Annotated in this window: 52 protein-coding genes, 1 pseudogene and 1 riboswitch (2 of these 54 cut by a window edge); of the genes and pseudogenes, 16 read left to right on the plus strand and 37 right to left on the minus strand. The window is 60.9% G+C overall.

The genetic code is table 11. The features are described 5' to 3' along the window. The 13 genes from fliS to NDJ82_RS03260 form a co-directional block, all read right to left on the minus strand. Nucleotides 1-307, minus strand: partial view of a flagellar export chaperone FliS gene (gene fliS, locus NDJ82_RS03200; RefSeq protein WP_099584114.1) — the 5' portion only. 98 nt of this gene lie to the left of the window's left edge; only the first 307 of its 405 coding nucleotides appear in the window; it begins with the start codon at nucleotides 305-307; the stop codon falls past the left edge of the window. 141 nt (nucleotides 308-448) lie between these two features. Beyond that, nucleotides 449-1,849 (minus strand): flagellar filament capping protein FliD, encoded by a 1,401-nt coding sequence (gene fliD, locus NDJ82_RS03205; protein ID WP_112196374.1) that lies wholly within the window; start codon nucleotides 1,847-1,849, stop codon nucleotides 449-451. Between the two features lie 80 nt (nucleotides 1,850-1,929). After that, on the minus strand, nucleotides 1,930-2,280 hold the full coding sequence (locus NDJ82_RS03210) for a flagellar protein FlaG (RefSeq protein ID WP_099584112.1): 351 nt from the start codon (nucleotides 2,278-2,280) through the stop codon (nucleotides 1,930-1,932). Nucleotides 2,281-2,354: 74 nt separating this feature from the next. After that, nucleotides 2,355-3,779, minus strand: a complete 1,425-nt coding sequence (locus tag NDJ82_RS03215) for a flagellin N-terminal helical domain-containing protein (RefSeq protein ID WP_053133208.1) — start codon at nucleotides 3,777-3,779, stop codon at nucleotides 2,355-2,357. A gap of 265 nt (nucleotides 3,780-4,044) precedes the next feature. Further along, on the minus strand, nucleotides 4,045-4,974 hold the full coding sequence (locus NDJ82_RS03220; RefSeq protein ID WP_250924921.1) for a ketoacyl-ACP synthase III: 930 nt from the start codon (nucleotides 4,972-4,974) through the stop codon (nucleotides 4,045-4,047). A gap of 276 nt (nucleotides 4,975-5,250) precedes the next feature. Next, nucleotides 5,251-6,891, minus strand: a complete 1,641-nt coding sequence (locus tag NDJ82_RS03225; protein WP_250924922.1) for a flagellar hook-associated protein 3 — start codon at nucleotides 6,889-6,891, stop codon at nucleotides 5,251-5,253. A gap of 14 nt (nucleotides 6,892-6,905) precedes the next feature. Then, entirely contained in the window at nucleotides 6,906-8,957 is a 2,052-nt protein-coding gene (gene flgK, locus NDJ82_RS03230) for a flagellar hook-associated protein FlgK (RefSeq protein WP_112196376.1), read from the minus strand. Between the two features lie 10 nt (nucleotides 8,958-8,967). Further along, a complete protein-coding gene (gene flgJ / locus NDJ82_RS03235; RefSeq protein WP_250924923.1) occupies nucleotides 8,968-10,239 on the minus strand; it encodes a flagellar assembly peptidoglycan hydrolase FlgJ in 1,272 nt (423 codons plus the stop codon). Between the two features lie 4 nt (nucleotides 10,240-10,243). Continuing rightward, nucleotides 10,244-11,332: a flagellar basal body P-ring protein FlgI gene (locus NDJ82_RS03240; RefSeq protein ID WP_081797739.1), complete on the minus strand. Its 1,089-nt coding sequence runs from the start codon at nucleotides 11,330-11,332 to the stop codon at nucleotides 10,244-10,246. A gap of 27 nt (nucleotides 11,333-11,359) precedes the next feature. Continuing rightward, nucleotides 11,360-12,055 carry a flagellar basal body L-ring protein FlgH gene (gene flgH / locus NDJ82_RS03245; RefSeq protein WP_099584105.1) on the minus strand — a complete coding sequence of 232 codons (696 nt, stop codon included), beginning with the start codon at nucleotides 12,053-12,055 and terminating at the stop codon, nucleotides 11,360-11,362. A 53-nt stretch (nucleotides 12,056-12,108) separates the two neighbouring features. Next, nucleotides 12,109-12,894 (minus strand): flagellar basal-body rod protein FlgG, encoded by a 786-nt coding sequence (flgG, locus tag NDJ82_RS03250; RefSeq protein WP_076952969.1) that lies wholly within the window; start codon nucleotides 12,892-12,894, stop codon nucleotides 12,109-12,111. A 62-nt stretch (nucleotides 12,895-12,956) separates the two neighbouring features. Continuing rightward, complete coding sequence (locus NDJ82_RS03255; protein ID WP_099584104.1) at nucleotides 12,957-13,697, minus strand: flagellar basal body rod protein FlgF; 741 nt, start codon at nucleotides 13,695-13,697, stop codon at nucleotides 12,957-12,959. A 326-nt stretch (nucleotides 13,698-14,023) separates the two neighbouring features. Continuing rightward, nucleotides 14,024-15,586, minus strand: coding sequence for a sigma-54-dependent transcriptional regulator (locus tag NDJ82_RS03260; RefSeq protein ID WP_099584103.1), 1,563 nt, complete (start codon nucleotides 15,584-15,586; stop codon nucleotides 14,024-14,026). Nucleotides 15,587-15,843: 257 nt separating this feature from the next. On the opposite strand from NDJ82_RS03260, the gene phhA reads away from it, so the two are divergent. The 3 genes from phhA to NDJ82_RS03275 all read left to right on the plus strand — a co-directional run bounded on the left by phhA (nucleotide 15,844) and on the right by NDJ82_RS03275 (nucleotide 18,284). Beyond that, nucleotides 15,844-16,635: a phenylalanine 4-monooxygenase gene (gene phhA / locus NDJ82_RS03265; protein ID WP_250924924.1), complete on the plus strand. Its 792-nt coding sequence runs from the start codon at nucleotides 15,844-15,846 to the stop codon at nucleotides 16,633-16,635. Between the two features lie 99 nt (nucleotides 16,636-16,734). After that, nucleotides 16,735-17,091 (plus strand): 4a-hydroxytetrahydrobiopterin dehydratase, encoded by a 357-nt coding sequence (locus NDJ82_RS03270; protein ID WP_158876892.1) that lies wholly within the window; start codon nucleotides 16,735-16,737, stop codon nucleotides 17,089-17,091. Next, nucleotides 17,091-18,284: an amino acid aminotransferase gene (locus NDJ82_RS03275; protein WP_099584101.1), complete on the plus strand. Its 1,194-nt coding sequence runs from the start codon at nucleotides 17,091-17,093 to the stop codon at nucleotides 18,282-18,284. The genes NDJ82_RS03270 and NDJ82_RS03275 overlap by 1 nt, the downstream gene beginning before the upstream one ends. An 806-nt stretch (nucleotides 18,285-19,090) precedes the next feature. On the opposite strand, the gene NDJ82_RS03280 is transcribed toward NDJ82_RS03275, so the two are convergent. Further along, nucleotides 19,091-19,900 (minus strand): UDP-2,3-diacylglucosamine diphosphatase, encoded by an 810-nt coding sequence (locus NDJ82_RS03280; RefSeq protein WP_099584100.1) that lies wholly within the window; start codon nucleotides 19,898-19,900, stop codon nucleotides 19,091-19,093. A gap of 75 nt (nucleotides 19,901-19,975) precedes the next feature. On the opposite strand from NDJ82_RS03280, the pseudogene NDJ82_RS03285 reads away from it, so the two are divergent. From NDJ82_RS03285 to NDJ82_RS03295, 3 genes and pseudogenes are all read left to right on the plus strand, one after another. Further along, nucleotides 19,976-20,116: pseudogene (locus NDJ82_RS03285) on the plus strand (cupin domain-containing protein); the annotation flags it as partial. Nucleotides 20,117-20,263: 147 nt separating this feature from the next. Further along, the gene (locus NDJ82_RS03290; protein ID WP_099584099.1) at nucleotides 20,264-21,148 is read left to right on the plus strand and encodes a DMT family transporter; all 885 of its coding nucleotides are present in this window, start codon (nucleotides 20,264-20,266) and stop codon (nucleotides 21,146-21,148) included. Between the two features lie 132 nt (nucleotides 21,149-21,280). Further along, a complete protein-coding gene (locus tag NDJ82_RS03295; RefSeq protein ID WP_099584098.1) occupies nucleotides 21,281-21,562 on the plus strand; it encodes a hypothetical protein in 282 nt (93 codons plus the stop codon). A 39-nt stretch (nucleotides 21,563-21,601) separates the two neighbouring features. On the opposite strand, the gene NDJ82_RS03300 is transcribed toward NDJ82_RS03295, so the two are convergent. Next, nucleotides 21,602-21,889: an Rdx family protein gene (locus NDJ82_RS03300; RefSeq protein ID WP_250924963.1), complete on the minus strand. Its 288-nt coding sequence runs from the start codon at nucleotides 21,887-21,889 to the stop codon at nucleotides 21,602-21,604. Between the two features lie 84 nt (nucleotides 21,890-21,973). Between NDJ82_RS03300 and NDJ82_RS03305 the strand changes: the two genes are divergently transcribed. Then, nucleotides 21,974-24,163: a patatin-like phospholipase family protein gene (locus NDJ82_RS03305; RefSeq protein WP_250924925.1), complete on the plus strand. Its 2,190-nt coding sequence runs from the start codon at nucleotides 21,974-21,976 to the stop codon at nucleotides 24,161-24,163. A 103-nt stretch (nucleotides 24,164-24,266) separates the two neighbouring features. On the opposite strand, the gene NDJ82_RS03310 is transcribed toward NDJ82_RS03305, so the two are convergent. Both NDJ82_RS03310 and recQ read right to left on the minus strand, forming a co-directional pair. Continuing rightward, nucleotides 24,267-24,701 (minus strand): MarR family transcriptional regulator, encoded by a 435-nt coding sequence (locus NDJ82_RS03310; RefSeq protein WP_028617350.1) that lies wholly within the window; start codon nucleotides 24,699-24,701, stop codon nucleotides 24,267-24,269. Between the two features lie 121 nt (nucleotides 24,702-24,822). Beyond that, nucleotides 24,823-26,949, minus strand: a complete 2,127-nt coding sequence (recQ, locus tag NDJ82_RS03315) for a DNA helicase RecQ (RefSeq protein WP_158876898.1) — start codon at nucleotides 26,947-26,949, stop codon at nucleotides 24,823-24,825. A 279-nt stretch (nucleotides 26,950-27,228) separates the two neighbouring features. Between recQ and NDJ82_RS03320 the strand changes: the two genes are divergently transcribed. From NDJ82_RS03320 to NDJ82_RS03330, 3 genes are all read left to right on the plus strand, one after another. Beyond that, the gene (locus NDJ82_RS03320; RefSeq protein WP_250924926.1) at nucleotides 27,229-27,816 is read left to right on the plus strand and encodes a UPF0149 family protein; all 588 of its coding nucleotides are present in this window, start codon (nucleotides 27,229-27,231) and stop codon (nucleotides 27,814-27,816) included. 20 nt (nucleotides 27,817-27,836) lie between these two features. Continuing rightward, nucleotides 27,837-28,220, plus strand: coding sequence for a YbaN family protein (locus NDJ82_RS03325; protein WP_099584094.1), 384 nt, complete (start codon nucleotides 27,837-27,839; stop codon nucleotides 28,218-28,220). A 120-nt stretch (nucleotides 28,221-28,340) separates the two neighbouring features. After that, complete coding sequence (locus NDJ82_RS03330) at nucleotides 28,341-31,811, plus strand: hybrid sensor histidine kinase/response regulator (protein WP_099584093.1); 3,471 nt, start codon at nucleotides 28,341-28,343, stop codon at nucleotides 31,809-31,811. A 62-nt stretch (nucleotides 31,812-31,873) separates the two neighbouring features. Here NDJ82_RS03330 and NDJ82_RS03335 read toward each other — a convergent pair whose 3' ends face one another. Then, complete coding sequence (locus NDJ82_RS03335) at nucleotides 31,874-33,352, minus strand: DNA recombination protein RmuC (RefSeq protein ID WP_502941206.1); 1,479 nt, start codon at nucleotides 33,350-33,352, stop codon at nucleotides 31,874-31,876. Nucleotides 33,353-33,413: 61 nt separating this feature from the next. Further along, on the minus strand, nucleotides 33,414-33,737 hold the full coding sequence (locus tag NDJ82_RS03340; RefSeq protein WP_191946587.1) for an SEL1-like repeat protein: 324 nt from the start codon (nucleotides 33,735-33,737) through the stop codon (nucleotides 33,414-33,416). Nucleotides 33,738-34,194: 457 nt separating this feature from the next. Here NDJ82_RS03340 and NDJ82_RS03345 point away from each other — a divergent pair, with 457 nt between their 5' ends. The 4 genes from NDJ82_RS03345 to NDJ82_RS03360 all read left to right on the plus strand — a co-directional run bounded on the left by NDJ82_RS03345 (nucleotide 34,195) and on the right by NDJ82_RS03360 (nucleotide 37,357). Further along, nucleotides 34,195-34,500: a hypothetical protein gene (locus NDJ82_RS03345; protein ID WP_099584090.1), complete on the plus strand. Its 306-nt coding sequence runs from the start codon at nucleotides 34,195-34,197 to the stop codon at nucleotides 34,498-34,500. A gap of 444 nt (nucleotides 34,501-34,944) precedes the next feature. After that, a complete protein-coding gene (locus tag NDJ82_RS03350; RefSeq protein ID WP_003175353.1) occupies nucleotides 34,945-35,169 on the plus strand; it encodes a hypothetical protein in 225 nt (74 codons plus the stop codon). A 281-nt stretch (nucleotides 35,170-35,450) separates the two neighbouring features. Then, complete coding sequence (locus NDJ82_RS03355; RefSeq protein WP_099584089.1) at nucleotides 35,451-35,933, plus strand: hypothetical protein; 483 nt, start codon at nucleotides 35,451-35,453, stop codon at nucleotides 35,931-35,933. A gap of 146 nt (nucleotides 35,934-36,079) precedes the next feature. Next, a complete protein-coding gene (locus NDJ82_RS03360) occupies nucleotides 36,080-37,357 on the plus strand; it encodes an OmpP1/FadL family transporter (protein ID WP_250924927.1) in 1,278 nt (425 codons plus the stop codon). A gap of 65 nt (nucleotides 37,358-37,422) precedes the next feature. Here the strand turns inward: NDJ82_RS03360 and NDJ82_RS03365 are convergent, their stop codons facing one another. The 18 genes from NDJ82_RS03365 to NDJ82_RS03450 form a co-directional block, all read right to left on the minus strand. After that, complete coding sequence (locus NDJ82_RS03365; RefSeq protein ID WP_099584087.1) at nucleotides 37,423-37,974, minus strand: glutathione peroxidase; 552 nt, start codon at nucleotides 37,972-37,974, stop codon at nucleotides 37,423-37,425. 151 nt (nucleotides 37,975-38,125) lie between these two features. After that, entirely contained in the window at nucleotides 38,126-39,325 is a 1,200-nt protein-coding gene (locus NDJ82_RS03370) for an MFS transporter (RefSeq protein ID WP_250924964.1), read from the minus strand. Nucleotides 39,326-39,388: 63 nt separating this feature from the next. After that, nucleotides 39,389-39,793 carry a MarR family winged helix-turn-helix transcriptional regulator gene (locus tag NDJ82_RS03375; protein WP_099584085.1) on the minus strand — a complete coding sequence of 135 codons (405 nt, stop codon included), beginning with the start codon at nucleotides 39,791-39,793 and terminating at the stop codon, nucleotides 39,389-39,391. 42 nt (nucleotides 39,794-39,835) lie between these two features. Next, the gene (locus NDJ82_RS03380; protein WP_112196384.1) at nucleotides 39,836-40,564 is read right to left on the minus strand and encodes an adenosylcobinamide-GDP ribazoletransferase; all 729 of its coding nucleotides are present in this window, start codon (nucleotides 40,562-40,564) and stop codon (nucleotides 39,836-39,838) included. A 2-nt stretch (nucleotides 40,565-40,566) separates the two neighbouring features. Then, entirely contained in the window at nucleotides 40,567-41,142 is a 576-nt protein-coding gene (gene cobC, locus NDJ82_RS03385) for an alpha-ribazole phosphatase family protein (protein ID WP_191959161.1), read from the minus strand. After that, entirely contained in the window at nucleotides 41,139-42,194 is a 1,056-nt protein-coding gene (gene cobT, locus NDJ82_RS03390) for a nicotinate-nucleotide--dimethylbenzimidazole phosphoribosyltransferase (protein ID WP_250924928.1), read from the minus strand. The genes cobC and cobT overlap by 4 nt, the downstream gene beginning before the upstream one ends. Next, nucleotides 42,191-42,712 (minus strand): bifunctional adenosylcobinamide kinase/adenosylcobinamide-phosphate guanylyltransferase, encoded by a 522-nt coding sequence (gene cobU / locus NDJ82_RS03395; RefSeq protein ID WP_112196387.1) that lies wholly within the window; start codon nucleotides 42,710-42,712, stop codon nucleotides 42,191-42,193. Before cobU ends, cobT begins: the two co-directional genes overlap by 4 nt. Nucleotides 42,713-43,115: 403 nt before the next feature. Next, entirely contained in the window at nucleotides 43,116-44,567 is a 1,452-nt protein-coding gene (locus NDJ82_RS03400) for a cobyric acid synthase (RefSeq protein ID WP_250924929.1), read from the minus strand. After that, the gene (cobD, locus tag NDJ82_RS03405) at nucleotides 44,564-45,553 is read right to left on the minus strand and encodes a threonine-phosphate decarboxylase CobD (protein WP_250924930.1); all 990 of its coding nucleotides are present in this window, start codon (nucleotides 45,551-45,553) and stop codon (nucleotides 44,564-44,566) included. The genes NDJ82_RS03400 and cobD overlap by 4 nt, the downstream gene beginning before the upstream one ends. Continuing rightward, nucleotides 45,546-46,454 carry an adenosylcobinamide-phosphate synthase CbiB gene (cbiB, locus tag NDJ82_RS03410; RefSeq protein ID WP_250924931.1) on the minus strand — a complete coding sequence of 303 codons (909 nt, stop codon included), beginning with the start codon at nucleotides 46,452-46,454 and terminating at the stop codon, nucleotides 45,546-45,548. Before cbiB ends, cobD begins: the two co-directional genes overlap by 8 nt. After that, a complete protein-coding gene (gene bluB, locus NDJ82_RS03415; RefSeq protein ID WP_250924965.1) occupies nucleotides 46,451-47,101 on the minus strand; it encodes a 5,6-dimethylbenzimidazole synthase in 651 nt (216 codons plus the stop codon). Before bluB ends, cbiB begins: the two co-directional genes overlap by 4 nt. Nucleotides 47,102-47,127: 26 nt before the next feature. After that, a complete protein-coding gene (locus NDJ82_RS03420; RefSeq protein ID WP_250924932.1) occupies nucleotides 47,128-48,462 on the minus strand; it encodes a cobyrinic acid a,c-diamide synthase CobB in 1,335 nt (444 codons plus the stop codon). Then, the gene (gene cobO, locus NDJ82_RS03425) at nucleotides 48,459-49,070 is read right to left on the minus strand and encodes a cob(I)yrinic acid a,c-diamide adenosyltransferase (protein ID WP_158876912.1); all 612 of its coding nucleotides are present in this window, start codon (nucleotides 49,068-49,070) and stop codon (nucleotides 48,459-48,461) included. Before cobO ends, NDJ82_RS03420 begins: the two co-directional genes overlap by 4 nt. 79 nt (nucleotides 49,071-49,149) lie before the next feature. Beyond that, nucleotides 49,150-49,402: riboswitch (cobalamin riboswitch) on the minus strand. Nucleotides 49,403-49,449: 47 nt separating this feature from the next. Next, nucleotides 49,450-49,986: a C40 family peptidase gene (locus tag NDJ82_RS03430; protein ID WP_112196391.1), complete on the minus strand. Its 537-nt coding sequence runs from the start codon at nucleotides 49,984-49,986 to the stop codon at nucleotides 49,450-49,452. Nucleotides 49,987-50,130: 144 nt separating this feature from the next. Beyond that, nucleotides 50,131-50,775, minus strand: a complete 645-nt coding sequence (locus NDJ82_RS03435; protein ID WP_099584073.1) for a C40 family peptidase — start codon at nucleotides 50,773-50,775, stop codon at nucleotides 50,131-50,133. Nucleotides 50,776-50,988: 213 nt separating this feature from the next. After that, entirely contained in the window at nucleotides 50,989-51,693 is a 705-nt protein-coding gene (hda, locus tag NDJ82_RS03440; RefSeq protein WP_099584072.1) for a DnaA regulatory inactivator Hda, read from the minus strand. A 203-nt stretch (nucleotides 51,694-51,896) separates the two neighbouring features. Beyond that, entirely contained in the window at nucleotides 51,897-52,970 is a 1,074-nt protein-coding gene (locus NDJ82_RS03445; RefSeq protein WP_250924933.1) for an AI-2E family transporter, read from the minus strand. Nucleotides 52,971-53,005: 35 nt separating this feature from the next. After that, entirely contained in the window at nucleotides 53,006-54,046 is a 1,041-nt protein-coding gene (locus NDJ82_RS03450; RefSeq protein WP_250924934.1) for a DUF2066 domain-containing protein, read from the minus strand. Nucleotides 54,047-54,389: 343 nt separating this feature from the next. On the opposite strand from NDJ82_RS03450, the gene purM reads away from it, so the two are divergent. Both purM and purN read left to right on the plus strand, forming a co-directional pair. After that, entirely contained in the window at nucleotides 54,390-55,448 is a 1,059-nt protein-coding gene (purM, locus tag NDJ82_RS03455) for a phosphoribosylformylglycinamidine cyclo-ligase (protein WP_017527563.1), read from the plus strand. After that, a protein-coding gene (purN, locus tag NDJ82_RS03460; RefSeq protein WP_099584070.1) for a phosphoribosylglycinamide formyltransferase crosses the window boundary here: on the plus strand, nucleotides 55,448-56,039 show its 5' portion. The gene runs 59 nt beyond the window's last position; 592 of the gene's 651 nt are visible here — the first part of the coding sequence; it begins with the start codon at nucleotides 55,448-55,450; its stop codon lies off the right edge, out of view. Before purM ends, purN begins: the two co-directional genes overlap by 1 nt.

The raw sequence follows: 56,039 nt of genomic DNA on the forward strand, positions 1-56,039 counted from the left end.
GCAGGTTGGCTTCCATCAGACGGTTGGTCATGTAGGCGTACAGACTCTCCAGCTGTTGGACGTAAGCCGGGTTATCACTCTTTTCAGCGTCCAGGCCGTCGCGCAGGCCGATCACGATGTCGATGGCCTTGCCGAGCATCAGGCCCTTCTGGGCGATGTCGCCACGCGCCAGCGCGCCCTTGGCCTGTGCCATACGGTCGAGCCCGCCTTCCATCAGCATTTGCACCAGGCGATGCGGGCTGGCTTCGGAGATCTGAGCATGGGAATTGACCTTCTGGTATTGGCGAAGGGCTCTCATGGGATTCATGTTTCTACCTCGTGACAGGCGACAGCGAAAAGGATTCTAGTAACCAATATGTCGACGGGTTCGCAAAAAGCTTTAGCCCCCGTCGTCCCGCGATAAAAAAAGGCCAGGCAGATTGCCTGGCCTTTTTTGTTCAGCAGGGGATCAAGTATTGGTCTTGACGTTATTCAGCGCATTGAGCGTGGTCATGACGCTGGTGCTTTGCTGGCGCAGTTGGGCGACCAGGGTGTCCATGGCGTTGTACTTGGCCGACAGGCTGTTGGTGAGCAGGGTCATGCGCTCGTCGAGCGTGGCCTGGTCCTTGGTCAGGTCCTTCAGCGTATTCGACAAGGATGTCGAACGCGTCGCCAGGATACCGGTACTCGCCTTGGCAAAGTCATCCGTGGCGCTTTTCATCCTCGCCAACATGCCGTCCTTACCGCTGAACATGCTGTTGATGTCGGCGCCGTTGGTTTTAACCGCCGCGTCCCACTTCTTGTCATCGATCGCCAGTAGGCCCGTGCTCGAACTGGTGGTCACGCCGAACTGCGCCAGGGACTTGAACGCACCGGTGCCCGACAGCGTGTTGAACTCATTGCGGATCGTGCTCTGCAACGAACGCATGGTCGAGTCGCCGGTCAACGCTGCCGCCGTGGTGCTGCCGTCCAGGTTCGTAGTGACCTTGGTTTCGGCGTTCATGGCGGTGATCAGGGCGTTGTAGGTGTCAATGAAACCCTTGACCCCGGACTTGAGTGCGGTGTTGTTGGTGCTTACGGTAATCAGCGTGGCGTTTTTCACCGGCGGATCACTTGTGTCACCGGTTTTGACTGCCGATACAGCCACCAGCTTGATGTTCACGCCACTGAGCGCGCCCTCGATGCTGTTGGTCTTGGACACAGACGCAACCCCATCGATGCTGTAGAGCGCATCCTTGGGCTGTTCGACGACCGTGGCACCCACATCCAGCCCCGAGGTGCCAGAGAGAGTAAGGTCCGAGCCGGTCCCCATGGTGGTAGAGGTCAGGATCAATCGCGAACCGTTGGAGTCGGTTTGAATGTTGGCGCTCAGCCCCGAAGTACCAAACTGGGTATTGATCGAGTCACGCACCTGCTGCAGGGTCGCCCCCGCTGGAACATTGAGGTCGTAAGCCTTGCCCGACTGAGTAATGGTCAGTGTCGTCGACTTGTCCGTCGCGTTGACTACCGTCGAGGTGCCACCGCTGAAGTTCTTGCTCGACAGCTTTGACGCCTGGGCCAACTGGTCGACGATCAATCGGAAGCTGCCGTTCGAGGCCGTATTGCTGGCCGTCATGGTCGCGGTCTTTTCATCCGACGACGAACCGCTCAAGCCGGTGAAACTGCTGTCCTTGGACATGGTGTCCAGAGCATTGCGGAACGCATCCAGAGCGGCCTGAACCTTGCCGATCGAAGACAGCGTGGTGGTCGCCTTCGCAGACGCGGTATTGATCTGCGTTTGCTTGGGCACCTTTTCGGCGTTGACCAAGGATGTCACGATCGCTTGCGTATCGATGTTCGAACCGATACCACTTACCGTTGAACCCGCCATCATCTATCTCCTGTTCGGTGGCTGCCGTTATCTTGACTTATTACGCCTCAAGACCAGACAGCAACAAGTTTCATGCCAGCTCAGACCTTGTCGTCAAACAACAAGTTGCTTGCGCTGCTGAGGTTCTGTGCCAGCTTCAAGGCTGTTTCCGACGGAATCTGGCGAATCACTTCACCATTGTCGGTATTGATGACCTTGACCACCACGCGGTGGGTGGAGTCATCAATGGAAAAGTCCAGGCTACGCTGAGTGGCCTGAACGAAATCACGAATATCGGTTACTGCTTTTTCCAGGTCGGCGCGTGCGGGCTCTTGGCTGATCGCGGGCGTTGCCTGGACATTCTTGACACTGTTGTCAGTCACTACCTTGGCAGGTGCGCTTTGAGGTGCAACCGGCGGATAAGACTGGTTCAGCTTTACACTCATGTCCATGTCCAATCTCCTCTAAACCGAAAAAACGGAAGGGCACGTAGACGCGCCCTTCCGTTAGTTACCAAGCGCTGGGATTACTGAAGCAGCTTCAGTACAGCAGATGGCAGCTGGTTAGCCTGCGACAGGATCGCGGTGGAAGCCGACTGCAGGGTTTGTTGCTTGGTCAGTTCGGCGGTTTCGGAAGCGAAGTCGACGTCCTGAACGGTGGAACGTGCAGCGGTGGAGTTCTTCTGAATGTTCTGCAGGTTGTCTGCAGTGGTAGTCAGACGGTTCTGGGTAGCACCCAGGCCCGAACGAACGCCGTCGATAGTGCCGATGGCCTTGTCGATAACAGCCAGCGCGTTTTGAGCGTTGGTAGCGTCGGTCACGTCGGTGTTAGAGATGGTGGTCTTGGTCGACGAAACGGTAGCAGCCGAGAACAGGTCCGATACACCAGTACCAGCATCGCTCAGGGAGTAGCCTTTAGCCGAGTCCAGGGAAACCTGACCGGTCACAACGATTGCAGCAGCACCCAGAGCAGCCGGGGTGGCGAATGCGCCAGCGCCGTCTTTAGCGCCAACCAGGATGTTGGTCTGGGCGTTGGCATCAGCACCGGAGAACGACAGGTTTTCGCCGGAATCCGACTTGACCGACAGGGTTTTGTTGGATTCGTCGTAGTTAACGCTGATGCCCAGTTTGGCAGCGTTCGATTTCAGCTGGTCAGCCAGGCCGGCCAGGTCCTTCACGCCGACGAAATCAACAGCATTACCGCTACCTACAGCCAGTTTGAAGTTCGACGGAGTGGCAGCGCCTACTTCCAGTTTGACTTCAGTGCTGGCGGTAGCAGTCAGGCCACCGATCGAACCGTTCAGGCCCGCAGCGATGTCTTTAGCCGAAGCGCCTGCAGCGTAAGTTACGGTTTTGGTCTGACCGTTGCCGGTAACAGTGATGTCGCCGCCAGCCAGGCCAGTTGCGCTAGGCACGATGGCCTTGGTTTTGACCTGCTGCGAACCAATGTTGTTGGCTGCAACGTTTTCCAGGCTCAGGTTGATGGTTTCGTTAGCGTTGGCGCCAACCTGGATAGCTTTGGTACCGTACGAACCGTCCAGCAGCTTCTGGCCACCGAAAGTAGTGGTTTGCGAGATACGGGTCAGTTCCGAAGTCAGAGCCTGGTATTCGTCGTTGTTCGACTTACGGTCGTCAGCGCTGAGGGAGCCAGTAGCGGAAGACAGAGCCAGGGTACGCATTTTTTGCAGGATGTCGGTCGAAGCCTGCATCGCGCCTTCAGCGGTCTGAGCGATGGAGATACCGTCGTTCACGTTTTTTACTGCTTGGCCCAGGCCGTTGATTTGGCTGGTCAGGCGGTTAGCGATCTGCAGGCCGGCAGCGTCGTCTTTAGCGCTGTTGATACGCAGGCCGGAAGACAGGCGCTGCATGGAAGTGGCCAGGGCGCCGCCAGCTTTGTTCAGGTTGCCCTGAGTAGTGATCGAAGCAATGTTGGTGTTTACTGTTAAAGCCATGACGAAATCCTCGTTGGATGGATACTGCGGCTTCCGGCCCTGGCAACCGCCGGGTGTGGCCTGAGAACCTACGTAATAGTTATCGTCGTGGTGGGCAGTTGCTTGAGGATTTTTTTGATTTTTTTTACTGGCGCCGTGCCACCCCTTGCAATTCAAGGGTTTACGCAGACGCAAACCCCCTATTTCATTGGTGTTTCTGGCGCCAAATAAAAAACGCCGATGATCTCTCGATCATCGGCGTTTTTTTATAGGCCCTGCTAAAGGGTCACGGGCGATACAAAATCGCCGAACCCCACGACAGGCCCACACCAAAACCGCTGATGGCCACGCGCTTCCAGGTGGCGTCCATCACATGCTTTTCCAGCAGCAGTGGAATGCTCGACGACACGGTGTTACCGGTCTCGACCATGTCCTTGATGAACTTCTCCACGGGTGCATCTTCAAAGCGGCGCGCCACGGCGTCGACAATCGCCGCACTGCCCTGGTGGATGCAGAACGCGTCAATCTCATCAGCCTTGAGGTCCGACTCTTTGAGCAGCTCGTGCAAATGCGCCGGGACCTTGAGCAAAGCGAAGTTGAACACTTGGCGGCCGTTCATGAAGAACACGCCATCGCTGACCTTCAAGTGCGGCGCGCCGGAACCGTCGGTGCCGAACTTGGACTTGCCCAGCAACCACGGCGCGTCTTCGCCCATCCAGGTGGCGGTGGCGGCATCGCCGAACAGCATGGTGGTGTTGCGGTCTTCCGGGTCGACGATCTTCGAATACGGGTCGGCGGTGATGAGCAGGCCGTTTTTCAGGCCGGTGGCTTCCATGAAGCCCTTCATCGCGTAGATGCCGTAGACGTAGCCGGAGCAGCCCAGGGAAATATCAAAGGCCGCCACATGCGTCGGCAGGCCCAGCTTGTCCTGGACGATGGCGGCGGTGTGGGGCAAACCCTCTTCATCACCGTTCTGGGTGACGACAATCAGCGCGTCAATCGATTCGCGCTTCAGGTCCGGGTTGTTGGCAAACAAAGCGTTGACCGCCTCGACACACAGATCGGAAGTTTCCTGGGCGGCTTCCTTGCGCGGCAGGAACGCCGAACCGATCTTGCCAATGATGAATTCTTCATCCTTGGCGAATTTGGCACCCTGGGCGTAGTTATCGATCCCGTCTGCCGGCACGTAACTGGCGATGCTTTTTATGCCAATCATTGTGGCTTCCCAATACTAAATAGCTGGAGAACACCCCGAGGACTGCGCCCGGAGTGCTGACAATAAAGGGGATAACCCCATAACAATCTCGCTGAAAGCCGCCCCGCAAGGACCCTGTGACGACTTATCCTTTTCACACGATACAGTGAAGATGCGCTTTATGACTCACAGGTCACTCAATTTTGTGTGCTTTATGCAAAACGTTTCAACAATTTAGCCCCAGAAACGACAACGGCCCGCTCTGTTTCCAGAGCGGGCCGCTTGACTTGAAGCCACTTACATCTTGTTGAACAGACTCAACTGCGAGACTTTCACGAAGGCCAGCTGCGAGGCTTCGAGCATGGTTTGCTGCAGCGTCAGGTTGATCGCCGCCTCGCCCATGTCGACGTTGGCCAAGGCGCTCATGGTGGTGGTGTTGGCCAAACTGATGCTGGCGTTTGCGCTGGCCTGCACCGTCAACGCATTCTCCCGCGCACCGATGGAGCCACGCACGTTGTCCACCTGGTCGGCCGAGCTGGTGAGGTTACTGACCGCAGCGTTCAGCGCGTTCTGAAGCTTGACCCGCGCCCCCGGAATACCGTCCGCCGGTTGTTCCAGCGCCTTGCGCAGTTGGCCCAGGGTATCGAGGGCGTTCTGGGTTTTCTGGGTGGTGTTGCCTACCGAAAACTGATCGCCGACGTTCGGCGTACCGCTCAGTTCGAAGGTGACGCCCGCTGCCGTGATGGTGCTCGGGCCCGGCGGGGTGCCGGTGCCAGGGGTGACCACGCCATTGTCCACAATCGGCTTGCTGCCAGCGGTGTACGGCTGGGCATAGACCTTGTAGGCGTTCGGGTCGGTGTCGTCGAACTTGATCAATACGCCGCTGTTGGGAAAGGTGCTCGAATAGCTGGCCGCACTGCTGACGCTGGCGTTGGTCAATTGCGCACTGGACGTGTTGCTCGCGGTCCGTGCGATATTGAACCCATCAGGCTTGGCGCTGAGGCTGAACTCACGCCCCTTGACCAGCGCATCGGCATCAGGCCCGGTGGCGCGGTCGGTGAGGTCTACCGTGATATCGAACTTGACGCCGCGCAGGTTGACGCTGGCGCTGCCTTCCTTGGTGGAGTCGAACGTGCCGTTACCGTCAACCTGCGACGTAATGTCGTTGTTGTCTTTGTCGGTAATGACGTACTGGGTGCTGCTGGTGAAGGTCAGCTTGTACGGCTGGCCGTCGGCAAACTGCCGGGTGTAGTCGGAGCCCGACGTGACCAGGCCGCTCGATATAGCGACCTTGTGGTCGTCGACCAACGGCGGCGAAATCGCCGGCGCCACCGGCGCAGCAGCCGGCGCGAGGTAATTGGCCTGGGTGCGACTGGTGTTGACCGCCCCTTCCAGGATCGTCTTGCCGGTATCGCCGGTGCGCACCGTCAGCGTCTCGGAAACCTGCAGGCTCAGCTCGTTCTCATCACCCTGATAGCTGTATGTGCCATCGTTGTTGCGCGAGTACGGCGGCGTGTCGGTCTTGGAGCCGGAGAACAGGTAGTTGCCGGCCGCATCCTTGCTGTTGAGCAAGCCCAACAGTTGATCCTCAAGCGCGCCCACTTCGACCGAAATGGACTTGCGGTCAGCATCGCTGGTCACGCCGCCGGCACGCAGCGCCAGTTGGCTGCCGGCCTGGATTGTGGTGTTGATCGCATCCAGGATGCTTTCTTCGTTCGTCAGCTTGTTCTGGATACTGGTGATATTGCCGCTGTACTGCGACAGCATGTCTTTCTGCTGTTGCAGCATCAGCAAGCGCTGGGCTGCTACCGGATCGTCCGAAGCGGTCTGCACACGCACGCCGGAACTCGCTTGCTGCTGGGCCTGCACCACACCCGAATAGTTGTTCTGATACTTGCTGGCACTGGTGTCGAAATACTGCTGTGTAGAAATGCGCATCGTCCCAGACTCCCTTAAAGACTATTGATCAGCGTGCTGAAGGTTTCTTGCGCAGCCTTGATGATCTGCGACGACGCTGTGTAGTACTGCTGGAACTTGATCATGTCGCCCGCTTCTTCATCCAGGTTGACCTGGGAGACGGAGTTGCGCGCGTTCTTGTTGGCCGTCAACAGCGCGTTGGTGGCCGTGGTGTCCGTGGTGGCCGCTGCGGCCTTGGCGCCAACGGTCGAGACCAACTTGCTGTTGGCCCCCACCAGGCTGGTGCCGCCACTGCCATCGGCCGCCAGGCCTACGGTTGCCTTGGTCTGCAGGTTGAGCAGGGCCTGGGCGTTGCGGTTGTCGGACTTGCCGGAGGCATTGAACGAGAAGGAGGTGCTGTCGCCGTTGGCCGGCGAACCGCCCACCGTGGTGTCGAAGCTGAAGTTCTTGGCCGGCGACAACAAGGTTCCGCTGGCATCACGCATCGGTACGCTGATGCTGATCTTGTTGGTCTGCCCCGGCACGATGCTGCCGGAACCGATCGGATCACCCTGGGCGTTGCTGAGGGTGTAGGCCTGCGTGCCATCGGCTGCCGGTTTGGCGAAGACCATCGTCACCGGCATCGAGTGTTCGATGCCGGTGCGCAGTTGTGCGGTGTCGGCGCCGCCCTGGATGTCCAAGGGCACGGTGAGCGTCGGCGGCGTAAAAGTGCCGGTGCCCTGGTTGGTTTTACCCGCCTCGCCCTGCAACGGCGCGGCAAACGCAATCTTGCTCGGGTCGGTCAGGATGGTGCCGATTTCCTTGGCGCCGTTGGCCGTCGGGCTGACCTTGAAGCTGTCGCCCGCCTGCACGTTTGTTCCCGTCTTGACCGCCAGGGTGAACCCATCGATAACCGGCGGCGGCGTGGCACTCAGGTCATACGTGCCCATGGCCTTGCCGTCGGAACGCAGCACCGTGACCTTATTGAGGTTGGCACCATCGTTGAAGCTGACCTTGTAATCGAAGTTGGTCAGTTGGCTGCTGTCCTTGATCGTCACGCCCAGCGCGCCGTCGCCCAGGTTGCCTTGGGCTGCCTGGCTGCGCAGGGCAACGGAGGCGGCGTTGTTGATGTCGGTGAACATCGAGGCGCCGAACTCGCCATTGAGGTCCAGGCCCTGGCCCAATTGGCTGTTGAGGGCATCGGCAGTGACAAGCGCGATACGCCCCAGGTCATTGATGGCTGGCATCAGCGCATCGCTGCGATAACGCAGCAGGCCACCGATGCTGCCGCCACTGATCACATTGCCCAGGTCCAGGGTCGTACCGCCCGGCGCATTGAGCTGGATCGTGTACTGGCTGGTGTCGCTGTTGCTCGGCACCGCGGAAATGCTGCTGGACTGATCGCCCAGCACCAGGGACTGGCCGCTGCCGGTGCTGACGCTGAACACGCCGTTCTTTTCCGTGGCGGTCACGCCGATCAACTCATTGAGCGAACGCACGGCCTCAGCCCGGGAATCGAGCAGGTTGGCCGGAGTGGTGTTGGACGAACCCTGGACCTGGGCGATCTGCTTGTTGAGGGACGCAATCGACGACGTCAGTTGGTTGACCTGATCGCTCATCGAGGTCAACTGGCTGTTGATGGTCTCTTTCTGCTGGCTCAACTGGCTGGAGATCGCATTGAACCGGTTGGTCAGCGTCTGGGCGTTAGTGAGCAGGATCTGGCGGGCCGACGTATCGTTCGGGCTGGCCGAGGCGGTCTGCACTGCGGCAAAGAACGAGCTGAGCACGGCGGACATGCCGGTGGTCTTGTCCGACAGCGTCTTGTCGACCGCACTGACCTGGTCCAGATACGCCTTGGCGTCGCTGTTGAGCGAGGTGCTGTTCTGGTAGGCGGTGTCCAGGTATTCGTTATAGACCCGGCGCACGTCGGCCAGGGTGGTGCCGCTGCCGATGAATACGCCGCCGTACTGGTTGTTCGCGTTCGCACTCTGGGTGGTCTGCTGACGCGAATAGCCCGCGGTATTGGCGTTGGCGATGTTGTTACTCAGAACCGACAACGATCCTTGAGCGGCGTTTAGCCCCGACATCCCGATATTGAGCAAACTCATGGTTCAGACCTTATAAATGAGTGGTCGCGCCCGCGGCAGCGTAATCCTGATAACTGTTCATCGTTTTTGCGATCTGCGAAATCTTGCTGGCGTAGGCCGGATCGGTGGCGTAACCGGCTTTTTGCAACTCGCGCACAAACTGTTCCGGGTTGTCGGCCGACTTCACAACTTCTTTATAGCGATCATTGCTTTGCAGCAAGGTCACGAGGTCGTGGAAGCTGTCCTGGTAGGAGTCGTAGGAACGGAACTGCGCCGTTTCCTTGACCATCGCGCCATCGCGAAACTCGCTGGTGATTGCACGGGCCTGACCGCCCTGCCAACTCTGGCCGGCCTTGATACCGAACAAGTTGTGGCTGCTGCTGCCATCTTCGGCGCGCATCACCGATTTGCCCCAACCGGTTTCCAGGGCGGCCTGGGCCACCAGGTACTTCGGATCCACGCCAATACGCGCTGCCGCGGCCTTGGCCATCGGCAACATGGTGGCGACAAATTCATCCTGCGAACTGAACGCCTTTTTCGCCGGTGCCAGTGGCGGCTGGGCCACGGCGCGGCTGTAGATCTGCATACGGTCATTGGGCACGGCAAAACTGCGTGCGGTGCTGTTGATGACGTTGTCGTCGGCGGCACTGTTACGCAGCGGCGCGGTCTTGGCCTCGGCCGCCACTTGGGTGCTCGGCACAATACCGGCGAGCAGGCGATCGGCCAGCTTGCTTGGCAAGGCAATGCGGCGCTGGTTCATCAGTTCCATGTCGTTGCTGTGGGTAGCGGCGGCACCGGCCTGAGGCTCGGCCACACGATAGGCCCACAACGGACGCTGGCCATTGGAGCGACCCAGCGGACCTTCGGCCTGGGTGCCGGCGGCAATTTCCGTCGGCACGTCGACTTTCTTGACGGGTTCTGCGGCTGCCGGACCTTGCAAGGTGGCCGCAGCAGCGTCCACCGGCTTGTTCTTCTGCATCTGGCGCATGAGCACGTCGGCCAGGCCGATACCACCGCCCTCGCGCGACATCGACACCGCCAGTTGCTGGTCGTACATCTCCTGGTACTGCTTGGCCGCCGGGGTGTTCATCGGGTTGTCTTTGCCCAGGGCCTCGGTGGCCGAACGCATCGATTTGAGCATCTCGCTCACGAACAGCGACTCGAACTCCTGCGCCACTTTGCGCATGTTGCCTTCGCTGTTCTTGTCGCCGCCGACCTTGAGCTGGTTAAGCCGGTTCAGGTCGGAGTAAGACCCCGAATCCGCCGTGCTGCTGATCCCGCTCTTGCGCATATCCATGGCCATGGCCTCAGATCACAATCAGGTCGGCTTGCAAGGCGCCGGCCTGTTTCAAAGCTTCAAGAATTGCCATCAGGTCGCCAGGCGCCGCGCCCACTTGGTTCACCGCGCGGACAATCTCATCCAGCGTGGTGCCGGGGCCGAACTTGAACATCGGCTTGGCTTCCTGTTGGGCATTGACCCGCGAGCGCGGCACGACCGCCGTCTGGCCATTGGACAACGGCCCAGGCTGGCTGACGATCGGGTCTTCGGTGATGGTCACGGTCAGACTGCCGTGGGTCACCGCAGCCGGCGATACCTTGACGTTCTGGCCGATCACGATGGTGCCGGTGCGCGAGTTGATGATGACTTTGGCCACTGCCTGGCCTGGGTCGACTTCAAGGTTTTCCAGGATCGACAGGTAATCCACACGCTGGCTTGGGTCCAGCGGCGCGGTCACGCGGATCGAACCGCCGTCGATGGCCTGGGCCACGCCAGGGCCGAGCATGTCGTTGATCTTGTCGACCACGCGCTTGGCGGTGGTGAAGTCGGACCGGTTGAGGTTCAGGGTCAGGCTGTTGCCCTGGTTGAAACCGCTGGGCACGGTACGTTCCACCGTGGCGCCACCAGGAATCCGACCGGCCGAGGGCACGTTGACGGTGATCTTCGAACCGTCGCGACCTTCGGCGTCAAACCCGCCCACCACCAGGTTGCCCTGGGCGATGGCGTAGACGTTGCCGTCGATACCTTTGAGCGGCGTCATCAGCAAGGTGCCGCCGCGCAGGCTTTTGGAGTTACCGATGGAAGCCACGGTGATGTCCACCACCTGGCCAGGCTTGGAGAACGCCGGCAAGTCGGCACTGATGGACACGGCCGCGACGTTCTTGAGCTGCACATTGCCCGAGCCCGCCGGCACCTTGATGCCGAACTGCGAGAGCATGTTGTTGAAGGTCTGCAAGGTAAACGGGGTTTGGGTGGTTTGGTCGCCCGTACCATTGAGCCCCACCACCAGGCCGTAGCCGATCAACTGGTTGGAACGCACGCCGGAGATGCTCGCGATGTCTTTCAGGCGTTCGGCCTGGGCGACAGCGCTCAACGAAAGCAGGAGTGCGGCCGCCATCAGCTGTTTGAATTTCAAAGTGGCCACCTAGAAAGGGAACAGCGGGCTAAGGAAGAAACGGTCGAACCAGCCCGGCTGGCTCGCATCGGCAAAGGCGCCAGTGCCGGAATAAGTGATGCGCGCATCGGCAATCCGCGTGGACGGTACGGTGTTGTCGGTGGAGATGTCATCGGCGCGCACCATGCCGGCGATGCGTACCAGCTCGTCACCGGTATTGAGGGTCATCCACTTCTCACCGCGCACGGCGATGATGCCGTTGGGCAATACATCGGCCACGGTCACGGTGATCGAACCGGTCAGGCTGTTGCCCTGCCCTGCCGCGCTCTTGCCGTCGGTGGCACGGGATCCGCTGTAGCCGGCGTTCAGGGTCAGGTCACCATCGCTCAACGGGTTATTGACGTTGGGCACAGCGCCAAACAGCGAGCTCAAACCAAGGCTGGCGGTGCTGTTCTTGCCCACTTGGGAGTTGGCGTTCTTGCTGGCCTGGGTGCGCTCGTTGAGGGTGATGGTGATGATGTCACCCACCCGGAACGCCTTGCGGTCGCTGTACAGGTTCTGTTCGAAACCGGCCTGGTAGATCGAGCCATTGTTGGCAGCCGCCGGCAACGGCGTGCGCGGCAACACCGGCGCGTAGTACGGGTCATTGGGTTTGGGCGTCGGGGCGACACAGCCCGCGAGCACGGCAATCCCACTCAATGCCAAAACGGAAACAAAGCGATTCATGACCCATACCTCACGGTGTAGCAGGCGCCCTCAAGAGCGCCCCATAGACTTGATTACAGATTCTGCGTTACGAACGAGAGCATCTGGTCGGCGGTGGAAATCACCTTGGAGTTCATTTCGTAGGCGCGCTGAGTGGTGATCATGTTGACCATCTCTTCCACGGTGCTCACGTTGGAGGTTTCCAGGGTGCTTTGCAGCGTGGTGCCGAAACCGTTCAGGCCAGGGGTGCCGATCTGCGGCGCGCCGCTGGAGGCGGTTTCCAGGAACAGGTTGTTACCCATGGCCTGCAGGCCGGCCGGGTTGATGAAGTCGGCGGTTTGCAGGTTGCCGATCACTTGCGATGCCGGGTTGCCGGCCACGGTGATGGACACGGTGCCGTCGTTGCCGACGGTGAAAGTCTTGGCATCGGCTGGCACGATCACGGCCGGCTCCAGGGCGAAACCGTTGGCGGTGACGATCTGGCCATTGGAATCCAGGTGGAAAGTACCGTCGCGGGTGTAGGACGTAGTCCCATCCGGTTGCAGGATCTGGAAGAAACCACGGCCGTTGATGGCCATGTCCAGCGGCTGACCGGTCTGTTGCAGGTTACCGGCGCTGAAGTTCTTCTGGGTGCCGACGATTGCCACACCGGTACCCAATTGCAGGCCCGACGGCAGTTCGCTGTCCTGGGTCGACTGGGCACCCGGCTGCTTCTTGATCTGATAGAGCAAGTCCTGGAACTCGGCGCGGTCACGTTTGAAGCCCGTGGTCGATACGTTCGCCAGGTTGTTGGAAATGGTCGTCAGGTTGGTGTCCTGGGCGGACAGACCTGTTTTGGCAACCCATAGAGCCGGAAGCATGGTGTTCTCCTTCGTGCGCCTGTTTGTTGGCGCCGTTTAGCAAATTAGTGAGTGAGCGCTGATCAGCTCATCTGCATGACGCGAGTCATGGCCTGGTCGTCTTCCTTGGCGCTGTTCATCATCTTGATGTGCAGCTCGAACTGCTTGGAAAGCGCCAGCACTGCCGTCATCTCTTCCACGGCATTGACGTTGCTTGCCTGCAGGAAACCCGAGGTCAGCTTGACAGTCGCATCGGCTACGGCAGGCTGGCCATCCTTGGTGTGGATGGTGCCGTCGAGGCCTTTATTCATATTCTTGAGGTCGGGCTGGACCAGCTTGATCCGGTCCACTTCCGCCATCACCCGTGGGCCTTCGCCCATGGCGCGGATGCTGATGGTGCCGTCGGAGCCGACTTCGATCTTCTGCTGGGGCGGCACGGCAATCGGGCCACCGTTGCCCATGATCGGCATGCCGTTGCCGGCGCGCAGCACGCCCAATGCATCAACGTTCATGCTGGCGCTGCGCACGTAGGCTTCGCTGCCGTCCGGGGTCTGCACCGCCATCCAGCCGTCGCCGCTGACGGCCACGTCCAGGTCACGGCCGGTCTCGATCATCGCGCCAGGGGTGAAGTCAGTGGCTGGACGCTCGGTCAAGGCAAACGCCCGCGCCGGAAAGCTGTCACCGAACACCGGCATCGAACGCGCCTGCTCCAGGTCACGTTGAAAACCGTTGGTGGAAATGTTCGCCAAGTTGTTGGCATGGGCCTTCTGCGCCAGTGCATTCTGGCTGGCGCCGGTCATTGCCACATAAAGGTACTTGTCCACACTCTTTCCTCTTTCTGACGCAGGCTTGCCGCCCACCGCTGTACTGATGAGGCTTAAGCAATTTGCGAACCAACTTTGTGAAAGTGGCTAAAGTGCAGGCAGGGCAAGGGTTTTCACGGACGCGCAAGTATTTCGAGGTTGTACCAGAGTCGAAAAAACGGCGGACTACTGCCGCTTCCGGCAACTACCGGTCAGGAAAACGACGAAGATCAATTGTGGGAGGGGGCTTGCCCCCGATGACGGTGGTTCAGTTGCTGATGTATGAGTGACACACGGCTATCGGGGGCAAGCCCCCTCCCACATTTTGCCCCCACAGCGTCAGTTGATTATTTTTCGACCTTGAGAATTTCGTGATCGCGCAGTTTGTTGGCGATGGTGGTGTGCGACACCCCCAAGCGCTTCCCCAACTGGCGGCTGCTCGGATGCTCGGCATACAAACTTTCCAGCACCGCCTTCTCAAAGCGTCCGACAATCGCCTCCAACCCACCCTCCAGGGAAAAATCGCCAAGTGGCTGACGCACGCCGTAATCCGGCAAGCGAATATGCTCGACCTTCACCGTCCCGCCCTCGCACAGCGACACCGCCTGGAACAACACGTTTTCCAACTGCCGCACATTGCCCGGCCAATGGTAGTGGCTGAGCCGCTCCATCGCCGCCGGCGCGAGCTTGGGCAGCGGGCAACCGATCTGGCGGCTGGCCTGATCGAGAAAGTGTTCAACCAAAGGCCCCAGCCCATCCAGGCATTCGCGCAGCGGCGGGATGTGCAGCGACAGCACGTTAAGGCGGTGATAGAGATCCTGACGGAATTCGCCACGGGCGCAGAGTTCGGACAAATCCACCTGGGTCGCGCAGATCACTCGCACATCCAGATACACCTCTTCATCACTGCCCACCCGACGAAAGCAACCGTCCTGCAGAAAGCGCAGCAGTTTCACCTGCAGGCGCGCACTCATTTCCCCCACACCATCGAGAAACAACGTACCGCCCGCCGTCAACTCCAGCAGCCCCAGCTTGCCTTCGGCCCGCGCGCCTTCGAACGCGCCGGGGCCGTAGCCGAACAACTCGGTCTCGGCCATCGACTCCGGCAGACCGGCACAATTGAGCGCCATCAGCGGCGATTGCCCACGGGGGCTGGCCAGGTGACAGGCGCGGGCCAGCAGTTCCTTGCCAGTGCCGGTTTCGCCTTCTATTAATAGCGGCGCATCCAACGGTGCCATGCGCCGGGCTTCACGCACTACCGCCGCCATGACTTTGGAGCTTTGGAAGATGCTGTCAAAGCCGCGTAACTCCTGCTTGCGCACGTTATAGATGCGCTCGCCTACGCGGTCGGCGCGGTGCAAGGTCAGCACGGCGCCGGCCATGGCTTCGCTGTCATCGTGCTCGGAGGACTGCAGCGGCGCGATGTCCGCCAGGAACACGTCACCCTTGACCTTGACCCGCAATCCATTGATCCGCGACTTGCTCGCACGCACCAGTTCCGGCAAGTCAAAGTCCTCGGCGTAGCGCGACAGTGGAATGCCCGGCACCTCGTCCACCCGCACCCCGAGCAACTGCGCCGCCGCACGGTTGGCAGCGACGATGGAGCCGCCCATGTCGATGGACAGCACTGGAAATTCCAAGGCGCCGAGCAAGGCATTGAGCTCCATGTGCCTACGCTCACTGGGCATCAGCCCTACCCTTTTCACGCCAAACACCCCGGCAATCGCCTCGAACTGCGGGCGCAGCGCCTGGAACTGCATGTTCACCAGGTTCGGGCAAAACAGGTAAATGGCATTGCCATGCTCGCCGCCGACTTCGCCCTTGGCGACGTTGACGCCGTACTCCACCAGCAGGTTGAGGATGTCCCGCAGGATGCCGATGCGGTTTTGGCAGTGCACTTTGATACGCATGAAAGGGCCCGAACAATGGGTAGGCGCCGGGTCTTTTTGACGCTGGGCGCAGATAGTCGTCAAGATTATGTGACAGTTTGTGTGCCTTTCCCAGCCCAATGCCGCGACGAACTGCACATGCGTAACGATTACTTTACGAAAATCCGCGTTATTTCCTACAAATCCACTTTACCGGCGGATGGAATCTCGCCTTGCAAGGGTTATCAATAGGTTCATCGCAGGACATAACAAGAACGAATGCCTAGCAGGAGAGCCGTATGAAACAGACGCACTACGTGGCCCGCGAGCCCGATGCGCAAGGTTTTATCCATTACCCGCCGGAAGAACACGCGGTGTGGAACACCCTGATCACGCGCCAGTTGAAAGTGATCGAAGGCCGCGCCTGCCAGGAATACCTGGACGGCATCGACAAACTCGGCCTGCCCCTGGATCGCATCCCACAATTGGGCGAAATCAATAAAGTCCTGGCCGAGACCACCGGCTGGCAAGTCGCCCGCGTCCCCGCGCTGATCCCCTTCCAGACCTTTTTCGAACTGCTCGCCCGCAAGCAATTTCCGGTGGCGACGTTTATTCGTACCCGCGAAGAACTGGATTACCTGCAAGAGCCGGATATTTTCCACGAGATCTTCGGCCACTGCCCGCTGCTGACCAACCCCTGGTTCGCCGAATTCACCCACACCTACGGCAAGCTCGGCCTGGCGGCCACCAAAGAGCAACGGGTGTACCTGGCGCGCCTGTACTGGATGACCATCGAGTTCGGCCTGGTGGACACACCCGCAGGTCGACGCATCTATGGTGGCGGGATTTTGTCGTCGCCCAAGGAAAGCGTGTACTGCCTGTCGGACGAGCCCGAGCATCAAGCCTTCGACCCGCTGGAAGCGATGCGCACGCCGTATCGCATCGACATCCTGCAACCGCTCTACTTCGTACTGCCCGAACTCAAGCGCCTGTTCGACGTGGCGCAGGAAGACATCATGGGCATGGTCGAGCACGGCATGCAGCTTGGCTTGCACGCCCCCAAGTTCCCGCCCAAACCAAAGGCTGCTTGAACTGCGTCTTTTAAGGCCAGGTGAGTCTGTTCCCTGGCCCCGCGTTGCTTTAGGGTAACGCCCACTGATCTTCACTCATTCGAATTCAGGACATCCCACATGACCACCTTGAACCAAGCCCACTGCGAAGCCTGCCGCGCCGATGCCCCGCAAGTCAGCGATGAAGAGTTGCCGGTGCTGATCAAGCAGATCCCCGACTGGAACATCGAAGTCCGCGACGGCGTAATGCAGTTGGAAAAGGTTTTCCTGTTCAAGAACTTCAAGTTCGCCCTCGCCTTCACCAATGCCATGGGTGCCATCTCCGAAGCCGAAGGCCATCACCCTGGCCTGCTCACCGAATGGGGCAAGGTCACCGTGACCTGGTGGAGCCACTCCATCAAGGGCCTGCACCGCAATGACTTCATCATGGCCGCGCGCACCGACGAAGTGGCCAAGGACGCCGAGGGCCGCAAGTAATGCACTTCGATGCCATTGGCCGCGTGCCCGGCGACCCGATCCTCGGGCTGATGGACCTGTATGCCCAGGACACCAACCCAGACAAGTTCGACCTCGGCGTAGGCGTCTATAAAGACGACCAGGGCCTGACGCCGATTCTGCACTCGGTGAAGCTCGCCGAGCAGCGTCTGGTCGACACCCAAACCACCAAGACCTACATCGGCGGCCATGGCGATGCCCGCTTCGGCGCGCTGATCCGCGAACTGGTGCTGGGCGCCGACTCCACACTGATCCGCGACCGCCGCGCCGGCGCCACCCAGACCCCAGGCGGCACCGGCGCGCTGCGCCTGAGCGCCGACTTCATCGCCCATAGCCTGCCAGGCCGTGGCGTGTGGCTGAGCAACCCGACCTGGCCGATCCACGAAAGCATTTTCGCCAAGGCCGGGCTCAAGGTCAGTCACTATCCGTATGTAGGCGCCGACAATCGCCTGGATGTGGCGGCGATGCTGGCCACCCTGTCCAGCGTGCCCCAGGGCGACGTGGTCCTGCTGCATGCCTGCTGCCACAACCCGACCGGTTTCGACCTGTCCCAGGACGACTGGCGCCAGGTGCTGCAAATCGTGCGCGAGCGCCAGTTGCTGCCGCTGATCGACTTCGCCTACCAGGGTTTTGGCGACGGCCTGGCGCAGGACGCCTGGGCGGTGCGACTGTTTGCTGCAGAATTGCCGGAAGTGCTGGTCACCAGTTCCTGTTCGAAGAACTTCGGCCTGTACAGCGACCGGGTCGGCGCACTGATCGTGTGTGCGGCAGATGCCGAGAAGCTCACGGATGTGCGCAGCCAACTGGCGAATATCGCGCGTAACTTGTGGTCCACGCCGCCGGATCATGGTGCTGCGGTGGTCGCGACCATCCTCGGTGATGCGGAGCTGAAAAAACTCTGGAGTGAAGAAGTCGAAACCATGCGTGCGCGGATCGCCCAGTTGCGATCCGGACTGGTCGAGGCGCTGGCACCCCATGGTCTGGCCGAACGGTTTGCGCACATTGGCGCGCAGCGCGGGATGTTTTCCTATACCGGCTTGAGTGCCGAACAGGTCAAGCAACTGCGTGAGAAGCACAGCGTGTATATGGTCAGTTCAGGGCGGGCAAATGTGGCCGGGGCGGACGCGACGCGATTGGCTCAGCTGGCCCAGGCCATCGCCGACGTCTCCAACTGAAAAAACCGGGCCTTTATGTGGGAGGGGGCTTGCCCCCGATAGCAATCTTTCAGCAAAAAATGGGCTGACTGACCCACTGCCATCGGGGCAAGCCCCCTCCCACATTTTGCCCGAGTACACCTCTGCCCTCGGCGCTGCCGGCCCAAGCTATCGCCGACGTCTGCATCTGAAAAAACCGGGAATCAAGGTGGGAGGGGGCTTGCCCCCGATAGCAATCTTTCAGCAAAAAATGGGCTGACTGACCCACTGCCATCGGGGGCAAGCCCCCTCCCACATTTTGCCCGAGTACACCTCTACCCTCGGCGCTGCCGGCCCAGGCTATCGCCGACGTCTGCATCTAAAAAAACCGGGACTCAAGGTGGGAGGGGGCTTGCCCCCGATAGCAATCTTTCAGCAAAAAATGCGCTGACTGACCCACTGCCATCGGGGGCAAGCCCCCTCCCACATTTTGCCCGAGTACACCTCTACCCTCGGCGCTGCCGGCCCAAGCTATCGCCGACGTCTCAAACTGACGAAACCGGGATTAAGTGTGGGAGGGGGCTTGCCCCCGATAGCAGTCTTTCAGCAAAAAATGGCCTGACTGACCCACTGCCATCGGGGGCAAGCCCCTTCCCACATTTTGCCCGAGTACACCTCTACCCTCGGCGCTGCCGGCCCAAGCCATCGCTGACGTCTGCATCTGAAAAAACCGGGACTCAAGGTGGGAGGGGGCTTGCCCCCGATAGCAGTCTTTCAGCAACAAATGCGCTGACTGATCCACTGCCATCGGGGGCAAGCCCCCTCCCACTTTTAGACTGCGTTGACCGCTAGCCCGCGACCATTTCTGCCTTGAGCAGCGCTTCCTTGGCCTGTGCATCCGCCAAGCGATACAACTCGATGCTCCCATCCCAGTGTTCGATCAACGCCGTGCACGACTCCACCCAATCACCGCAATTGAGGTAGTCCACCTCGCCGACCTTGCGAATCTCCGCATGGTGAATATGCCCGCACACCACGCCATGTAATTCGCGCTTGGTCACTTCATGGGCGATGGCTTCTTCGAAATCACTGATAAAGCTCACGGCGGTTTTGACCTTGTGCTTCAGGTACGCCGACAGCGACCAATAGCCATAGCCGTACCGCGCACGCCAGTGGTTCAACCAGCGGTTCAACGTGAGGGTAAATTCGTAGGCCGAGTCGCCGAGGAAGGCGAGCCAGCGGTGATAGCGGGTGATGACATCGAACTGATCACCGTGGATCACCAGTAAATGCCGGCCATCGGCGGTCACGTGCACCGCCTCATCCACCAACTGGATATTGCCCAGGATCAGTTTGGAATAGCGGCGCAGGAACTCATCATGGTTGCCGGTGACGTAGATCACCTCAGTGCCACGCTTGGCCATGGTCAGCAAGCGGCGGATCACGTTGGTGTGAGCCTGGGGCCAGTACATGCCGCCGCGCATTTTCCAGCCGTCGATGATATCGCCCACCAAATACACCTTGTCGGCGTGGTAGCCCTTGAGGAAGTGCGACAAATGTTCGGCCTGGCAATCCCGGGTGCCCAAGTGCACGTCGGAGATCCACAGGGTGCGTACGCGCTGCTTGCGGCTGGGTTTGGTGAACTCGGCACTGGTCATGGGCATCCCTCGACGCTGTTTTCGCGAGCTTGCGCCCTGGCGATTAATAGCCCATGACAGCTGTGCGTCAGTCTGATGACAGCGTCTGTCGCCCACAGCCATGACCATGCGCAGTTGGTGTTCGGGCTGTCCGGTCATCTGGACTTGGAAGTCGATGGCCGTGGCAGCCAGGTGCGCGAAAGCAGCGTGATGGTGCTGCCCTTTTCTGCCCACCACGTTGCGCGAGTTTGGCGCCTCTCCCGGCGCGTTGCGGCGCTCGGCATAAGGCGAGTCTTACGCTAAAAATCGCGAGCTGCGCGACAGACGTCCGCCCCCGTACCCTCTAGACTGCGATTCTGTTACCCCGTTGGTTCAAGGATCGCAATGACTCCCCGTTCAGCCCTCGGCGCCTTGCATATCGGCGCATTGATGTTTGGTCTTACCGGTGTATTCGGCAAGCTGGCGGCCGCCTCGCCGGCCATTATCGTCTTCGGTCGCGCCGCGTTCGCCGTCATTGCCCTGGCCGTGTTTGCGCGCTTCGCCAGCAATGCCCCGTGGAAAACCCTGGAACTGCGCGACTGGAAACGCCTGCTGGTCAGCGGCGTATTACTGGCCGCGCATTGGGTAACCTTCTTTATCGCAGTCAAGGTGGCGGGCGTGGCCGTCGCCACCCTTGGCTTCACCGCGTTCCCGGCGTTTACCGTGATCCTTGAAGGGCTGATCTTCCGCGAGCGCATTCGCGCCAATGAAGTCGTGCTGGTGGCGCTCGTCACCGTCGGCCTGGTGCTGGTGACGCCGGACTTCAACCTGGCCAGCGAAGCCACCGGCGGTTTGCTCTGGGGCATCGCCTCGGGGCTGTTGTTCTCGTTGTTGTCGCTGAATAACCGCGCCAGCTCCGGGCGAATTCCTGCCGTACAGGCTGCACTGTGTCAGAACGTGGTAGTCGCGGTGTGCCTGCTGCCCGTAGCCGCACCGGGACTTGCGGATGTGCGTGCGCTGGACTGGTTGTGGATCGGCCTGCTCGGCGTGTTCTGCACCGGCCTGGCCCACAGCCTGTTTGTCGCCAGCCTCGCGGTGATCAAGGCGCGCACCGCCTCCGTGGTTTTTGCCATGGAGCCGGTCTACGGGATCACGGTGGCCTGGCTGCTGTTCGCCGAAACCCCGACCCTGCGCATGCTGCTGGGAGGCGCGCTGATCATCGTCGCCATCGTGCTGTCAGGGCTGATGGGCAGCGCCAGCCAGGCCAAACAGCCGACTGCAACGGCCTGATCTATACTTTAAACATCCGCAACAGTCTGTAGTCGTTCAACGGATAACTGACCGCCCGACAACAGCCTTGATGTGCTCTGCAGTTGCTGCAAGCGAGTGGTCACTCCTTAAACGCAATGCAGGGGTTACACCATGGAAATGTTTATCAGCTTGCTGGTTCAAATCATCAGCGGTGTCGTCGGCGGCAATGTGGCCGGCATGACCAAACAAAGCCTGGGCACCGGGCTCAATACGATGCTGGGCGGTATCGGCGGGCTCGTACTGGGCCAGGTCGCTGCGGCGCTGACAGGTACCTCGGGCGGCGAGGCGCTGGATGTGGCGGCGGTTGGCAGCAATATTGTCGGCGGCGGCGTCGGCGGCCTGGTGCTGACGTTGATCGTGGGCTTCATCAAAAGCAAGATGGCCGCCAAGTAGCGGCCTCCGTCCGTCACCGCCAGCCGATGGCGGTGACCTTCACGGTGTGCGGTCGTTATGCCCCAGGTCGCGCTGCGGGTCGATCTGATCGCGCACGCGCTGCTTGAGCGCCTTGGCCTCAGGGAAACCGCCGTCAGCCTTGCGCTCCCAGATCTGCACGCCATCGCAGGTGATGCGAAACGCACCACCGGTTGCCGGCTCCAGCGACACTTTGCCCAGGTCATCGGCAAAGGTGCTTAACAGCTCCTGCGCCAACCACGCGGCGCGCAGCAGCCACTGGCACTGGGTGCAATAGGTGATCACGATCTCTGGTTTGCTGGCGGACATCATTTGACAAGTTCCTGGCATGACGAGGGATGAGGTTCGAGTGGCTATAATACCGGCCTTTATCGCCCAGCCCTGAGATTCCTGATGCGCCGCCTGCTGTCCTGCCTGTTTCTGTGCCTCGTCCCCCTGCTTGCCGATGCCGTAGAGCCGCCCCGCCCGAAAATCGGCCTGGTGCTGTCCGGCGGTGCCGCCCGCGGGCTGGCGCACATTGGCGTGCTCAAGGCCCTGGAGGAACAGGGCATCCATATCGACGCCATCGCCGGCACCAGCATGGGCGCGGTGATTGGTGGGCTGTATGCCTCAGGCTACAAGATCGACGAACTGGAAAAGCTCGCCCTCGGCATCGACTGGCAGCAGGCGTTGTCCGACGCACCGCCGCGTGAAGACGTGCCGTTTCGGCGCAAGCAGGATGACCGGGATTTCCTGGTCAAGCAGAAGCTCAGCTTTCGCGATGACGGCAGCCTCGGCCTTCCGCTCGGCGTGATCCAGGGCCAGAACCTGGCGCTGCTGCTGGAAAGCATGTTCGCCCACAGCAGCAACACGCGCAATTTTGACAAGCTGCCGATCCCCTTCCGCGCCGTGGCCACCGACATCACGACTGGCGAGAAAGTGGTGTTCAGCAAGGGCCATCTGCCCCAGGTGATCCGCGCCAGTATGTCGATTCCGGCAGTGTTCGCCCCGGTCGAGCTGGATGGCCGGCTACTGGTGGATGGCGGCATGACCGATAACATCCCGCTGGATGTGGCGCGGGAGATGGGCGTGGATATCGCCATCGTGGTCGACATCGGCACCCCGCTGCGCTCGCGCAAGCAACTCGCCACCGTGGTGGACGTACTCAACCAGTCCATCACCCTGATGACCCGGCGCAACTCCGAGGAACAACTCAAGGCCCTCAACCCCAAGGACGTGCTGATCCAGCCGCCCCTGGCGGCCTATGGCGTGACCGACTTTGGCCGCGCCAAGGACATGATCGACGCCGGCTACCGCGCCACCCGCGCCCTCGATCTGCGCCTGGCCCATTTACGCCCCGCCGAACCGGTTGACCCCCAACTGGCGGCCGCGCGTACGCCGGGCGAGCGCACCCCGGTGATCACTGCGATCCGGCTGGAAAACGACTCGAAAGTCAGCGACGACGTGATCCGCTATTACATCCGCCAACCGCTGGGCGAACCCTTGAACCTCGGCCGCCTGCAAACCGACATGGGCACCTTGTATGGCCTGGATTACTTCGAGCAGGTGCAATACCGCGTGGTGAAAAAGGGCCAGGACAACACCCTGGTGATCAGTGCACGCGGCAAGCGCAGCGGCACCGACTACCTGCGCCTGGGCTTGAACCTGTCAGACGATATGCGCGGCGACAGCGCCTTCAACCTTGGCGCGAGCTACCGCATGAACGGCATCAACCGACTCGGCGCTGAATGGCTCACGCGGGTACAGATCGGTGATCGGCAAGAACTGTACAGCGAGTTCTACCAACCGATGGACGCGGGCTCACGCTACTTCATCGCGCCCTACCTCAGCGCCCAGGCGCAGAACGTCGAGCTGATTCTGGACAACGACCCCATCTCCGAATACCGCCTGGAGCGCTATGGTTTCGGCCTGAACGTGGGGCGCCAGATCGGTAACAGTGGCGAGATCCGCTTCGGCGTCGGCGAGGCCTGGGGCAAGGCGGATGTGCGCATCGGCGACCGCGACCTGCCGAGCTTGAGTTTCAGCGAAGGTTTCTATGAGCTGAAGTACTCCTTCGACTCCCTCGATAACGTGTACTTCCCGCACACCGGCGAAGACATCGGCCTGGCCTACCGCGAGTTCGAACCGGGACTGGGTTCGGACCAGCGCTATCGACAGTGGGAATTCAAACTGGACAAGGCCATGAGCCATGGCCCGGACACGCTGGTGCTGGGCGGTCGCTACGGGCGCACCCTGGATGATTCGGATGTGGTGATTTCCAGCTTCCTGCTGGGCGGTGCGCGGCAGTTGTCGGGCTTCCGCCAGGATGCAATTTCCGGGCAGAACATCAGCCTGATGCGTGCGGTCTACTACCGCCGACTGACGCCGCGTTCCTACTTGCCGTTGGATTTCCCACTGTATATGGGCGCATCCCTGGAGCGGGGCCGGGCATGGAACAACGACAATGAGTTCGACAGCGGATATATCAACGCTGCAAGTATTTTCCTGGGGTTTGATACGCCGTTGGGGCCCCTGAATTTCAGCTATGGGTTCAACGACGATAATCAGAAGGCGGTGTACCTGAACCTGGGGCAGACGTTCTGACGCTACGCCGAACCCGTGTTGAAGCGCTTAATTGTGGTTAGCCCGCTCACCACAACAGGCCCGCTAACCACAGCAAGCCAGCCGGGCATAATCAGCGTTTAGATCAGGACTTTTCCAGATTCGCCAGAATGTGCCCATGCACGCGCATGCACACGCTCAAATCCGCTTCATCCACGCCCACGAACAACTCGTGGCGCAGCGCGGTGGCAATGGTTTCAATCTGTTCGATCAACGGCCGTGCGGTGTCGCACAGCAGGATGCGTTTGGCGCGTCGGTCTTCCACCACCGCCTGGCGTTGCACCAGGCCCTGGCCTTCAAGGCTGTCGAGCAAGCGCGCCAGGGTCGGCCCTTCTACACCAACGCTTTGCGCCAGCTCACGCTGGGTGGGGGCCTCTTCGAAACGGGCCAGGTGCAGCAGCACCAGCCAGCGCGCCTGGGACAAGCCCAGCCCCGCCAAACGGCGGTCGAGCTCGGCGCGCCAACCTCGGGACATTTGCGCCAGTTGCATGCCAAAGCGGTGTTGATCGGTTAACGGCATAAAAAACTCATGGGTTAGACTGAAAATAAAGTGTGGCTAATTATTAGCCAGCTAAGCATGAGCCCCGCCACTAGGCAAGAGTTGCTATGTACTGAATCGTTACGTTGTCGTAATTGGCACACTAAATTTCGAATTCAGACTGCAAAGCGGCCCTTACGCAGTACAAAACGCCCTCAGGTACACGTCCGGCAAACAGGGGGGCGATCTCAGCAACGGGTGGCAATTCGCCTTCTCCGTCGAGGAATGCGTCCTGGATTTCACCGAGCAAATCTTCCGGTAAATCAAGGGCCTGCTCCAAGGACAGCTGCTGCTTGCCGATCGATTCAGCGAGCAAGGTGTAGACGTTCTTCTCCGAGCATTGCAACTGGCCGGCGATCTGGATCGGGGTCATGCCGGCACGTGCCAGGCTGATGAGTTCGTGGCGGATATCGGCGATTTCCTTCGGCGCTTCGGCCTGGCCGCCGAGCACTTCGAGGAAAGCCTGGCCGTAGCGCTCCAGCTTGCGCGCACCAACACCGCTGACCCGCGCCATCTCGGCCATGGTGGTGGGCTGCTCGCGCAGCATTTCCAGCAAGGTGGAATCGGGGAAAATAACGTACGGCGGCACGCTGTGTTCCTGGGCCAGCTTGCGCCGCAGGGTACGCAGGGCTTCCCACTGTTCGCGCTCCTCGCCGCGTACAAGCTGGCTGGCCTGACTGGTGCTGGTCTTGGCGGTGGTTTGCGGCTTGAGGTCGCGACGCAGTTCCAGGCTCACTTCACCCTTGAGCAGCGGGCGGCAGCTGTCGTTAAGACGCAGACCGCCGTAGCCTTCGATATCGATGTCCACCAGGCCGCGTGCGACCATCTGACGGAACAGCGAACGCCACTCGCCTTCGGCGCGGGCTTTGCCGACACCGTAGACCGAGAGTTTCTCGTGGCCGAAACTGCGGACTTTTTCGTTGTCCTTGCCCAGCAACACATCCACCAGATGGCCCACGCCGTAGCGCTGGCCAGTGCGGTAGATGGTCGACAGCGCCTGGCGCGCCGGCTCGGTGGCGTCCCACGTCTGCACGCCATCCATGCAGTTATCACAGTGGCCGCACGGCTGCGGCATGTCTTCGTCGAAATACGCCAGCAGGGTCTGGCGGCGGCAGCGGGTCTCTTCGCACAGCGAGAGCATGGCGTCGAGCTTGTGCTGCTCCAGGCGCTTGTGGCGCTCGTCACCTTCGGAGTTCTGCAGCATCTGCTTGAGCATCACCACGTCCTGCAGGCCGTAGACCATCCATGCATCCGCCGGCAGGCCATCACGGCCGGCGCGGCCAGTTTCCTGGTAGTACGCCTCAAGGGATTTGGGCAGGTCCATGTGGGCCACGAAGCGCACGTTGGATTTATCGATGCCCATGCCGAACGCGATGGTGGCCACCATGATCAAGCCTTCCTCGTTGAGGAAGCGCTTCTGGTGAGCAGAGCGGGTTTCGTTGGGCAAACCAGCGTGATACGGCAGCGCCGGATAGCCTTGTTCACAGAGAAATGCAGCGACTTCATCGACCTTCTTGCGCGACAGGCAGTAGACGATGCCCGCATCGCTGCGCCGTTCAGAGAGGAACGCGAGCAACTGCTTGCGCGGCTGCTCCTTGGGCACGATGCGGTAGAAAATATTCGGCCGGTCAAAGCTCGACAGGAAACGCTCGGCATTCTGCAGGTGCAGGCGTTCGACGATTTCTTCACGGGTGCGCTTGTCGGCCGTGGCGGTCAGGGCAATGCGCGGAACGTCGGGAAACAGCTCGGCCAATTGACCCAGCTGCAAATACTCGCGGCGGAAATCATGACCCCACTGGGAGACACAGTGGGCTTCGTCGATGGCGAACAGGGCAATTTCCAGGCTCTGCAAAAACGCCAGCATGCGCGGCTGCACCAGGCGCTCGGGGGCCAGGTAGAGCATTTTGACTTCGCCGCGCTTGATGCGTGCGGCCAGGTCGCGCTGCTGCTCGGCGCTGAGGGTGGAGTTCAAGGCAGCCGCGGCGACGCCGAGCTCTTCCAGGGTCGCGACCTGGTCGTCCATCAGCGCGATCAGCGGCGATACCACCACGGCCAGCCCGTTGCGCAACAACGCCGGCACCTGGAAACACAATGACTTGCCGCCGCCGGTAGGCATCAGTACCAGGGCATCACCACCCTTGGCCACGCGCTCAATGATCGCACCCTGGCGGCCACGAAAACTGTCGTAGCCGAAGATGTCCTTGAGGACGCGTTGAGCCTGATCGAGCATGTATAACTCCAACAAAATAGTGCCGAAATCCCTCTGTACAGGCTGGTCGAAAAAACGCGGGGTCACGAAAAATAATCCGTAAGCGAAGTTTTCTCGACCTGGCGCTTGGCCTGCAGGGGCATCACAAAACGCGGCAGTATACCCGAGCGCCATCCGGCAAAGGGCGCCGCTGACGAATTGCAGCCCGTCTCTAAAACCTGGCAAATGTGCACGCCGACTGGCTTGGGCGCGCAAGAAAGCCTAGAATTCAGCATCGTTTATTCCCAAGGTAATTCTTCAATGTCCTTCGCTGAGCAACTAACCCGCCTGCAAGCCTTCCTCGACGCCGATGAGCTGCATGACGAGGCGCTGGACTACGTGGCCGCCCACGGCTACCTGACCGCCCTGTCGATCTGCGCCGAGGTCGTTCCCGACCGTGAATGGATCGATGCGCTGTTCGCCGAAGAGCCGCATTACGAAAACGACGCCCATCGCGAAGAAATCGAATCCACCCTGCTGGCCCTCAAGGCCCACATCGCTCGCCAACTGGCGTCTGATGAAGAGTTCGAGCTGCCTTGCGAACTGGACCTGGGCGACGACCCGGACGACTCCGACCTGCGCGGCTGGTGCATCGGCTTCATGGAAGGCGTATTCCTGCGTGAAGCCGCCTGGTTCGAAACCGCCGAGGAAGAAGTCAGCGAAATGCTCCTGCCGATCATGGTGGGTTCGGGGCTGTTTGAAGAAGAAGCTGAATTTTCGGACATTGCCGCCGACGCCAACCTGATGGACGACATGATCGTCCAGATCCCGGAAGCCCTGACCGCCCTGTACCTGCTGTGCAACGCCCCTGACGAAAAACCGGCGATCCTCAAGCCACGTCACCACTGAGTCCCTTGCCCGTGACACCCATGGGCAATCGCTCGCTGCTCCTGCGCTACGTGCTGCTGGCTATCGGCTGGCTGAGCGTAGCGCTGGGGGTGATAGGCATTTTCCTACCGGTATTGCCGACCACGCCCTTTCTGCTGCTCGCCGCCGCCTGCTTCGCCCGAAGCTCCCCACGTTTCTACCACTGGCTGGTGCAACACCCGCGCCTGGGCCCGTGGATTCGAGATTATCTGGACGGCAACGGCATCCCGCTCAAAGGCAAGGTCTACGCCATCGGCTTGATGTGGCTGAGCATCGGCCTGTCCTGCTACCTCGTGCCACTGCCATGGGCACGCGGGTTCATGCTGACCAGCGCGGTATTGGTGACGATCTACATCCTGCGTCAGAAAACCCTGCCCCCACGCTAAACGCCCCCCTGCGACATTAGATCCCACACGACCTTGGTCGACACTGACTAACCCCAGCCATCATGCGAGACTGTCCAACCGGGCCTGGAATGCCTGGGTGTTCCTATGCTCGGAGTTACCATGACGCTGTCCAGCGGGCTGATCGCCGCCGTTGCCCTGGCCTATATGGCCATTATGTTTGCCATCGCCTTCTACGGTGACCGCCGCCGTGCGCCTTTGCCGCCGCGCGTGCGCGCCTGGGTGTACAGCCTGTCGCTCGCGGTGTATTGCACCAGTTGGACCTTCTTCGGCGCCGTAGGCCAGGCCGCCGAGCAGTTGTGGGCGTTTTTACCGATCTACCTCGGACCGGTGTTGTTGCTGGTGTTGGCACCCTGGGTGCTGCAGAAGATGATTCTGATCAGCAAGCAGGAAAACATCACCTCCATCGCAGACTTTATCGCCGCACGCTACGGCAAGTCCCAGTCCCTGGCCGTGGTGGTCGCGTTGATTTGCCTGGTCGGCGTGCTGCCCTACATCGCCCTGCAACTCAAAGGCATCGTGCTGGGGGTGAACCTGCTGATCGGCGCTGGCGCCGACACCACCGGCACGCGGGCCCAGGACACGGCGCTGATCGTGTCGCTGGTGTTGGCGCTGTTCACCATTGTGTTTGGCACGCGCAACCTCGACGCCACGGAGCACCACCGTGGCATGGTGCTGGCGATTGCGTTTGAATCCCTGGTCAAGCTGTTCGCGTTTCTCGCAGTGGGCGCGTTTGTGACCTACGGCCTCTATGACGGTTTCGGCGACCTGTTCAGCCAGGCAATGCTCGCGCCACGGCTGGAAGAATACTGGAAGGAAACCGTCAACTGGCCGTCGATGGTGGTGCAGACCGGCGTGGCGATGATGGCAATCATCTGCTTGCCGCGACAGTTTCATGTGACCGTCGTCGAGAACATCGACCCACAGGACTTGCGCGTCGCCAAATGGGTATTCCCGGCGTATCTGATCCTTGCTGCGCTGTTTGTGATCCCCATCGCCCTCGGCGGCAAGATGCTGCTGCCGGGCTCGGTGTTGCCGGATTCCTATGTGATCAGCCTGCCCATGGCCGAAGCCCATCCGGCGCTGGCGGTGCTGGCATTTATCGGCGGCGCCTCGGCGGCCACCGGCATGGTGATTGTGGCGAGCATTGCCTTGTCGACCATGGTTTCCAACGACATGTTGCTACCGTGGCTGTTGCGCCGCTCCAGCGCCGAGCGGCCGTTCGAGGTGTTCCGCCACTGGATGCTCTCGGTGCGCCGGGTCAGCATTGTGATCATTCTACTGCTGGCTTACGTGAGCTACCGTTTGCTGGGTTCTACGGCGAGCCTGGCGACTATCGGTCAAATCGCGTTTGCCGCCGTGACCCAGCTCGCCCCGGCCATGCTCGGCGCACTGTATTGGAAACAGGCCAACCGGCGCGGGGTGTTTGCCGGGTTGGCGGCGGGCACATTCCTGTGGTTCTACACCTTGGTCCTACCCGTAACGGCGAAAAGCCTGGGCTGGTCCCTCAGCCTTTTCCCCGGCCTTACGTGGATGCATTCCCATCCACTGGGGTTGTCCGTCACACCCCTCACCCTGGGCACCGTGTTCTCCTTGGCGGGCAACTTCACCTTGTTTGTGTGGGTGTCGATGCTGTCGCGCACGCGGGTGTCGGAGCACTGGCAAGCCGGGCGTTTTATCGGTCAAGAAATCAGCCAGCGTGCCAACGCCCGCTCGATGCTGTCGGTACAGATCAGCGACCTGCTGAGCCTGGCGGCGCGTTTTGTCGGTGAAGAGCGGGCCCAGCAAAGTTTTATCCGCTTCGCCTATCGCCAGGGCAAAGGCTTTAACCCCAATCAGAATGCCGATAACGACTGGATCGCCCATACCGAGCGCCTGCTGGCCGGTGTGCTCGGTGCCTCTTCGACTCGCGCGGTAGTAAAAGCTGCGATTGAAGGGCGGGAAATGCAACTGGAGGACGTAGTACGCATCGCCGATGAAGCGTCGGAAGTCCTGCAGTTCAACCGAGCGCTGCTGCAAGGTGCCATCGAGAACATCACCCAGGGCATCAGCGTGGTCGACCAGTCGCTCAAGCTGGTAGCCTGGAACCGGCGCTACCTGGAACTGTTCAACTATCCCGACGGGCTGATCAGCGTGGGCCGGCCTATCGCCGACATCATCCGCTACAACGCCGAGCGCGGCCTGTGTGGCCCCGGCGAGGCTGAAGTGCATGTGGCGCGACGCCTGCACTGGATGCGCCAGGGCCGCGCGCACACCTCCGAGCGCTTGTTCCCGAATGGACGGGTGATCGAGCTGATCGGCAACCCGATGCCCGGCGGTGGGTTTGTCATGAGTTTCACCGACATCACCGCGTTCCGCGAAGCCGAGCAGGCCCTCACCGAAGCCAACGAAGGCCTGGAGCAGCGGGTGACCGAGCGCACCCATGAACTGTCGCAGTTGAATGTGGCGCTCACCGATGCCAAAGGCGTGGCCGAATCCGCCAGCCAGTCGAAGACACGCTTTCTCGCGGCCGTCAGTCATGACCTGATGCAACCCTTGAACGCCGCACGCCTGTTTTCCGCCGCCCTCTCCCACCAGAACGACGGCCTGTCCACTGAAGCCCGGCAACTGGTGCAACACCTGGACAGCTCGCTGCGCTCGGCTGAAGACCTGATCAGCGACCTGCTGGATATCTCGCGCCTGGAAAACGGCAAGATCAACCCACAGCGCCAGCCCTTTGTGCTCAACGAACTCTTCGACACCCTGGGCGCGGAATTCAAGGCGCTGGCCCAGGAGCAGGGTTTGCGTTTCCGCCTGCGCGGCAGTCGCCTGCGGGTCGACAGCGACATCAAGCTGCTGCGACGGATCCTGCAGAATTTCCTGACCAACGCTTTCCGTTATGCCGATGGCCCGGTGCTGCTTGGCGTACGCCGGCGCAAGGGTGGGTTGTGCCTGGAAGTGTGGGACAGAGGCCCCGGTATTCCGCAGGATAAACAGAAGGTGATCTTCGAAGAATTCAAGCGCCTGGACAGCCACCAGACCCGCGCCGAAAAAGGCCTGGGCCTGGGCCTGGCAATCGCCGACGGCCTGTGCCGCGTGCTGGGCCATCGCCTGAGCGTGCGCTCGTGGCCAGGCAAAGGCAGCGTATTCAGCGTGCGCGTGCCGCTGGCGCGCAACCAGGCCAGCCCGCAGCCCAAGCCGACAGCGGAAAACGGCCAACCCTTGAGCGGTGCGCAGGTGCTGTGCGTGGATAATGAAGAGAGCATCCTGATCGGCATGCGCAGCCTGCTGACGCGCTGGGGCTGCGAGGTGTGGACCGCCACCGACCAGGCGCAATGCGCGGCATTGTTGGCTGAAGGGGTGCGGCCGCAACTGGCGCTGGTGGATTACCACCTGGACCATGGCGAGACCGGTACGCAATTGATGGGTTGGCTGCGCGCGCAATTGGCGGAGCCGATTCCCGGCGTGGTCATCAGTGCCGATGGCCGCCCGGAGATGCTGGCCGAGGTGCATGCGGCGGGGTTGGATTACCTCGCCAAGCCGGTGAAGCCTGCGGCGCTACGGGCGTTGTTGAGTCGGCATTTGCCCTTATAGGCTGTGTGTACTCAACCAAAATGTGGGAGGGGGCTTGCTCCCTCCCACACTTCGATCTGCGTTTACTCGGGGACGTGCGCTACTCCATCTGAATCGGTCATCGCCCGCTCCAACAGATCGGCCGGCAGGCTTTTACTCGCGCGAGCGCCGAGCAACCGCAATTGCTCGGTACGACTGACCAGATTTCCGCGCCCATCTGTCAGCTTGTTTCGCGCCGCGCTGTAAGCCTTATCCAACTGCTGCAGACGATTGCCCACTTCGTCCAGATCCTGAATAAACAGCACAAACTTGTCATACAGCCAACCCGCACGCTCGGCGATTTCACGGGCGTTCTGGCTTTGGCGTTCCTGCTTCCACAAGCTGTCGATCACCCGCAGCGTAGCGAGCAATGTGGTGGGGCTGACGATCACGATATGGCGGTCGAAGGCCTCCTGAAACAGATTCGGCTCGGCCTGCAACGCGGCGGAAAATGCCGCTTCGATCGGCACGAACAGCAACACAAAATCCAGGCTGTGCAAACCTTCCAGGCGTTTGTAATCCTTGCCGGCCAAGCCTTTGACGTGATTGCGCAGCGACAGTACGTGCTGCTTCAGTGCCGCCTGGCCGATCACTTCATCATCGGCCGCGACGTACTGCTGATAAGCCGTCAGGCTGACCTTGGAGTCCACCACTACCTGCTTGTCGCCGGGCAACATGATCAGCACATCCGGCTGGAAGCGCTCGCCGTCCGGCCCTTTGAGGCTGACCTGGGTCTGGTATTCGCGGCCCTTTTCGAGGCCTGCATGTTCCAAGACCCGCTCGAGGATCAGTTCGCCCCAGTTGCCCTGGGTTTTCTGGCCCTTGAGGGCGCGGGTGAGGTTGGTGGCTTCGTCTGACAGGCGCAGGTTCAGTTGCTGTAGGCGCTCAAGCTCCTTCGCCAAGGAAAAACGCTCACGGGCCTCGTTCTGATAGCTCTCTTCCACGCGCTTTTCAAAGGACTGGATGCGCTCTTTCAACGGGTCGAGCAGCTGGCCCAGGCGTTCCTGACTGGTTTCGGCAAAACGCTGTTCACGTTCGTCGAAGATTTTGCCGGCCAACTCGGCGAACTGTGCGCGCAGCTCATCCCGCGAGCCTTGCAGGTCAGTGAGGCGCTGTTGATGGCTGTCCTGCTGCTCGCGCAGCTCAGCGCGCAAGCCGGCCGCCAGGGCGTCGAGGCGGCGCAATTCGGTGTCCTTCGCGCTGCGGTCGAGGTTCCAGGCGTGGGCGGCGTCGCGGGCGTTGTCACGGTCGATCTGCAACAGCTCGACTTCACGGCGCACGGCGGCAAGGTCGGCTTGCTTGGCGGCGTTGGCCTGGCTCAGGTCGCTGATTTCATCGCGACTGGCATCCAGTTGGGCTGCGAGCCCCTCCTGCGCCAGTTGCGCGGTGGCCAGGCGCTCTTCGAGCAGTTCCCAGCCGGTGGTGCGCGCACTCAACCGCCGCTGGATCTGCCAGCACACGGCCAATAAAGGCACTGCAGCGCCAGCAACGCCCAAGGCGATACTGGTCCAGTCAAAAGCCATAGCCATTTCTGCCATCACCGAAAAAGAGCAAGGTTAACCAAGCATAGGGCGCGAAGACAGCTCAGTCTTCGACCTGGCCCAGTTCGCGTTGGGCGCGACGGTCACCGGCACGGGCTGCCAGGCGCAGCAGGTCGTGGCCGATTCGGCGGTCGCGGGCGTTGCCGCACTCACGGCACATCAATTGGCCTAGGCGGCTCTGCGCGGCGACCACGCCTTCACGAGCCGGCTGCTTGAGCAAGCGCCCGGCGAAATGTTTGACGTTGTTGCTGTGCCCCAGGCGCGGGCTGTCGAGCAACCACAGGGCGATCTTCAAGGAGAAGCGCTTGGGTGCGGTAACAGTCTGTGGGGTATCGGTAACAGGAGTTGATACTGAGCGAAACTTCATAAAGCACTGTGGGGCAGAACAGAAGGCGCGCCACTCTACTCTTTTTTTCGTACAGGTAAAGCTGAAAAAACCGTGCACGCCCGTTCTAGAGCAAGCGCTCGGGACAATCCACAGAAGCTGTGGATAACTCAGTGGACAACCCACCTTTAACTCGCGCAAAGGCCCATGGAACGGGGCTCGCAGTCAAACTGACGATTTTTTCACCAATAAAAAAAAGCCAGATTTTTCATTGACTTAAATTTCCATTGCAGGCAAATGCCGGCCCGGCGACGCAGTTGACAGCTAGGTTACACACCTCGCAACTAATGTGCACAAGTACCGATCCGATGGTTATATCCCCGGCTTTTTTTGAAGCGACTGACTTCAAAAATGTTACCGCCGCCGCAAAACGGGGACTTTTCAAATCCATACCGGCTCGCCACACTGCCCGACGGGCAACGCAACGCTGGGTAGGTCGATGAAAGGAATTCTGTTATTCGCCGTGTGGTTACTGGCCATCTGCGCCATCTCATTGGGGATCAATGTCGCGCTGCCATCCCCGGATGGGGCGCTGTTTGCCATCGCGATCCTGCTGTCGGCCGCTTTCACGGCCGTAAGCCTGTGCATCGAGTTGGGTGAAGGCCGCATCAACGATATGGCCGATGTGATGAAGGCGGTCGAGACCGGCCAATCACTGCGTCTGACCCTTGCCGCGTACGGGCTGGGCTGCTCGATGGCGGCGGCCGTCACCGTATTGGTCTACCGCAGCCTACTGGGCAGCTGATTAAAGTTTTTTGGCTAACACACTTCCCTTACCTGTTTCAATCCGTTACTATCCGCGGCGTTAGTACCAAGCTGAAAGTCAATTCTGGTCGAACAACTCCCCTGAACAACACGGGATCGACCACCTCGATGGTTTCCAGGTATCACTTGCGACGACACTGCCTTTGAACAAGCAAAGGGTGTTGCGAAGTTTCCATACTCTGACCGAACCAACCTGCAAATTGATCAGGATCTTCACCCTGGGCCCAGAACCTTTGCCCCTGTTGTGTTGCCTGCCCTCCTAAGTACCTACCTGCCAGCCCAAGCGCGCCTAACTTATTAGCGCTTCAAACTGGCTGCTTTGTTCCAGTCGGGTTCTTCGTTTGATCATTGGTGATCAACGTTACTGGAACGTTTTAACGTTGCACGGTTCTTAATCCGTGTCATTTGTAGGAACACCAATAATATGAACGCTCAAATCCATACTCAGGATGCCATTCGCACCCTCACCAATGCTTTTGCTCCAATGAACTGCCTGATCATGGCCGCTCGCAAAGGCTGCTTCAGCTTCACCCTGGTCAACGAACACGGCATCGCTCGTCACAGCGAACGCCTGTACCCCGATCAATACTCCAGCGCAGAACCGCTGCAGGCCGTGATCGAGCGTACCCGTCAGGCACTCGTTGCCTGATCGACCCGAGTCGCTGAAACACAAAAAACCCTGTTTAAAACACAGGGTTTTTTATTGCCCGCGATTTGAGTTTTGCGCAGATTCACTAAGTTCAAATCGATATAAACGTTATAACTGGATGAATAAGATGTTTTAAAAACAGTCCTTTACATCACGAATATGACACTACACTTCAACTCAAGCGGCATGATCCGCTTGCGGCGAGCCTGAGATCCGATCCACTGCTGCCAAGCCCCCTCCTTCTCAGGCCTCGCCCACCACTTTCACGGATTGAGGCTTGTATGGGTATCGCTGCCAGTGAATTGTGTCGTTATGTAATCCGGCCGACGTTGATGTACCTCGGCCGGGAAAGCCCTACGGCTGAGTCCCTGCTGCTGGGTATTGCGGCCAGCCAGTCGGAATTGGGTTCAGCCTTGCACGATCGACGCGGCCACGGCCTGTACAGCATCACCGAACCCCGCCATCGCGCCTTGTGGGACACCTATCTGGCGCTCGACCCGGAACGTGCCAGCCTGGTACGCGGTTTGGCCAGCCAACATGCGTTCCTCAGCGCGCCCCAGTTGGAGCTCACCGTCAACCTGCGTTACGCCACGGCAATCGCCTGGCTCCTGGTAGAACAACACAGCCCCGCACTGCCGGCGGCCGGTGATGTTTTAGCCATGGCACGTATCTGGAAAGAAATATTTCATCCGCAAGGAAGGCTGCGCGATTTCACTCAAACCTGGCAAACCTGTGTTTCACCCATGAATCACGCGGTTTGCTGACCGGGCAATTTGCAAGATTCGCCAAAAACGCTGAATTCTGGTCGGATTGTCCTACAAAACCGCTCTATCTCCTACATTACAGCCTATAGCGCGACGTTAATTTTATTGGTACTTTCCGCAGCGGTGATCACCACGGAGTTCTAATAATGAAAAAAGTAATGCTCAAGACCACACTTAGCCTCGCCGTTGCCATGGCATCCTCCCAACTGTTCGCGAGCGGTTTCGCACTGAACGAACAGAGCGTCAGCGGGATGGGTACGGGTTTCGCAGGTCGCTCTTCTTCTGCCGATGATGCAAGCACTGTTTACGGTAACCCTGCCGGTATGTCTCGCCTTAATGGCCAGCAGATCACGGGCGGTGTTGCGGCGATTGATGCATCGACCAATATCAAAGATGCGAATGGCCTTCCAGGCGGCTCCAACAAAGGCGACATGGTTCCGTTCACCGCGGTGCCGTTCGGCTTCTACACCAACAAACTCAACGATCAGTGGGCCATCGGCTTTGGTGTGTATGCACCATTCGGCCTGGTGACCGACTATGAAAACGGCTTCCAGGGCCGTGGTTTCGGCAGCAAGAGCGAAGTGAAGGTCATGACCTTCCAGCCAACTGTCAGCTATGCGTTCAACGACAGGGTATCTATCGGTTTTGGCCCTACCATCAACCGGATTTCCGGTGTGCTGGAGTCGGACAAGACCCTGAGCCTCACGCAGCCCGACACCAACGTCAAAATCAAAGGCGACGACACTGCGATCGGCTTCAACGTAGGTGTTTTGGTCCAGGCCACCGACACCACCCGCGTGGGCCTGACCTACCACTCCAAGGTGAAGTACAAGCTCGAAGGTCACACGACCGTCAGCGGCCCGGCTGCCACCCAAGGCTTCCTGCGTAACAACCGTTACGACGCCTCGTTGAAAATCGAAACGCCGGAATCCTACGATCTGTCGGTCACTCAAGACCTGACCGATGCCTGGAAACTCTACGGCGGTGCAACCTGGACCCGTTGGAGCCGCCTGAAAGAAATCACCGTCAACAACGAAGGCGTGACGGGTGCCAACGGCGGCATCCTGGCCCCGAGCCGAATCAGCAGCATCACTGAAGAGCAGAACTGGCACGACACCTGGGCCTACGCCGTGGGTACGTCGTATCAGTTGACCAAGCAGGTCGTGCTGCGTACCGGCCTGACCTTCGACCAGTCACCAACCAACAACACCGACCGTTCGCCACGTATTCCTACTGGCGACCGTACTATCTTCAGTGTTGGCCTGGGCTACAAAGTGATGGATAACATGACGGTAGACCTGGCTTATTCCTACCTCAAGGAAGAAGACGTCAAGATCAACAACACGGCTGCCCCGTCCAGCTACCGCGCCAAATACGAAAACAGTGCCAACGGTTTCGGCCTGGGCATGACCTACACCTTCTAATTCAGACAGGTGTAAAAAAGCCCCGCTCTCCTGCACAGGAGGCGGGGCTTTTTAGTGACCGACGTTCAGGGCTTGGACGCTATCGCCGCCTCAACGGCCTTGATCAGCTCCGGACTGTCCGGCTTGGTCAGGCTGGAAAAATCACCAATCACCTTACCCTGGCGATCCACCACATACTTGTAGAAATTCCACTTCGGCGCATTGCTTTGCTGCGCCAACACCTTGAACAGATTCACCGCGTCCGGCCCCTTGACCTTCTGCGGTTCCGTCATGGTGAAGGTTACCCCGTAGTTCACGTAGCAGACCTTAGCGGTCTCCTCGCCGGTCTTGGCTTCCTGCTTGAAGTCATCGGACGGCACGCCGATCACTTCCAGCCCTTGATCCTTGTAGCGCTGATACAAGGCTTCGAGACCTTTGAACTGCGGTGCGAACCCACAGAAACTCGCGGTATTGACGATGACCAGAGGTTTACCGGCAAAACGCTGACACAGGTCGATGGACTCCTTGGCGCGCAGTTTGGGCAATTGGCCTTCAAGCAAAGGTGGGCAATCGGCAGCCAACGCCACACCACCAAAAGCCGCCATCAGCACAGGTACAGCCAGCCAGCGCATCTGCATGTCGAAACGTCCTTTCTAGAGTTCAGGGATCGAACTTAACAGATCGACATACCCAGTTGCATCAATGCCAGCCCACCGCGTTGCCAGCCCCACCATGCCAGTATCAGCAGGATCAGCCCCGCAGTGATCAATAAACCCCGTGCTGTCAGGCTCATGCCGCCTCCATTTGCGCCTGCAAACGCGCCACCGGCCGCTCGCGAACCGGCCAATTGAGGGCGGCTGCGAGCAGGCTCAACACAATGGCACCCTGCCAGATCACATCGTAGTTACCGGTTCGATCATAGACCACCCCGCCCAACCAGCCGCCGAGGAACGAACCGATCTGATGGAACAGGAACACAATCCCACCGAGCATCGAAAGATTTCGCACACCAAACAAGGTGGCTACGGTGCCGTTGGTCAGCGGCACGGTGGACAACCACAACAAGCCCATCGCCATGCCGAACAGATAGGCGCTGATTTGCGTCACCGGCGCCCACAGGAACAGCACAATCACCACCGCGCGCAACAGGTACAACCCGGTCAGCAAGCGCGGCTTGGACATGCGCCCACCCAACCAACCGGCGGTGTAGGTGCCGACGATATTGAACAGGCCAATCAACGCCAGCACCGTGGTGCCCGTGCTGGCCGGCAAGTGCTGATCGACCAGATAGGCCGGCAGGTGCACACCGATAAACACCACCTGGAAACCACAGACGAAAAAGCCAAAGGCCAGCAACCAGAATCCGGAGTGTCCGCAGGCTTCGTGCAAGGCCTCGCGCAGGGTTTGCTGCCCGGCCAGCACCGGCAGCGGCCGGTCCTTGAGCATGCTGACCAGCGGCAGGATCAACGCGACCATCAGGCCCAACGCAAGCAGCGCCGCCGACCAGCCCAGCCAACTGATCAAGCCCAAGGTGCCAGGCACCATCGCGAACTGGCCGAACGAACCGGCGGCACTGGCGATGCCCATGGCCATGCTGCGTTTTTCCGGCGCCACGGCACGCCCGACGACGCCCAGAATCACCGAAAACGAGGTGCCGGACAGACCGATACCAATCAGCAGGCCAGCGCTCAGCGAAAGCGACCACGCGGAATCGGATAAGCCCATCAACACGAGGCCCACGGCGTACAGTACCCCGCCGACAAAGACCACTTTGGTCGCGCCGAAACGGTCGGCCAACGCGCCGGCAAATGGCTGCGCCAGGCCCCAGATCAGGTTTTGCAGCGCGATTGCCAAGGCGAAGGTGCCTCGGCCCCAACCGAATTCGCTGCTCATCGGCGCCAGGAACAGGCCGAACCCGTGTCGAACACCCAGCGACAACGCCAGGATCAGCGCACTCCCTACAAGGATCCAACCACTGGTGCGCCACATCGAGGTCATTTCTTATTCTCCGCTCGCGGGTATATACCCGCTTGTGTTCGAACAAACTCACCTTCAGGCGAGTTCATCCAGCAAGGCCAACAAGGTTTCGCGTTTATCCGCGCCGAGTTGATCGATCAATTTCTGTTGCGCCGCTTCCCAGGCCGGCAAGGCGGCGGCCAGTCGTTCTGCACCGGCGTCGGTCAGCAACACCAAGCGATTGCGCAGGTCATTGCCCTCGACCAACTGCACCAGCCCTTCGCACTCCAACACCCGCAAATTACGCCCCAGGGTGCTGCGATCCAGGCCCATGGCATCCGCCAGGCTTGAGATGCTCGGCTGATCGAGACGCTGCAAGTTGCACAGTAAAGAATACTGGGCAACGTTGATCCCGAAGCCGTCGAGGGCGCCGTCGTAATGCCTGCTGACGCCACGGGCGGCACGTCGCAGGTTGGTGCATAAACATTGGGAGGCAAGCATGGAACGTGTATATACCCGCGATTATGGAAATGCAAGAAAGTGTTACAGCGCTAGGCCGACCAGTACGACGACTTCCAGCAGCTCCAACAAGGCCCCTGCAGTGTCGCCTGTGGTGCCGCCGAGGCGATTGACCATCAACTGGCGCAGGCCCATGAAGCAGATCGCCGCCAACAGCACCGCAACCCCACCGCTGAAACCTGCGATAAGAATGCAGGCCAGGCCACTGAGGATCAGCACCTGTTGGCCGACGAGCCGAGGTAAGTGATCCGACAATGCCTGACCCAATCCACCTGCACGTACGTAACGTGTGGTCAGAAACAACGCCAGCATCGACGCCCTCCCGATCAGCGGCGCCAGAATCAGTGCAGCGCCGTTGTGCTGCTCGATCAAGGCTACCAGTGCCGTGAACTTGAGCAGCAACACCAAGCCCAGGGTGACCACCGCAATCGGCCCGCTGCGCGGGTCTTTCATGATGGTAAGGGTGCGCTCACGGTCGCCGAAACCACCGAGCCAGGCGTCCGCGCTGTCCGCCAGGCCGTCCAAGTGCAGGCCGCCACTGAGCAGCACCCAGGCCGTCAGCAGCAGCGCGGCATGCAGCAACAGCGGCGCGCCCGTCAGCACCGTATTCAGCCCCCACAGCAACAGCCCGAACAGCAACCCGACCACCGGATAAAACAGCAACGAGCGCCCCAGCTCCTGAGGTTGCGGCATACCCGGCAACCGAATCGGCAAACTGCTGAGAAATTGCAGCGCGATCCAGAACGGCAGCATCGTCAGATTCCTTCCTTCAATACGCCATCGGCGCAGACTTGCAAGCTGAACAGCCCGCCATGGCCAACTTCGACGTTCAGCAATTGCTCGCGAGGCAAACCTCGGGCCTGGGCCAGCAGCAAACGCATCACCCCGCCATGACTGATCAACAGCACCCGTTCACCGGCATAAGCCTGATGCAAGCGTGAGACGGCGCCTAAAACACGTTCGGAAAAATCCCTGACCGGCTCGCCTTCGGGTGGCGTGAAGCTGTAGGGGTCGGCCCAGAACAGGCCCAGACCTTCGGCGTCGGTTTCCATCAACGCCGCCGCGCTCTGCCCTTCCCAGGCGCCGAAGTGCAACTCTTGCAGGTCCTTTTCCAGACTTACCGGCACCTTCAGCCGCGCCCCCAACTCATCAGCGAACTGCGCGCAGCGTTGCAGCGGCGAACTGACCAGCCGGTCCCAAGGCCCCTGCGCAACCACGGCGGCGCGCATCTGCTCCCAGCCCTTGACGGTGAGCGCATCGTCCAGGCTACCGCGCAGGCCGCCGCCAAGCTCGGTTTCGCCGTGGCGCAGCAGGTCCAGGTGCAAGGTCATGCCGGACGATCTGCCACGGCCGCCTCGGCAAACGTCGCCATCTGCCCGTGCAGCGCACACGCCAGGCGCAACAACGGCACAGACAATGCGGCGCCGCTGCCTTCGCCCAGGCGCAGGCCCAGTTCCAGCAAGGGCTGTGCATCAAGGCTTTGCAGCACATGACGATGGCCCGGCTCGGCGCCACGATGGCCGAACAGCAACCAGTCGCGGCAGCCCGGATTAAGGCGCGTAGCCACCAGCGCGGCGACCGTGCAGATAAACCCGTCCACCAACACCACCACGCCTTCCTGGGCACACGCCAGATAAGCCCCTACCAACGCGGCAATCTCAAAGCCGCCCAGGTTGAACAGCGTGTACAGCGCATCACCGCGCTGCGCGGCATGCAACGCCAATGCACGCTCGATCACGGCAACTTTGTGGCTGACACCTGCGGCGTCAAGCCCGGTACCGGGGCCCGTCAGGTCACTGACCTGGCAGTTGAGCAACGCACACGCCAACGCACTGGCGGCGGTGGTGTTGCCGATGCCCATCTCGCCGCCGATAAACAACTGCGCACCGCTTTCACGGGCACGCAAAACGCTGTCGCGACCCGCTTGCAGCGCCAGTCGGCCTTGGGCACTGGTCATGGCCGGGCCATTGACGAAGTTGGCAGTGCCCGCGCCGAGATTGAAATGACGCACGCCCGGCAGGCTCAGCGACGGGTTGACCGTACCGAGGTCGACCACTTCCAACTGCGCCTCCAACTGCCGCGCCAAGACACTGATCGCCGCGCCACCGGTGACAAAGTTATGCAGCATCTGCCCGGTCACTTCCTGGGGAAACGCCGACACACCTTCGGCAACCACACCATGGTCGCCGGCAAAAATGGCAATCCACAGCTGATCAACCGCCGGTTTGACCTGCCCCTGCAAACCGGCCAATTGCACCGCCAGCGCTTCCAACTGGCCTAGGGAACCGGCCGGCTTGGTCAACTGCTGCTGGCGCGCCAGGGCCTGTTCGTACGCCGAGGCGTCAATCGTCTTACAAGGGTTGAGCCACCAGGTGTCAGTCATAACGCAGTACCTTTCAAAGTCAGGGGCAGGCCGGCAACGGTCAGGACAACACGCTGACATCGCTCGGCCAAGGCTTGATGCAGCCAACCGGCTTCATCCACATAGCGGCGAGTCAATTCGCCCAGCGGCACGACACCCATTCCGGTCTCGTTGCTGACAAAAATGATTTCCCCCGGCAGCGAAGCCAGGGTTTGCAACAGCTCATCGCGCTCGAACGCCAGGCGCTCGGCGTCGTCGAGCATCAGCAGATTGGTCAGCCACAGGGTCAGGCAATCCACCAACAGGCAGCGGTCGGCGGCGGCATTCTCACGCAGCACGCGCGCCAGCTCGACGGGCTCTTCGATCAAGCCCCAGTCATCAGGACGACGCTCGCGATGCAAGGCAACGCGGGCATTCATCTCGCCATCAAGCGGTTGGCTGGTGGCGATATAAATAACCGGCAACGCACTATCAACTGCAAGCCTCTCAGCCAGTCGGCTCTTACCCGAGCGAGCACCGCCCAAAATCAGCTGAAGCATGAGACACCCCCAATCCACCCACCAACCCACGATGCGAAGCGAGTCGCTCTTGATCTGGCTTTTGATCTGAGATCGCCCCGTAAACCACGCTGGCCGAACGCGGGCTTGAATCCGTGGGTAACCCGGCAGGACGCCGGGTTAGCCGCGCTGGGCCATGGATGGCCCAGCGCGGCGGCCCACGGATTCAAGCCTGCGTTCGGGCACACCGAGCCTGAGCGAGGTGCCGAGTGGTGGGGCGAAGGCCTTTTGCTTACTTTTGGCTGGGCCGGCTTCCGGCCTTTCCAAAAGTGAGCCGCTGTAAGAGCGGAACCATAAGCGGCCGTTACCGCAGCAATGGATATGTACACCGAAAGACCGCTATCGGGGGCAAGCCCTCTCCCACATTTGAACCGTGTGTACACCATTAAACCCCACACAGTTTGCGCAACAAATCGGTGTCCAAGTGGTTCTCCACCAGATCCGCCAGGCGCTCGATATCGCGCTCGCGCAGCGCGTGGTAGTCCACCTCCTGCACATCCGGCAACCCGGCCCAACGCAGCAACGCACTGCAGGCCGCCGGGGTCTCGAACAATCCATGCAGATACGTGCCGAGAATCTGCCCGTCAGCACTCAAAGCCCCATCACTGCGCCCATCGTCCAGCCTCACTGCCGCATGAGACAACGCATCGCCCGACGTCACCCCCGCATGAATCTCATACCCACTGACCTCTGCATCCTCCAGCACCAACCGCCCACGCACATTGCGCAACTGCTTCTCCTCTTCCAGGGTCGTGGTGAACGCCAGTAACCCCAGCCCATCACTAGACCCGGCGCCCCCCTCCAACCCCAGCGGGTCATGCACCTGCTCACCCAACATCTGCAACCCGCCGCAAATCCCCAGCACCTTGCCGCCATAGCGCAAGTGCCGCGCCACGGCCGTATCCCAGCCATTGGCACGCAGATACGCCAAGTCACTGCGCACACTTTTCGAGCCCGGCAAGATAATCAGGTCGGCAGCAGGGATCGCCTGACCCGGCCCGACAAACTGCAAATCCACCTGGGGATGCAGGCGCAACGGGTCAAAGTCGGTGTGATTGCTGATGCGCGGCAATACCGGCACCACCACCTTGAGCACCTGCGCCACTTTGTCGATCTGGCGTTGGTCAATACCGTCTTCGGCTTCCAGGTGCAGGTCCATCACGTAAGGCAACACACCCACCACCGGCTTGCCGGTGCGCGCTTCCAGCCAATCAAGGCCCGGTTGCAGCAGCGCGATATCGCCACGAAAGCGGTTGATGATGAAGCCCTTGACCCGCGCCTGTTCACTGGGGGAAAGCAACTCCAGGGTGCCGACCAGATGGGCAAACACACCGCCGCGATTGATGTCGGCGATCAGCAGCACCGGGCAGTCCACCGCTTCGGCGAAGCCCATGTTGGCGATGTCGTTGGCGCGCAGATTGATCTCTGCCGGGGAGCCCGCGCCTTCCACCATCACCACCGGGTAGGCTTGGCTCAAACGTGCGTGGGAGGCGAGCACCGCCTGCATGGCGATGGCTTTGTAGTCGTGATAGGCCACGGCGTTCATGGTGGTCACGGCGCGGCCATGGATGATCACTTGGGAGCCAGTGTCGCTGTTGGGCTTGAGCAGCACCGGGTTCATGTCGGTGTGGGGCGCCAGGTTGGCCGCTTGCGCCTGCACCGCCTGGGCGCGGCCGATCTCGCCGCCTTCGGCCGTCACGGCACTGTTGAGCGCCATGTTCTGGGGTTTGAAGGGCGCCACGGCGATGCCTTGGCGCACCAGCCAGCGGCACAGCGCAGTCACCAGGGTACTTTTACCGGCGTCGGACGTGGTGCCCTGCACCATCAGCGTACTCATGAAGCGTCCTTATAGGCGGCCAGGGCGGCGTCGAGGCGCAACCAATCGGCTTCGGTGTCGGGCAGGCCGAAGCGCAGGCTGCTGTCGTGGACGAACAGCCGCAGCAGGATGCCGTGCTGGGCCATGAATTCGTGCATGCGTTCAGCGTGGGGTGTGATCAGCCATTGGAATAACGCGCAGCCGCCTTGGGGCTGAAAGCTGTGGTGCTCAAGCAGTGTGAACAAACGCTGGCCAGCCTCGACGCAACGCACCCGCCGGCGCGCATGCCCGGCGGTGTCGCGCAAACACACCTGCCCCAGCACCCGCGTCGGCCCGCTGACGGCCCACGGGCCGACCTGTTCAGCAAGTAACTTGAGCAACTTGCGTTCGGCCAGCACAAAGCCCAGACGCACACCGGCCAGGCCGAAGAACTTGCCGAACGAACGCAACACAATCAGGCCGACCTGATGGGCCTGGCCCGCCAGGCTCAACTCCGGCGTCACGTCCATAAACGCTTCGTCCACCACCAGCCAGCCGCCACGCTGGGCCAGCCGCGTGTGCCAGTCCAGCAGGCGCTGGGGCGTCAGGCTCTGGCCCGTGGGATTGTTGGGGTTGACCACCACCAGAACGTCGAGGCCATCGAGGAAGAAATCGACTTCCTGCTCCTGCACCTCGCGCACCACATACCCGGCGCGGCGCCAGGCTTCGGCATGCTCGGCGTAGCACGGCGACAGCACGCCGACCTTGCCGGACCGGCGCAGGCGCGGCAGCAACTGGATCGCCGCCTGGGAACCGGCCACCGGCAATAAATGCGCGGCACCATAGTATTCGCTGGCGGCCTGCTCCAAGCCGTCGTCCGTCTCTGGCAACCGCGCCCAGGCCCGCAGGGGAATCTCCGGGATCGGCCAGGGCCAGGGCGCGAGGCCGCTGGACAGGTCGAGCCAATCGGCCTCGGGGATCCCGTATTGAATGGACGCCTTGCGCAGTCGGCCACCGTGTTCAAGCATAGAATTGCGCCCCCGCACATAGGATCAGCAGCCATAACCATACGCCGCGCTGCACCAGTTGCCAGCCTCGGTCGATGGAATCGGCATCCGCCGCCGGGCCTTCGCCCAGTTGCGGGCGTTGGTGCACTTCGCCGTGATAGATGGCAGCGCCGCCCAATTCAACACCCAAGGCGCCTGCGCCGGCAGCCATCACAGGCCCGGCGTTGGGGCTGTCCCAGGTCGGACCCTGGGTGCGCCAGCATTTGAAGGCCAGGCGGGTGTTGCCAAGTACGGCGTAGGTCAACGCCACCAGGCGTGCAGGAATGTAGTTGAGCGCGTCGTCGATTTTCGCTGCGGCCCAGCCGAAGCGCTCGAAGCGTTCATTGCGATAGCCCCACATGGCGTCGAGGGTGTTGCTTAGGCGGTAGAGCACCACGCCCGGCACGCCCGCGACGACAAACCAGAAAATCGCGGCGAACACCGCGTCGCTGCCGTTTTCCAGCACCGACTCGGTGGCGGCGCGGGCGACTTCGGTGCGGTCCAACTCGCTGGTCTGGCGGCTCACCAGGTAGCTGACCCGTGTGCGCGCTTCATCCAGGTCATCGCTGCGCAACGCCTGGGCCACCGGGATTACATGTTCGCCGAGGCTGCGCATGCCGAGGGCGCAGTACAGCGCCAGGATCTCCAGCACCCAACCGATATAGGGCGCCCACGACAACGCGGTGGCCAGCAGGGTCAACGGCACCACGGCGATAAACCACGCGGTCACGCCGTGGCTGCGCCAGCCACGACCACCACTGTTGAAACGCTGCTCGATGCGTCCGGCGAAATTGCCGAACGCCACCAGCGGATGCCAGCGCCTGGGCTCGCCCAACAACGCATCCAGCGCCACTGCGGCGACACACAGCAAGGCCACACTCATTGACTCACTCCCCACGTATTCTCATACAACATGTCACTCAGCGGACGCGGTTCGGTCCAGCCTTCGAGCTGCAACATCGGTGCCGGATAGAACTCGGCGACCGGCCCCAGGCACAACACGGCCAGGGGTTTGGCGCCGGGCGGCAGGCCCAGCAGATTGGCCAGGGCCTGGGGTTCGAACAACGACACCCAGCCCATGCCCAGGCCTTCCACACGGGCCGCCAGCCACAGGTTCTGGATCGCACAGGACAGCGAAGCCATGTCCATTTCCGGTAAGGTGCGCCGGCCGAAGATATGACGCTCGCGATCATCCATCAGGGCCGCCACCAGGACTTCGGCGCAGTCATTGATGCCCTCGACCTTGAGTTTCATAAACTCGTCGGAGCGCTCGCCGAGGGCCTCGGCGGTGCGCACACGTTCTTCTTCGACCAGTTGCTGGATCTCCCCGCGCAGGTGACGGTTGCTGATGCGGATAAAACGCCACGGCTGCATCAGGCCCACACTTGGGGCCTGGTGCGCGGCCTGGAGCAGGCGGCGGAGCAACTCTGGGGCGACGGTGCCGCCGCTGAAATGGCGCATGTCGCGACGCTCGGCGATAGCGCGGTAGACGGCATCGCGGTCGGACTCGGGGAAGGCGTTGTCGGTCATGGCTTCATCGGGGGCAAGTCGAATCGTCACACCGCCCCTCCCACATTTCGGATGCATTCCCCTGCGAGAGGTGAAAACAATGCGGCCACCGCAAGCGGGTTCGACGGAAAGTAAAAGTGCACGTAGGAAGCCGTCATGCGCCCTTGTCGGTAAACCGCTTCGGCGCCGCGCCCTCCATTGGGGCTCAGGCCGCGAGCAATCGGTTCCCACGCGGTCGTGGTCAAGGAATGGTGATAGGTATGCCCGCGCAATGTGCCTTCCGGCAAGTCGACACTTTGCAGGGCCAGTGCCGCCAATTTTTTCTGCATCACCGCATCACCCTGCAACAAGCCAAGCAGTTCGGCGCGGTGGCCATCGACGTCGGTGAGCGAGTCCAGCAGGTAGAGCATGCCGCCGCACTCAGCAAGCAACGGCTTGCCCGCCGCGTGGTGCGCGCGAATGGCGTCGAGCATCGGGGTATTTTCAGACAGCGCCTGGTGGTGCAACTCCGGGTAACCGCCGGGCAGATAGAGACTGTCGGCGTCAGGCAACGCGTGGTCATGGATCGGCGAGAAAAACGTCAGTTCAGCGCCCATCGCCCGCAACAGGTCGAGGCTGGCGCCGTAGGTAAAGGCGAAGGCTTCGTCGCGGGCCACGGCAATGCGGACACCGGCCAACAGCGGCTCGGCGTCGATCACTTCAGGCGCGGCGAAGGTAACGGGCGGCGGCAAGGCGACTTCGCAACTGCTGCCCAAGGCTTGGGCGGCGGCATCCAGGCGTGCATCGAGGTCATTCAGTTCGCTGGCTTGCACCAGACCCAGATGACGGCTCGGCAGCTCGATTCCGGTCTCGCGGGACAGTGCGCCATACCAGCGCAGGCCTTCGGTGAGACTGCCTTCAAGCAACTGCGCATGGCGCAACGTGCCGACGCGGTTGGCCAGCACGCCGGCGAATGGCAGATCCGGCTGGTAGCGCGCCAGGCCCAGTGCCAGGGCGCCAAAGGTCTGGGCCATGGCGGTGCCATCAATCACGCCCAGCACCGGCACGCCGAAGTGGCGCGCCAGGTCGGCGCTGGAGGGCGTGCCGTCGAACAGGCCCATCACGCCTTCGATCAGGATCAGGTCGGCCTCCCCCGCTGCTTCCCACAGCAGGCGGCGACTTTCCTGTTCACCCACCATCCACATGTCCAATTGATACACCGGCGCACCGCTGGCGCGCTCGTGGATCATCGGGTCGAGGAAATCCGGGCCGCATTTGAACACGCGCACCTTGCGCCCCAGGTTGCGGTGCAAACGCGCCAGCGCGGCGGTGACGGTGGTTTTGCCCTGGCCGGACGCCGGTGCGGCGATCAATACGGCTGGGCAATGACGGGGCCGATTCAAAGTTCGACGCCCTTCTGTGCCTTGATACCGGCCTGGAATGCGTGCTTGAGCATGCCCATTTCGGTGACGGTGTCGCCCATCTCGATCAGTTCCGGCTTGGCGCCACGGCCGGTGACCACCACGTGTTGCATCGGCGGGCGGGCTTGCAGGTCGCTGAGCACTTGGTCCAGGTCGAGGTAGCCGTGCTTGAGGGCGATGTTCAGTTCGTCCAGCACCACCAGGCCGATGGATGGGTCTTGCAGCAGCTCGCGGGACACCGCCCAGGCAGCTTCGGCGGCGGCGATATCGCGCTGGCGGTCCTGGGTTTCCCAGGTAAAACCTTCGCCCATGACATGGAAGCGCACTTGCTCGGGGAAGCGGCGGAAGAACAACTCCTCACCTGTGCTGTTGCGCCCCTTGATGAACTGCACCACGCCGCACTGCATGCCATGGCCCATGGCGCGGGCGAGCATGCCAAACGCCGAGCTGCTCTTGCCTTTGCCGTTGCCAGTAAGTACCAGCAGCAAGCCGCATTCGTTGGGGGAATTGGCAATGCGCTCGTCGATCACGGCTTTTTTGCGCAGCATGCGCGCCAGGTGGCGTTCGTCGCGGTCGGGGGTATCGGTCATGGCAGCTCTCCGTTGGGGCTGGACAAAAACGGCGGGCAGGAAAAAGAAAAAACAGACAGCCAAGCATCGCCCACCGTGATGCTGTTGAATGATCCAGGCCGGTCTCCGGGCTCATGAGTGGCGCTGCTCTTATAGAGAGCACACAGGCCAACGCTGCGCCTTCCCATATCGCGAGCGATACAGTGGCAAAAGCAGCGTCTTGACTCATTTACCGTTGCGGGGGCAGCGCCGGAATTGCGGCGGCGCTGTGTACAAGCGCGCTCACTCACCGGCTTCCCTGTTTCACTCCGTCGACCCATGGGTCACAGAGCACCTGGAACAAGCGGCGAAGGTTAGTGGGTTGAGGGGCTAGCTGCAAGCTTCAAGCTTGCAGCTGCTTTTAAGGATTGCGCGCCAGATTCCCCGGCAACACACGCTTGGCGCTCAGGTAGGCATTCTGCCAATACGCCTTGGACAAGGTATCCAGCTTCACCGTACCGCCGGTTTGCGGCGCATGGACAAAACGGCCTTCGCCCACGTAGATCCCGGCATGACTGACCTGCGAACCACCGCCGGTGGCGAAGAACAGCAGGTCGCCGGTTTGCAGGTTCTGCTCGCTCACGTCCTGGGCGCGCATCACGATCAGTTCGCGGGTGGTGCGCGGCAGGGAGATCCCGGCGGCGTCGCGAAACACAAAGCCGATCAGGCCGCTGCAATCAAAGCCCGAGTCCGGCGTGTTGCCGCCCCAGCGATAAGGCGTGCCGACCAGGCCCAGCGCACGGAAGAGCACGTCTTCGGCAGCAGGTGAGAAATTCTGGGTGGAGTAGTTGAACACCGGCTTGGGCTTGACCGCGACAGGAGCAGGCGGTGGACGGCTGGCGCAAGCGCTGAGCAGCGCGGCGCACACGAGGAGAACAAGGCGGGCTGACGTCGACATGTGCAAAACAATCCTGGTCTGGATGCGGCTTTCGCTGCCGAACGCTGAAAACCAGAACGCGCAAGCAAGGCTCGCGCGAACGGATTACAACAATGTCCAGGGATTCTAGCGCTTACACGTCAAACTTCAAGTATCACTTTAAGTTTACTTGCTAGCGGTAACTGTCGTCGGGGCCATGGCGAGTGCACGCTTGGCTTCGATGAAGGTTTTGCTCCAGTAGCTGTCGCCCAGGCTGTCGACTCGAACACCGCCACTGCGACGGCTGCTGGAGTGGATGAACTGGTTATCGCCCAGGTAAATACCGGCGTGGCTGACACGACCACGGCCTGCAGTACTGAAGAAAAGCAGATCACCGGGCTTGAGGTTGTTGCGCGCGACCAACGGTGCTTTCACGTTGATCATTTCGCGAGTGGAGCGTGGCAGGTTCATGCCAGCCTCTTCACGAAACAGATAACCGATGAAACCGCTGCAATCGAAACCAGCTTCAGAGGTACCGCCGAAACGGTAACGAGTACCGATCAGGGACATGCCACGTTCGAGGATGCTGTCGGCCAGAACTGGAAGCTGATAAGGCTTGTTGCCGGAGAAGTCGGCCAGTTCTTTCTCGGTTGCCTGCTCTTCTTTATAAAGAGCTTCCTGATAGACAGTGGAAGACTGCGCTGCAACGAATTTTGCCTGGGCATGTTGTTGAGGCTTTTGCTGCTCAACCACCTGTTGAGGGTGGGAGGCGCAACCAAACAACAGGGTAACGAGTGCGAGAGGCACGAGGGGTGCGAAGCGATTTAGCATGGGCACGACCGTGGCTGATGTGTAAAGAAGCCGAGACTATGCCCTCTATCACATCGATTTGCAAATTCAATCGTGATCTATGTGACTTCTTGTTTGGACTATGACATCTAAGCCCTTAACACCCTATAGACGCCTTTCGCGTGGCCAAACCGGCCCAAACGCGGGTTTTCTGACGCCTGGAATTTGCCAAAACCCTTGAAAACAAAGGGCTGGCTACCAGCCTAGGGTTTCTTTGAGGAACGGGATGGTCAGCTTGCGCTGGGCCTGCAAGGAGGCCTGATCGAGCTGTTCGAGCAAGTCGAACAGCGCACTCATGCTGCGAGTGCCACGGGTGAGGATAAAGTGCCCGACTTCGTCGGTGAGGTGCAGGCCGCGACGGGAGGCACGCAATTGCAGGGCACGCAATTTATCTTCGTCGGACAGCGGGCGCATCTGGAAGATCAGCGCCAGGGTCAGGCGCGACTTGAGGTCAGCCAGCTTGACGGGCAACTCGCGCGGCGAGGTGGAGGCAGCGATCAACAAACGCCGACCGCTGTCACGCAAGCGGTTGAACAGATGAAACAGCGCCTCTTCCCAATCGGCCTTGCCGGCAATCGCCTGAAGGTCATCCAGGCACACCAGTTCGTATTGCTCAAGGTTATCGAAGATGCCGATGCCGCGATCCATCAACTCAGCCAAGGGCAGGTACACCGCCGGCTCGCCGATCTGCTCGAAGCGCAGGCAAGCGGCCTGCAACAGGTGGGTACGCCCCACGCCGTGCTTGCCCCACAGATAGATCAGGCTTTCAGTCCACCCGGCGTCGGCTTCGCAGAGCCGCTCGACATAGCCGAGTGCAGCGGCATTGGCGCCTGGGTAGTAATTGATAAAGGTGGCGTCATCACGCAGACGCACACCTAAGGGCAGCTGAATCGGTTTCATGCTGACTGAACGGCTCCCATCGAACCGCTAGTGGCCTCTGTGTAAAGTTTGCAAAGTTTATACCCGTGACGCCGGGTGCACAATGCAGCAGACCACAAGCAAAATCAAAGGTTTGCGTTAACTTGCCGGTTTTACGCGGATTGTTTGACGCCACCACCCCATAAACAACAAACCCGGCCGGAGCCGGGTTTGTGACGCAGCGGTTACAGGTCGGGGTCTTCGACGCCCGTGTACACATCCGAATCCTTGTACAGATCGTGCATATGGCGCACCAGCACCATGATCACCGCGGCCACCGGCAATGCCAGCAAGATACCAGTAAAGCCAAACAGCTCGCCGCCCGCCAGGATCGCAAAGATCACCGCAACCGGGTGCAGCCCGATCCGATCCCCCACCAGCAACGGCGTCAGCACCATGCCTTCAAGGGCCTGGCCGACCATGAACACCGCAACAATCCCGAGCATCGGGTACAGGTCGCCGCCAAATTGGAACAGACCAGCTACCAGCGCCGCACCGATACCAATCACAAAGCCCATATAAGGAACAATGGCGGCAAGACCTGCGATCAAGCCAATCAAAAGGCCCAGCTCCAGGCCGATGGCCATCAGGCCGGCGGCGTAGATAACCCCCAGGGCCAACATCACCAACAACTGGCCACGCACGAATGCACCCAACACTTCATGGCATTCACCGGCCAGGGACACGATGCGCTCCTCACGATCACGCGGCAGCAGGCTACGAATCTTGGCCATCATGATGTCCCAGTCGCGCAGCAGGTAGAACGCAACCACCGGAATCAGCACCAGGTTGGTCAACCAGCCGATCAATGCCAGGCTCGACGCCGTGGCCTGACTGAGGATCACACCGACGATATCGGTGGTTTGCCCCATATGCTCGCTGATCGCCGCCTTGACCTTGTCGAACTTCCAGAAACCGTCCGACAGCCCCAACTTGGCCTGGGCCCACGGCATTGCCGTGTGCTGCAACCAGTCGAGCATCTGCGGCGCCAGCTCATAGAGGCGAAACAGTTGTTTGGCCAGCATCGGCACCAGCACCAGCACCAGCGCGGTGATGATCAAGGTGAACAGCGTAAACACTGCCACTACGCCCAAGGTCCGCGACAGGCCGGCTTTTTCCAGGCGATCCACCACCGGATCGAACAGATAGGCCAGCAACAACGCAACCAGGAACGGCGTCAGGATCGAATGCAGCAAGAACACAAAAACGCACAGCAGGACGATCCCGCCAAGCCACACCCAACGACGCGTATCCGCCATAAACCACTCCATTGCTTCTATATAAGGAAGAACTGTTACCAACGAAAACGCAGTTGTGCCTGAGGCTCAGGGGCGCCAGCCGGTTGCGCGCCTTCAACGACCGGCTGCGCGGCCTGCGCCTCACCCGCAGGAATCTCCTGCAACTTGGCCAGGCTCAACTGGGTACGCAACTGATCGGCGCTGCCATTGACCCGGTACACAATGCGGTTGCCATCCACCCACTGCGGCTGGCCACCAAACGGCTCCAGCAGATGACCCAGCGCGGCATAATGCTCCAGGGTCATCCCCTGCACCTCCAGCAATTGTTCGGTGCTCACGCCCGGCTTGACCGCAAAACGCGGTGCCAGTTTTTGACTGACCGCCAGCATCACGGCATCGGCGACCGCGCCGGTGTCGGCGCCCTGCACAGTGCCCTGATCGCTCTTCTCACCCAGCCAGAGACGCCATTTGGCCTGCCATTGATTGCCTTCCTGACGCGCGTGCACGGCGAGCAAGGCATCAGCGCCATAGCGCTCGGACGCGGCGCGCAACGGCGTGGCGTCAGCGCTCTCCAGGTTCGGCGCCGTGGCGACGACCTGTTCATCCAGATCCCCCAACGGCAGACGCAACGGCAAGCCACGGTGTTGCGCGGCACGCCGCAGCGCCTGGGCAACGGTCTGGCCATCCCCCACCAGACTACTTCCTTCGGTGGAGTCGTTCAGCCACCAGCCGAGGATCGACGGCCGATTGCTACCCCAGATCGACAGGCCCGCATCACGCAGCGCACGGTCAGTGGTGACGGGGTCGAAGTCCACTTGCAGGCTCTCGGGCGGGCCGGCGTCGTAGCCGTACTGGGTGATGATTTGCTGCGGATCCTTGCGAATCGCCGCCAGGCCTGCGCCATCGGCGGCCTTGGCGTCGCCGGTCAGGCGGATCACCAGGGTCTGCACAGCGCGCTGGGTCGCCTGATCGCGCTCTTGGGGCGATTGGCTGGTGACGGGTTCAAGTACTTGATACAGGCCATTGAGGGTTTCGGCATGACTCGCCAGGCTGACCAACGACAAGCAGCCCACAAAGAAGAATTTACACAGACGCATGGAAGATTCCCGAACGACAAATTTAGCGGCTGGAACAGACCGCGTGAACTCGGTTTGCCATGGCTGTGACCACGGCGACCGGCAAAACATTCACAGGGTCCTGGTAAGTTTTCATGCTGTCATAACGATAGCGGGTTCAAGGCTATACCTTAATACGCGCCACGGCTGAGGCGATTAGCATTTTTTTAACCTATATGGCCCTGCCCGTCGGCCCGAGGATGGCCGCTGCCCCTCAAGCCTGATAAAATCGCGCGCCTTCGCAGACCGTCCCCGGCCGGGCCTTTTACCAAAAGCGCCTGCCCGCTCGGTCGTTACCCCTGAATCCCCCCTAAAGGCCTGGATCATGAGCAAGCAACCCTCCCTGAGCTACAAGGACGCCGGTGTAGACATCGACGCCGGTGAAGCATTGGTCGAACGCATCAAGAGCGTCGCCAAGCGCACTGCGCGCCCCGAAGTCATGGGCGGCCTGGGCGGTTTTGGCGCCCTCTGCGAAATCCCGGCCGGCTACAAGCAGCCTGTTCTGGTGTCCGGCACCGACGGCGTGGGCACCAAGCTGCGCCTGGCACTGAACCTGAACAAGCACGACAGCATCGGCATCGACCTGGTTGCCATGTGCGTCAACGACCTGGTGGTGTGCGGCGCCGAGCCGTTGTTCTTCCTGGACTACTACGCCACCGGCAAGCTCAACGTCGAGACCGCTACCCAAGTGGTTACCGGCATTGGCGCGGGTTGCGAACTGTCGGGTTGCTCCCTGGTCGGCGGCGAAACCGCTGAAATGCCAGGCATGTACGAAGGCGAAGACTACGACCTGGCCGGTTTCTGCGTTGGCGTTGTCGAGAAAGCCGACATCATCGACGGCTCCAAAGTGGCTGCCGGCGACGCCCTGCTTGCCCTGCCGTCCTCCGGCCCGCACTCCAACGGCTACTCGCTGATCCGCAAGATCATCGAAGTGTCCGGCGCCGACATCGAGAACATCCAACTCGACGGCAAGCCGCTGACCGACCTGCTGATGGCCCCGACCCGCATCTACGTCAAGCCACTGCTCAAGCTGATCAAGGACACCGGCGCGGTGAAGGCCATGGCCCACATCACCGGCGGCGGCCTGCTGGACAACATCCCGCGCGTGCTGCCAAAAGGCGCCCAGGCGATTGTCGACGTGGCCAGCTGGCAGCGTCCTGCGGTCTTCGACTGGCTGCAAGAGAAAGGCAACGTCAACGAAACCGAAATGCACCGCGTGCTCAACTGCGGCGTGGGCATGGTGATCTGCGTGGCGCAAGAGCACGTGGAAACCGCGCTGAACGTCCTGCGTGAAGCCGGCGAGCAGCCTTGGGTCATCGGTCAGATCGCCACCGCTGCCGAAGGCGCGGCCCAGGTTGAACTGAAGAACCTCAAGGCTCATTAATGTCCCAGACCTGTGATGTCGTGGTGCTGCTCTCCGGCACCGGCAGTAATTTGCAGGCCCTGATCGACAGCACGCGCACCGGCGACAGCCCGGTGCGCATCGCGGCGGTGATCTCCAACCGCAGCGACGCCTACGGCCTGCAACGCGCCAGGGACGCGGGTATCGATACCCGCTCGCTGGATCACAAGGCTTTCGAGGGCCGCGAGGCCTTCGACAGCGCCTTGATCGAACTCATCGACGCCTTCAACCCCAAACTCGTGGTACTGGCCGGTTTCATGCGCATCCTCAGCGCTGATTTCGTACGGCATTACGACGGGCGCCTGCTCAACATCCACCCTTCCCTGCTGCCCAAATACAAAGGCATGCACACCCATCAGCGCGCCCTCGACGCCGGTGACAGCGAGCATGGCTGCAGCGTGCACTTTGTGACCGAGGAACTCGATGGCGGGCCTCTGGTCGTACAGGCAGTGGTTCCGGTAGAGTCTGACGACTCGGCGCAGACACTTGCGCAACGGGTTCATACCCAGGAACACAGGATTTACCCGCTGGCTGTGCGCTGGTTTGCCGAAGGGCGGTTGATTCTCGGTGACC

The sequence above is a fragment of the Pseudomonas sp. SR18 genome, assembly GCF_023701505.1.
Classification (GTDB): domain Bacteria; phylum Pseudomonadota; class Gammaproteobacteria; order Pseudomonadales; family Pseudomonadaceae; genus Aquipseudomonas; species Aquipseudomonas cyclaminis.

Excerpts from the sequence above, each read along its gene's own strand:
- fliD (WP_112196374.1), bottom strand. The coding sequence starts at position 1,849 with ATGGCGGGTTCAACGGTAAGTGGTATCGGTTCGAACATCGATACGCAA.
- NDJ82_RS03210 (WP_099584112.1), bottom strand. The coding sequence starts at position 2,280 with ATGGACATGAGTGTAAAGCTGAACCAGTCTTATCCGCCGGTTGCACCT.
- NDJ82_RS03215 (WP_053133208.1), bottom strand. The coding sequence starts at position 3,779 with ATGGCTTTAACAGTAAACACCAACATTGCTTCGATCACTACTCAGGGC.
- NDJ82_RS03220 (WP_250924921.1), bottom strand. The coding sequence starts at position 4,974 with ATGATTGGCATAAAAAGCATCGCCAGTTACGTGCCGGCAGACGGGATC.
- NDJ82_RS03225 (WP_250924922.1), bottom strand. The coding sequence starts at position 6,891 with ATGCGCATTTCTACACAGCAGTATTTCGACACCAGTGCCAGCAAGTAT.
- flgK (WP_112196376.1), bottom strand. The coding sequence starts at position 8,957 with ATGAGTTTGCTCAATATCGGGATGTCGGGGCTAAACGCCGCTCAAGGA.
- flgJ (WP_250924923.1), bottom strand. The coding sequence starts at position 10,239 with ATGGCCATGGATATGCGCAAGAGCGGGATCAGCAGCACGGCGGATTCG.
- NDJ82_RS03240 (WP_081797739.1), bottom strand. The coding sequence starts at position 11,332 with ATGGCGGCCGCACTCCTGCTTTCGTTGAGCGCTGTCGCCCAGGCCGAA.
- flgH (WP_099584105.1), bottom strand. The coding sequence starts at position 12,055 with ATGAATCGCTTTGTTTCCGTTTTGGCATTGAGTGGGATTGCCGTGCTC.
- flgG (WP_076952969.1), bottom strand. The coding sequence starts at position 12,894 with ATGCTTCCGGCTCTATGGGTTGCCAAAACAGGTCTGTCCGCCCAGGAC.
- NDJ82_RS03260 (WP_099584103.1), bottom strand. The coding sequence starts at position 15,586 with ATGCGTATCAAAGTGCACTGCCAAAACCGCATCGGCATCCTGCGGGAC.
- phhA (WP_250924924.1), top strand. The coding sequence starts at position 15,844 with ATGAAACAGACGCACTACGTGGCCCGCGAGCCCGATGCGCAAGGTTTT.
- NDJ82_RS03270 (WP_158876892.1), top strand. The coding sequence starts at position 16,735 with ATGACCACCTTGAACCAAGCCCACTGCGAAGCCTGCCGCGCCGATGCC.
- NDJ82_RS03275 (WP_099584101.1), top strand. The coding sequence starts at position 17,091 with ATGCACTTCGATGCCATTGGCCGCGTGCCCGGCGACCCGATCCTCGGG.
- NDJ82_RS03280 (WP_099584100.1), bottom strand. The coding sequence starts at position 19,900 with ATGACCAGTGCCGAGTTCACCAAACCCAGCCGCAAGCAGCGCGTACGC.
- NDJ82_RS03290 (WP_099584099.1), top strand. The coding sequence starts at position 20,264 with ATGACTCCCCGTTCAGCCCTCGGCGCCTTGCATATCGGCGCATTGATG.
- NDJ82_RS03295 (WP_099584098.1), top strand. The coding sequence starts at position 21,281 with ATGGAAATGTTTATCAGCTTGCTGGTTCAAATCATCAGCGGTGTCGTC.
- NDJ82_RS03300 (WP_250924963.1), bottom strand. The coding sequence starts at position 21,889 with ATGTCCGCCAGCAAACCAGAGATCGTGATCACCTATTGCACCCAGTGC.
- NDJ82_RS03305 (WP_250924925.1), top strand. The coding sequence starts at position 21,974 with ATGCGCCGCCTGCTGTCCTGCCTGTTTCTGTGCCTCGTCCCCCTGCTT.
- NDJ82_RS03310 (WP_028617350.1), bottom strand. The coding sequence starts at position 24,701 with ATGCCGTTAACCGATCAACACCGCTTTGGCATGCAACTGGCGCAAATG.
- recQ (WP_158876898.1), bottom strand. The coding sequence starts at position 26,949 with ATGCTCGATCAGGCTCAACGCGTCCTCAAGGACATCTTCGGCTACGAC.
- NDJ82_RS03320 (WP_250924926.1), top strand. The coding sequence starts at position 27,229 with ATGTCCTTCGCTGAGCAACTAACCCGCCTGCAAGCCTTCCTCGACGCC.
- NDJ82_RS03325 (WP_099584094.1), top strand. The coding sequence starts at position 27,837 with ATGGGCAATCGCTCGCTGCTCCTGCGCTACGTGCTGCTGGCTATCGGC.
- NDJ82_RS03330 (WP_099584093.1), top strand. The coding sequence starts at position 28,341 with ATGACGCTGTCCAGCGGGCTGATCGCCGCCGTTGCCCTGGCCTATATG.
- NDJ82_RS03335 (WP_502941206.1), bottom strand. The coding sequence starts at position 33,352 with ATGGCTTTTGACTGGACCAGTATCGCCTTGGGCGTTGCTGGCGCTGCA.
- NDJ82_RS03340 (WP_191946587.1), bottom strand. The coding sequence starts at position 33,737 with ATGAAGTTTCGCTCAGTATCAACTCCTGTTACCGATACCCCACAGACT.
- NDJ82_RS03345 (WP_099584090.1), top strand. The coding sequence starts at position 34,195 with ATGAAAGGAATTCTGTTATTCGCCGTGTGGTTACTGGCCATCTGCGCC.
- NDJ82_RS03350 (WP_003175353.1), top strand. The coding sequence starts at position 34,945 with ATGAACGCTCAAATCCATACTCAGGATGCCATTCGCACCCTCACCAAT.
- NDJ82_RS03355 (WP_099584089.1), top strand. The coding sequence starts at position 35,451 with ATGGGTATCGCTGCCAGTGAATTGTGTCGTTATGTAATCCGGCCGACG.
- NDJ82_RS03360 (WP_250924927.1), top strand. The coding sequence starts at position 36,080 with ATGAAAAAAGTAATGCTCAAGACCACACTTAGCCTCGCCGTTGCCATG.
- NDJ82_RS03365 (WP_099584087.1), bottom strand. The coding sequence starts at position 37,974 with ATGCAGATGCGCTGGCTGGCTGTACCTGTGCTGATGGCGGCTTTTGGT.
- NDJ82_RS03370 (WP_250924964.1), bottom strand. The coding sequence starts at position 39,325 with ATGTGGCGCACCAGTGGTTGGATCCTTGTAGGGAGTGCGCTGATCCTG.
- NDJ82_RS03375 (WP_099584085.1), bottom strand. The coding sequence starts at position 39,793 with ATGCTTGCCTCCCAATGTTTATGCACCAACCTGCGACGTGCCGCCCGT.
- NDJ82_RS03380 (WP_112196384.1), bottom strand. The coding sequence starts at position 40,564 with ATGCTGCCGTTCTGGATCGCGCTGCAATTTCTCAGCAGTTTGCCGATT.
- cobC (WP_191959161.1), bottom strand. The coding sequence starts at position 41,142 with ATGACCTTGCACCTGGACCTGCTGCGCCACGGCGAAACCGAGCTTGGC.
- cobT (WP_250924928.1), bottom strand. The coding sequence starts at position 42,194 with ATGACTGACACCTGGTGGCTCAACCCTTGTAAGACGATTGACGCCTCG.
- cobU (WP_112196387.1), bottom strand. The coding sequence starts at position 42,712 with ATGCTTCAGCTGATTTTGGGCGGTGCTCGCTCGGGTAAGAGCCGACTG.
- NDJ82_RS03400 (WP_250924929.1), bottom strand. The coding sequence starts at position 44,567 with ATGAGTACGCTGATGGTGCAGGGCACCACGTCCGACGCCGGTAAAAGT.
- cobD (WP_250924930.1), bottom strand. The coding sequence starts at position 45,553 with ATGCTTGAACACGGTGGCCGACTGCGCAAGGCGTCCATTCAATACGGG.
- cbiB (WP_250924931.1), bottom strand. The coding sequence starts at position 46,454 with ATGAGTGTGGCCTTGCTGTGTGTCGCCGCAGTGGCGCTGGATGCGTTG.
- bluB (WP_250924965.1), bottom strand. The coding sequence starts at position 47,101 with ATGACCGACAACGCCTTCCCCGAGTCCGACCGCGATGCCGTCTACCGC.
- cobO (WP_158876912.1), bottom strand. The coding sequence starts at position 49,070 with ATGACCGATACCCCCGACCGCGACGAACGCCACCTGGCGCGCATGCTG.
- NDJ82_RS03430 (WP_112196391.1), bottom strand. The coding sequence starts at position 49,986 with ATGTCGACGTCAGCCCGCCTTGTTCTCCTCGTGTGCGCCGCGCTGCTC.
- NDJ82_RS03435 (WP_099584073.1), bottom strand. The coding sequence starts at position 50,775 with ATGCTAAATCGCTTCGCACCCCTCGTGCCTCTCGCACTCGTTACCCTG.
- hda (WP_099584072.1), bottom strand. The coding sequence starts at position 51,693 with ATGAAACCGATTCAGCTGCCCTTAGGTGTGCGTCTGCGTGATGACGCC.
- NDJ82_RS03445 (WP_250924933.1), bottom strand. The coding sequence starts at position 52,970 with ATGGCGGATACGCGTCGTTGGGTGTGGCTTGGCGGGATCGTCCTGCTG.
- NDJ82_RS03450 (WP_250924934.1), bottom strand. The coding sequence starts at position 54,046 with ATGCGTCTGTGTAAATTCTTCTTTGTGGGCTGCTTGTCGTTGGTCAGC.
- purM (WP_017527563.1), top strand. The coding sequence starts at position 54,390 with ATGAGCAAGCAACCCTCCCTGAGCTACAAGGACGCCGGTGTAGACATC.